The organism is Psychrobacillus sp. NPDC096623 (assembly GCF_044762655.1).
Classification (GTDB): domain Bacteria; phylum Bacillota; class Bacilli; order Bacillales_A; family Planococcaceae; genus Psychrobacillus.
On sequence record NZ_JBIWER010000003.1, the window covers coordinates 461,371 to 505,372 of the forward strand.

Below are 44,002 nucleotides of genomic sequence, written 5' to 3' on the forward strand. Positions count from 1 at the left end.
CCATCGTTGTTGCGGTCGGAGGTAAAGCAGTTCCTCAAACCGGATCAACTGGAGATGGTTATCCATGGGCTGAAAAAGCTGGACATACTGTAACGGATTTGTATCCTACAGAGGTACCTTTATTGTCCAATGAGACATTTATCAAATCGAAGGAGCTTCAAGGCCTTGCACTTCGTGGTGTTGGTGTTTCTGTGTTAAATAAAAAAGGAAAACCAATTATTACGCATGAAATGGATATGCTGTTTACCCATTTCGGCTTAAGCGGCCCTGCCGTCTTAAGATGTAGCCAATTCGTTGTAAAAGAACAAAAGAAAAATGGTGGACAACCTGTTGCTGTTCGAATTGATAGTCTTCCGGAACAAAACGAAGAAGAAACTTTCCAAATGCTCTTATCCTCTCTAAAAGAGGACCCCAAAAAAGCGGTGAAAAATGTTTGGAAAGGAATTGTTCCGGAAAGGTGGTTATTATTTTTACTTCAACGAACTGGCATTCAAGAAAGTGAAGATGGCCAAAATTTAGCACACGAGAAAATACGAGCACTTGCCCATGAGTTAAAACAATTCAACGTATTTGTATATGGTACACAACCTTTAGAAAAAGCTTTTGTAACCGGTGGAGGTGTATCCATCAAGGAAATTGAACCAAAAACAATGGCTTCCAAGAAAAAGGCTGGACTCTTTTTTTGCGGTGAAATATTGGACATCCATGGTTACACAGGTGGATACAATATCACCTCTGCCCTTGTTACAGGAAAAATTGCTGGGATGAGTGCTGCAAAATCGATTGAATTTTAAAATAATTTATAATACAATAATCTATAACAAGCGATAAGGAAGAATAGTAACTTTATGAAATGCTCTAGAGAGCTGACGCTAGGTGCAAGTCAGTGCAGACAGTAAAGTGAATGGGCTTCTTAGCTCCAAAGCTGAACATTTACACTCAGTAGGTTTTGGCGTTCGTCTACGTTATAGGACTCGCAACTGTTTGGTTGCAATAAGTGGATTACAATAGTAATCAATAAAGGTGGCACCACGGCTCTCCGTCCTTTTCGATGGAGGGCCTTTTTGTGTTTAGTTGAGCTGAGATTAGCCTAAGAAAAAGGAGAGCTGAGAAATGACAGTTGAGACGAGAAGCTATCAAATGAAAGAAATTCAAGGGGATATGATGACTCCTATTTCCATTTATCATTCATTAAAAGGAAAGAAAAAAATGTTATTTGAATCCTCTGCAAAGCATGAGGAAAGTGGAAGATATTCATTTATCGCTGTGGATCCCATCGGTGAATTAACCGGTAACCAGCATGGGTACTCATTAGCACTTGAAAATGGAGAAATCGACCAAGAGAAAATATCTGTAATTGAAAAACTTAAGATGTTGCTACCTATACATCAAGAACTTTATCCATTTTCTTTCTTTGGAGGGGCAATTGGCTATTTTGGCTATGAAACAGCGTTCTATAATGAGCAAATCGGTCATTTGTTAAACGATGATTTAGAAATGCCCGATGTTCACGTCATGTTTTACGATACATTTATCATTTTTGATCATTTGAAACAAATAGTGACTATTGCTGCTATAGATTTATTTCAAAATGGGCGTTCAACTGAAGATATGTCTGTTTCAATTGATAATATTCTAGCTGAGCTTCAGCAGGGACCAAAAATGGTAGTTAATATGGACTCACCGCTCGCTTTTAAACCACAGATTCAAGAAAAAGACTTTACACATATGGTAGAAAAAGCAAAGGAACATATTTTAAAAGGCGACATATTCCAGGTTGTACTGTCTCAGCGTTTTACCTCTCCCTTTAATGGAGATCCTTTTTCGCTATATCGACAGCTTCGTACCTCCAATCCATCTCCTTATATGTTCTATATGGATTTTGAAGCCTATACGATATTGGGAACATCTCCAGAAAGCTTAGTTAAGGTAAAAGATGGGTTAGTGACAACAAACCCTATAGCTGGCACAAAACCCCGTGGTATAAATGCGGAGGAAGATACTCGCATAGCAAGCGCTTTATTGAACGATGAAAAAGAAGTTGCAGAGCATCGGATGCTCGTGGATTTGGGACGCAATGATATTGGTCGAATTGCAGAAATTGGAACTGTTCATATAGAGAAATATATGAAAATTGAGTACTACAAATACGTCATGCATATAGTGTCGGAAGTTACTGGGCGACTGAAGGAAAATGCACATGTTCTAGATGTGTTAACTACTTGTCTACCAGCTGGAACTGTATCTGGTGCACCGAAAATTAGAGCCATGCAGATTATCAATAATTTAGAGCCTATGAAACGCGGTGTTTACGCAGGGGCAGTTGGCTATATTTCCGTAACTGGTAATATGGATTTAGCGCTTGCCATTCGAACAATGGTTGTAAAGGATCGTTTTGCCCACGTTCAAGCTGGAGCCGGTATTGTCCATGATTCTATTCCAAAGAGTGAATATGAGGAAACGCTCAATAAAGCTAAGGCTCTTTTGGAGGTGCAACGATGATTTTACTGATCGATAACTATGATTCATTTACGTATAATTTATATCAGCAAATAAGCATGCTTGGCAAAGATGTGAAAGTCGTTCGTAATGATGTTATTTCTATTGAGGAAATTGAAGCGCTGAACCCGGAGGCAATTATAATTTCTCCCGGACCAGGCACTCCTGCTGATGCTGGTATTTCCATCGAAGTTATTCAAAAGCTGTACAAAAAGTATCCAATTTTAGGTATTTGTCTTGGCCATCAATCGATTGGAGCGGCTTTCGGAGCAAAAATTGTGCAGGCAAAAACGATTATGCACGGTAAAATGTCCCCTATTTCCTTTAGAAATCAAGGACTTTTCGAGAGTTTTGAGGAACCGATTTCGGTCATGCGCTATCATTCGCTTGTCATTGAGAAAGAATCGTTAATAGATGAATTGGAAGTGCTTGCGAGAGCGAACGATGATCATGAAATAATGGCAATTAAGCATATAAACTTTCCATTGTATGGTCTTCAGTTTCATCCAGAATCAATTGGGACAGAGTTAGGAGATCGAATCATGCATTCATTTATCGAAACACTTGAAAGAAATTATGTAAAATAAGCTAAAATGGGCTCCTTGACTGAATCTAGGAGCTTTTTTCATTCGCAAAAACCTCGAAAATGAGTTTAGTTGGAATCTTTGGAGGGGTTAGTTGGAACTTTGAGAAGCTTAGTTGGAATTTTGAAGAGTTTAGTTGGAATAACCAAAAAACGTAAAAAAGCTGCTTCTCCGAAAAAGGATGAAGCAGCTTTTCTAACGTTATTTTAACATCTAACATATTTGCGTTTAAAACCAATTCTACCTTTATCTACTTCTTTTTGAATAGTTTCGAAAGCATTTAAGAAAGCACTTTTTTTGTTTTCACGTTTCATTTCTACCACTCCGATTTCATTAGCCGTCTCGACTGCCTTTTCATGAAGTGGCAAATAAGAAATCCCTACAGTATATAAAAAATTATTCATAGCTGATTTTGTGCGTTCTGGCGAATCGTTAATCGTATTCTTCACTAGGTCAAGCATTTCAGCAATCTTACTTTCTGAGAATTCGAAGTCTTTTCGATTTCCTAAAAGCCAGCAGTAACAACTCCAGCCCGCCGACATTCTCAGCTCTTCACCGCTTGCTATCCATTTATCAGCAACTTCTTGTGCAATATCTGACTCGGATAAAGTTACAGCAACCACATAATCAGAAAGCATATAAAAATAAGCACCATCCATCCAGCGGTCATAATCTGCCTCCGTCATGCCTTTTGGATCTGCAATAACTCCCGCAAAGTACATAGCATCGTAGTTGCCTGTCGCATATAGTTCTTCAGCTAACGCTTGATCTATTTTTATCTTCTTTGCAATTGGTTTCATAGCTCCTGTAGCTACGCCAAATAGTGGCTCATGCGCACCATTAGACATATATATTTTTTTAGTTCTTTCCTTACCAAGGGCCTCAAGTTCCTGCATAACTGTTTCAAAATTCATCGTTTTTACACTTCCTTCTTTAACTAATAAATTGATTTTATATCCCTATTATAACAGGGATCTATAAGAAAAAATAAAACCAGTGAGGATTTTTCATCCCCACTGTATCTTAGCTTAATATTAGGTTTGTACTTCAATATTTAAACATGCAGGTTCCTACTTTTTCATCAATGATTGCCTACAGAATTCCCGTCATCATCACCAGTTTGTAGTCCTATTAAATGGTTAACTGGATTCCCTTCGACATATACATTATTAATTACAAATTCTAGATACAATAAACAAAAAGCTGCTTCCCATCTAAAAAGGGAAAGCAGCTTAGCTTTGTATTTATTTATATAACGATATTCACCATTTTGCCTGGAATTGCAATAATCTTCTTCACTTCTTGCCCATCCAACCATTGCTGTACCTGTTCGGAAGCAAGAGCTAACGCTTCTAGCTCTTCTTTTGTTGCATCTTTGGTCACAAGTAATTTTGCACGAACTTTTCCTTTAATTTGAACCGGAATTTCTACTTCATTGTCTACTAATTTAGATTCATCAAAGGTTGGCCAAGACTCATATACGATTGTATCGTTATGTCCAAGAATGCTCCAAAGTTCCTCTGCAATATGTGGAACGATTGGAGAAATAAGCTTCACAAATCCTTCTACATATTCTTTTGAAATCTGCTCAGCTTTGTAGCCTTCATTGATAAATACCATCATTTGCGAAATGGCTGTATTATAATGCATAGCTTCAAAGTCTTCTGTCACTTTTTTAACTGTTTGATGATACGCTTTTTCCATATTAACGGAAGAAGTATCAGTAACTTTAACACTTAATTTACCGTCTTCATCGACAAGCAAACGCCAAATACGATCTAGGAATCTTCTTGAACCATCTAACCCATTTGTTGACCAAGGTTTCGAAGAGTCCAGTGGTCCCATAAACATTTCATAAAGTCGAAGTGAATCGGCACCATGACTTTTCACGATATCATCAGGATTAACTACATTCCCTTTCGATTTAGACATCTTCTCATTACCTTCACCAAGAATCATTCCTTGGTTAAATAACTTTTGGAATGGCTCTTTCGTTGTCACTACTCCGATGTCGTATAGGAATTTATGCCAGAAGCGCGCGTACAATAAATGAAGAACTGCATGCTCTGCTCCACCTACATAAATATCAACTGGAAGCCAACGCTTCGCTAATTCTGGATCTACTAGTGCTTCGTCATTATTTGGATCGATATAACGAAGGTAATACCAACAGCTACCTGCCCACTGCGGCATTGTATTCGTTTCACGGCGACCTTTTTTACCTGTAACTGGGTCTACAACATTTACCCATTCCGTAATATTAGCTAGTGGTGATTCCCCTGTTCCACTCGGTTTAATATCCGTTGTAACTGGAAGCATTAATGGTAACTCAGATTCTTCTACTGGTGTAGATGTACCATCTTCCCAATGAATAATTGGAATTGGCTCACCCCAATAACGTTGACGGCTGAATAACCAGTCACGTAGACGATACGTGATTTTCTTCTCACCTTTACCGTTTGCTTCAAACCATTCGATTGCTTTTGAAATTGCTTCTTGTTTATTTAAGCCATTTAAGAATTCTGAGTTAACAAGCGTACCGTCAGCTGTGTAAGCTTCTTTTGAGATATCCCCGCCAGAAACTACTTCTACGATTGGCAGATCAAATTGTTGCGCGAACTCATAGTCACGCTCATCATGAGCAGGAACTGCCATAATAGCACCCGTTCCGTATGTTGCTAATACATAATCCGCAATCCAAATTGGCATTTTTTCGCCATTTACAGGGTTAATCGCATAAGCACCTGTAAATACACCAGTTTTATGTTTTGCTAGATCTGTACGTTCTAGGTCACTCTTCAATTTAACTTGATCTTTATAAGCTTGCACTGCTTCAGCCTGTTCAGCAGTCGTAATTACATCAACAAGCTTGTGTTCTGGTGCCAATACTGCATAAGTTGCGCCAAAAATAGTATCGGGGCGAGTTGTAAATGCTCGGAATGATTCTTTTGAACCGTCCACCTCAAAAGTAAGCTCTGCACCTTCTGAACGACCAATCCAGTTACGTTGCATTTCTTTCAAGCTATCTGGCCAATCAAGATCATCTAAATCTTCCAAAAGTCTGTCTGCATAAGCAGTAATGCGTAGTACCCATTGACGCATTGGACGACGTTCTACTGGATGCCCTCCACGCTCTGACACTCCATCGATTACTTCTTCATTAGCCAAAACAGTTCCTAAAGCTGGACACCAGTTTACTGGTACTTCATCTACATATGCAAGACCTTTTTTGTACAGCTGGATGAATATCCATTGTGTCCATTTGTAATAAGAAGGGTCTGTTGTATTAACCTCTCTGTCCCAGTCAAATGAAAATCCTAAATCCGTCATCTGACGTTTAAAGGTAGCAATATTTTTAGCAGTGAATTCTGCTGGATCATTCCCAGTATCAATTGCATATTGCTCTGCTGGAAGACCAAAAGCGTCCCAACCCATTGGATGAAGAACGTTATAGCCTTGTTTACGTTTAAATGCACTTAAAATATCTGTTGCAATATATCCAAGTGGATGCCCTACGTGTAGACCTACGCCTGATGGATAAGGGAACATATCCAATGCATAAAATTTGGGTTTGGATGGATCATCTGTCATCTTATACGTCTTATTTTCTTGCCAATACTTTTGCCACTTTTTTTCAATTGCCTCATGATTAAATCTCATAAAATACTCCTCCTCTAAATAAAAAAACTCGCCCCTTAAAAAACTAAGGGACGAGAGATATACTCACGCGGTACCACCCAAATTAGTGAAAAATCACTCAACTTGACTCCTTAACGCGGAAAACGGTATAAGCTACTGTTAGTTCACTTACACAGACTCAAAGGCGAGTTCAATAGTTCGTAACGCTAACTTGCACCATCCGTTAGCTCTCTAAAGAAACGAAATTTATCTACTAATCCTTTTCACAGTCCAATTCTATTAGTTTTATAATAATGGATTTCAAAATAAAACACAAGCTGATATTAGATCGCTACATTTTCTTTAACATCTTTAATAATAAGATCAGCTTCCGTAGCATCAATAATATCTTGAACAGAATAACCCTCGAATACCTCTTTTAGTTCAAGTCCATTTTCTGTTACTTCTATCATTGCCCGTTCTGTTATTATTTTATTCACAACTGCTTTACCCGTTAAAGGTAATTCGCATTGTTTTTTAATCTTAGCAGAACCGTCCTTAGCACAATGATCCATAATGACGATAATTTTTTTTGCACCGTGCACTAGGTCCATTGCTCCTCCCATACCCTTAATCATCTTCCCTGGAATCATCCAGTTCGCAAGGTCCCCTTTTTCAGATACTTCCATCGCACCTAAAATAGCTACGTCTACATGTCCTCCACGAATCATCGCAAATGATTCTGCACTATTAAAAAACGCAGAGCCAGGAATCGTAGTCACTGTTTCCTTTCCAGCGTTAATAAGATCTGGGTCTACTTCTTGTTCGGTAGGATAAGGACCAATCCCAAGCAAACCATTTTCCGATTGTAAAACGACCGTTTTGTTCGGTGAGATGAAATTCGCTACTAAAGTTGGAATTCCAATTCCTAGGTTTACGTAATTTCCATCCTCGATTTCTTGTTCTGCTTTTCTTGCAATTTTTTCACGTGTATTCAATCGAAACTCCTCCTCAAGAACGTGTCGTTAAACGTTCGATTCTTTTTTCTTGTTCCGCTTGGAACAGACCTTGAACATAAATGCTCGGTGTATGTATTTGAGCTGGATTTAAATCTCCTGTCTCCACAATTTCTTCTACTTCCGCTATAGTAATTTTACCTGCAGCAGCCATCATCGGATTGAAGTTTTGTGCTGTCATGTTATAAATAAGATTACCAAATTTGTCCGCTTTTGCTGCTCGTACCAAAGCATAATCAGCTCGAAGTGATTCTTCCAACACATACTCCTTACCATCATAAACACGTATTTCTTTGCCTTCGGCTACTATTGTCCCTACACCAGCAGGAGTAAAAAATGCTGGAATTCCTGCACCGCCTGCACGGATTTTTTCGGCAAGTGTTCCTTGTGGTGTCAGTTCAACCTCAATTTCACCCGATATTACCTGTCTTTCAAACTCTTTATTTTCTCCAACATATGATCCAATCATTTTCTTTATTTGTTTATTTTTGAGTAGTAGTCCTAGACCCCATTCATCCACGCCACAGTTGTTAGAAATAACAGTTAAGTCCTTTACACCTTTTTCGACTAAAGCTAATATGAGTTGCTCTGGAATTCCAACAAGCCCAAAGCCTCCGACCATCAGTGTCATGCCATCTTGCACTCCTGCAACAGCTTCCTTTGCTGAATTATAAATAGGTTTCATGCTGCCAATCCCCTTTCATTCGTAAACTCTATTCCTTATTATTTTCTCAAATATCCGATAACTTAGCAATCTATTACCCTAAATATTATATAAAACGCACCGATTATCTAATCGGGCGTTTTATATAAGTGAATTAATTATTGACTCGTGTATCCACCGTCCAAAACAACGGCTTGCCCCGTCATACCTTTAGCAGCATCGCTTGCTAAAAAGAGGGCTAAATCTGCAATTTCTTTAACATCTAGCAAACGTTTTTGTGGAACTAAAGGATATAGTACCTCTTCTAAAACAGATTCAACTGGAACATTTCGTACCTTTGCCAGATCTTTAAATTGGTTGCGAACGAGTGGTGTGTCCACATAGCCCGGACAAACTGCGTTTACTGTAATCCCGTCAGCAGCTGTTTCTAATGCTGCAACTTTTGTCAGCCCAATTACGCCATGCTTAGCTGAGTTGTAGGCTGCTTTACCTGCAAAACCAACTAAACCATTGATCGAGGCCATATTAATAATTCTACCGAATCCATTTTTCCGCATATGTGGAAGTACATGTTTAGTTGCAACAAAGGGTGCAGTTAACATTATTTTTATCAATAATTCAAAACGTTCCGTTGGAAAATCCTCCAGCATTGCAACATGTTGCATACCAGCATTGTTTATTAATATATCTATCCGCCCATACTCTTTGAAAGTTATATCAATTGCATTAACAATATCTTCTTCGATTGTCACATCACATTTAATACCGAGCACATTATCGCCTAATAATTTTGCTGCATCCTTTACCTTCTCTTCATTTATATCAGTTAAAACAACCTTAGCACCAGCTTTATAAAATTCCTGTGCGACCTCAAAGCCAATCCCCTGTGCTGCTCCAGTTATAAGAAGCACTTTATCTTTTACCATTAGTTTTACCTCCAAATATCAACCCGTAAGTTCCTTTTGCTGAATAGTTAAATACCAAAACCAAGTGAGAATAATATAATTGCAATAGCTGTTCCTAGTAATGGCACTACTACAGTTGTGGCTGCAACTGGCCAATAGGCAGCGCTATGTTTTTCACCACAGATTGATTGAATAGTTGTTACTACGTACCCATTATGTGGCAATGAATCAAGAGCACCAGAAGAAATTGCAACCACCCTATGAAGTGCCTCTGGGTTTACACCCATATCCATGTAATGCGGCGCTAACAATGGTAAAGCAATTGTTTGACCGCCAGATGAAGAACCAGTCATACCTGCAATTACAGATACAGCGATAGCAGCACCGATTAATGGTGACCCTGGAATATTTGTCATTGCTTCTACAGCGGTTGTAAATGCAGGTACGTTTTTAGCAACTCCTCCAAATCCTACTACTGCTGCAGTATTACCAATTGCAATTATCGCCCCTACTGTACCAGCTGAAAAAGCTTCCCAGAAATTGTCAGAATATTTTCTTCCAACAATATAGGTTGCAATAACACCACCTAGTAACGCTATTATTAGAGCTGATTGAGCAAGTTTATCGTGGAAAATAAATGAGATTAATAATACAACTACCAAAGGAATCATCGCTAAGAATGGATTTGGTAAATTTCTTTTCGTATCGAATGATGGATCAGTATCACGATTTACAAATCTTTCCCCTTTATTAACAGCTTTCTGAATAATACGTCTCAGCCACCAGTAACCGAATGTCGCCATGAACACAAATACGATAATGCTTACTTCCCAACCTGCGTAAGCATTCGTACCTAAAAATTCAATTGGAATCCAGTTTTGAATTTCAGGTGAACCCGCAGATGTCATCGTAAACGTTACAGATCCTAATGCTAATGTAGCAGGTATAAATCGCCGTGGTAAATCCGCTTGTTTGAATAATGAAATAGCCATTGGATATACAGAGAACGCTACAACGAAAAGACTCACGCCTCCATATGTAAGAACCGCACAGGCAAGCACAATTGCAAGCACTGCATACTTCATACCCAATTTATCAACAATCCATTTGGATACGGAATCTGCTGCTCCACTATCCTCCATGACTTTACCAAATACAGCTCCCAGTAAGAACATTAAATACCAAGAAGCAATAAACCCAGTAAATCCTGTCATATAACTTGTAACAAAATCAGCTTCACCTTCACCAGCAAGCTGTTTGAATAAAGGCATTCCACTAGTCACAGCTACCAAAAGTGCTGATATTGGACCAGCTATTAGTATGTTTACTCCTTTCATGGTCAAAACTATTAACAAGGCTAAGCCGCCTATAAGACCGATCATACTTAATGCTTCCATTTACAAATCCCCCTATTATTTAAAATCGCGTTAAAATACCAAGTCAATTTATTGCAACAATTTTTATTAAAGTGATCGAATATAAAACAGAATCTAGAAAAAAATAAATAGTTAGGCAGTTATCATCCTCTTTAATAAATTGGGTCACTACTAATCTAAACTCCTGCAGAAGTATAGATCACTAAACTTGGTACTTTTTAATACCTCGGTAAATAAAAGCGCTTTCAAAAGCAATTAAAACATATACAAAATTTTCTATCAATAGCAATTGTGACGATATTGTTAACGAATAATTTCTCAACAGTCCAGATTTCCGGATTATTATGAGGAAAATAAGAAAAATTCCAACTTTTTCACCAATAATAAAATCCGATTTATTGGATTTGTGTCCAAAAAATCGGATTTAGGTCATAAGTTGTATTTTTTTATTTTTTCATATAATGTTGATCTACTAAGACCAAGCTGCTTTGCAATTTGAATTTTATCTGTCTCTTCCTCTAAATAAGATTGCAGTACCTTCTTTTCAACATCCGCCAATATATCTTCTAAAGTACCAGTAGTATGGAAAGAGGGAACATTTCTTAACTTTATCTGGGAAGGTAAAGCAGATGGCAATATCACATCTTTTTCCGCCATGAAAACAGCTGCTTGGAGTATGTTTTGTAATTCTCTTACATTTCCTGGCCAGTGATAGGATTGTAGTATTTCTCTCGTTTTTGTAGCTAAAGTTACATGTCGTCGACCAGCCTGCAGCATAAACTTTTGTAAAAAATAATGGAGTAAGTCGATGAAATCTTCCATTCTTTCTCTTAAAGGAGGAATTCGTATGGTGATTGCCTGCAGACGATAAAACAAATCCTCTCGAAATTTCTTTTCATCTATTAATTGAGCCAGTGAAATATTAGAGGAAACCACAATACGAACATTTACTTTTTCACTGTGCTCCGAATTTACTGGCGTTATTTCTTCCTCCTGCATCGTACGTAATAGCTTAGCTTGAAGTGTAAGAGGAAGTGCACCTATTTCATCTATATATAGTGTCCCTTTATCTGCTTGCTTATACCGTCCATTTTGTAGCTTCCCAGTTAGCGGATCAAAAACCCCAAATAATTCTTTTTCCAGCAACTCTGGTGGAACTGCGGCACAATTTACTTTAACGAAGGGAAAATCAGAGCGTTCTGAAAGCTGATGAATACTGTGAGCAAATAGATCCTTTCCAGTACCGCTCTCCCCTTCGATTAAGACGGGTAGCTCACTAGGAGCTATTATTTCAATCGTTTCTTTAATTTTTCGAATGGCTGGAGAACTGCCCTTTATCTCGGCCAATTTGTACTCGTTGTAACTATTATCATCGACGTTTAGTTGAATTCTTTCCATCGTTGTTCGAACATGGGAACTCAACTTTTTCCAATCGGACATATCTCGAAAAATCACACTTCCAAAAGCACCAACAATCTTTCCATCCACAAACAGGGGGACACGATTTGCAAGCATATATGTCCCTTTAATATAATGTGGTGAAGCATTATCAGCAATTCCTGATGCAATAACTTCATGCATTTTAGTATTTTCTATAATGTCCGCAACAGGTTTGCCGATAGCATCCTCTCGCTCTACTTCAAGAAACTCGCAGTAATCCTTGTTTATATACAGAATTTTTGAATCGGCATCTACTACAACAAACCATTGGAAAGCATTTTCTAAAATTTCTGCAAGAACAGAAGTAGATAAGTTTTGTTGTAAAATTTCCAAATCATATCACATCCTTAGCATTTGTAACTTTCTTCAATGGTCGATCGTATAAAAGTGTAGGAACTATCGCTAATGCTATAAGCACTGTGAAAACATAAAACATCACTTGTATTCCATAAACATCCACTATAATTCCCCCAGCAAATGGACCAATCATACGTCCAATTGTTGCCATGCTGTTCACAATTCCTTGATAAATGCCCTCTCTCCCCTTTGGCGCTAACTGATCAGCTAATGTCGGTACAGCTGGCCAAACGAATATTTCGCCAAGTGTCAGAACAACCATTGCTACGATGAACATTGTATAGTCCTCAGCATAGGAAACGACAACAAATGATCCCATAAATATTACTATACCAATAATCATCTGTGTTTTTATCCTATGCTCCAGCCTATTAATAATTGGTTTAATTAGCGGCTGTGCAGCTAATATTAGCGCACCATTTATCGTCCAAAGTAAGCTATACTGTTTTAAAGTTATACCTAAATCCAACACATGTGTGGAAATAGTAGAAGTCCATTGTACATAAGCAATCCATGTAAGCATGTATCCAAAAGAAACAATCAGCATTGCATAAAATGGCGCTTTTTGTTTAATTTTTTTGGAACCTTTCAATACTGAAGCATTAATATTTGGAGTAGATGACATATTGCGGTAAAAAACTCCTGCGATAAAAAGAAATAATACATATGTTAATAAATTTGCAAGAAAAATATTATTAATATTATGATCAGCAACTAAACCAGCAACAGCAGGTCCTATTGCCACTCCTAAATTCTGAGCCAAGTATATAGCATTAAAAGCCTTTCGACCACCCTCCGGCCAAACACTACCTACTAACGCATACATGCTTGGGAAAATTATACCACCACTAAACCCAAGAATAGCAACAAACCAAATATAAACTGGCCAACCATGCCAAAATGTTAAGAGTAAAAGTGCAACCATTGATAAAAAAATGCCAAACATAATGGATTTATAGCCACCTATCCGGTCAAAAAGATATCCTCCAAGTAAATTACCAACAACTCCAGTTCCTGCATTAATCATAAGCACGAATCCCGCCATCGTTAGTGTCTGTCCAAGATGGTCATGCATGTAGATTGTATGTAAAGGCCATAAAAAAGAATTTCCCATTGTATTGATAAACATTCCTATTATTAAAAACCATACTGCTTTTGGCAATTTTAACACCTCAATTCTTTTTCACTCAGAACATTGTATTCCTTTTCAAATGGCACTTCAAGAAGATTACATCAAACTTAACAAAATCATGTTAATATAATTCTGTTAAGGAGTGGAGAAAATGGTTGAAAATAATTTCCCGTTTCCATCTGATGGAAAACGATATTATACATGGAATCGTTATTTACGAGATAAATTTGGAATGAAAATTTTTAAAGTGGCATTAGATGCGGGGTTTGATTGCCCCAATAGAGATGGTACAGTCGCATTTGGTGGTTGTACTTTTTGTAGCGTTGCCGGAAGCGGAGACTTTGCAGGTGATAAAGTAGATCCCATTCCTGTTCAATTCGAAAAAATCAAGACGAACATGCACGAAAAATGGAAAAACGGTAAGTACATAGCCTATTTCCAAGCTTATACGAATACGCACGCTCCCCTCCCTGTTTTAAAGGAGAAATTTGAGGCTGCACTAGCATTGGAGGGTGTTATAGGGCTATCTATTGCGACAAGACCTGATTGTTTACCCGATGATGTAGTGGAATATTTGGCAGAGCTCCATAAACGAACGTTTTTATGGGTGGAACTCGGTCTTCAAACTGTCCATGAGCGAACTGCAAATTTGGTAAACCGTGCACATGATTTCCCCACATATATAGAAGGAGTTAGCAAGTTAAGGAAGCATGGAATTCCTATCTGTACACATATAATAAATGGGCTGCCTCTAGAAAACAGAGAGATGATGATGGAAACTGCACGAGAAGTGGCCAAGCTAGACGTCCAAGGAATTAAAATTCATTTACTTCATTTGTTAAAAGGTACTCCAATGGTTAAACAATACGAAAAAGGGATGCTAGACTTCATGGATCGAGATTCCTATATCCAGCTAGTAGCAGATCAGCTAGAAATTTTACCATCTGAGATGATCGTACAGCGAATCACTGGTGACGGCCCGATTGACTTGATGATTGGACCAATGTGGAGTGTGAATAAATGGGATGTATTAAATGGAATTGATGCAGAGCTTGCTTCGAGGGAGAGTTACCAAGGGAAATTTTATAAAAAAAGCGGTGTAGCAAGATGAAACTAAAACGAGTTTTACCTTATGCAAAACAATTACTAACGGAAACAGTCGAAAGTGGAGATATAGTCGTCGATGCAACTGCAGGAAATGGGCATGACACGCTGTTTTTAACAGAACTTGTCGGTGCGCATGGACATGTATATGCGTTTGACGTTCAAGCAGAAGCCATTCTAGCAACAACTAAAAGGTTAAAGGAAGCAAACAAATTAGAAATAGCAACATTAATAAACGATGGACATGAAAATCTGAATCTTTATATCAAGCAGGAAGTTTCTGCGGCAATATTTAATCTAGGGTACCTGCCGGGAAGCAATCATGAAATTGTGACACGAGGAGAATCTACGCAGCGGGCAATTGAATCGTTACTCCAATTACTGAAAGTAGGTGGAATTATTGTTTTAGTAGTTTACCATGGGCATGCTGGAGGTAAAGAAGAAAAGGATTCAATTCTACGTTTTGTACAAGGTTTATCTCAATCCTTTGTCCACGTATTAAGTTATCAATTCCTTAACCAACAAAATGATCCTCCATTTATCATCGCAATTGAAAAAATGAAGCAGCTACAATAATAGTATATATATCGTGAATAAGGGAAATATAAGGAATAAAAAGGAGTGGCTCCATGCCAAAAATTACTTCGATTAGTACATATAATCCTCCCTATACTTTAGAGCAATCTAATATCGAAAATCTCACGAAAGAATTATTTGAAGACAAAATACCTCAATTGAATAGACTATTAAAAGTGTTCGAAAATGGCGACATACAAACTCGCCATTTTTGCGTTCCTTTAGAATGGCACCAAAGTGAACATAGCTTTGAAGAACGTAATAATTTGTATATAGAGCTAGCTACACAATATAGTATCGAAGTTATCAATAATTGTTTAAATAGTGATTTTCTAGAGTCTCCCCTACATCCTAGTGAAATTGATGCAATCATATTTGTTAGTAGTACTGGTATATCTACTCCAAGTATCGATGCGCGGGTGATGAACCATCTGCCTTTTTCTGATCGTACAAAACGTATTCCATTATGGGGGTTAGGCTGTGCTGGTGGAGCATCTGGGATTAGTAGAGCTTTCGATTATTGCAAGGCGTATCCTTCTTCTAAAGTATTAGTGGTTTGTGTAGAGCTCTGTAGCTTGACGTTTCAACCTAATGACTTTTCAAAGAGTAATTTAATAGGAGCATCCCTATTTGCTGATGGAGCAGCCTGTGCATTAGTTTGCGGAGATGAAGCAGAATTGGCTACGACAAAAACGGTTCCCCACATCACGGCAACGGCTTCTAAATGGATGCCAGACTCAGAAGATGTAATGGGGTGGGATATTAAAAATAATGGACTCCATGTTGTATTTTCCAAAAGCATTCCTTCTATTATTACTGCTTGGTTAGGACCTTTTATAGATGATTTTCTAGGTGAACAACAAGTAACGAAAGCTGAGCTAACTAACTTTGTTGCACATCCAGGAGGCAAGAAAGTATTAAAGGCATATGAAGAAACATTGGAGCTTACAGAAGATCATACGCATATCTCACGAGAAGTATTAAAAAGTAATGGGAATATGTCCTCCCCAACAGTTCTTTACGTATTGGAGCAGTTTATGAAGAAAAAACATAATAACGATGAATTAGGGTTACTCGTCGCATTAGGTCCAGGTTTTTGCGGAGAAGCTGTATTACTGAAGTGGAGGGATTAGCTTGTTATTCTTCATCCTTATCTCCTTTGTGATTATTCAGAGACTTGCTGAAGTGGCTATCGCTAAACGCAATGAAAAAAGGATGCTTGCACAGGGAGCTTATGAAGTTGGCGCAACTCATTATCCTTATATGGTAACGATGCATGTGTGTTTTTTTATAAGTCTTATTGTTGAGGTAATATTTTTCAACCGATCGATATCTCCCTTATTCCCGATTTTTTTGGTATTCTTCTTATTTGTTCAATTATTGCGTGTATGGTGTTTAGCAGCTTTAGGATCCTTTTGGAATACTAAAATCATCATTTTACCAGATGCAAATGTTGTTAAAAGTGGTCCTTATACGTTTATTCGCCATCCGAACTATGTAGTTGTTTGTTTAGAGATCATCTTATTACCGTTAATGTTTCAAGCATATTTCACAGCTGTAGCATTTACCTTATTAAATCTAGCTATGCTTTCAGTACGCATTCCTACAGAGGAAAAAGCATTGAGGGAAGCGACTAATTATGAAGACAAATTTAAAAAGAAGATTTCGGCATCATGACCGAAACCTTCTTTTTTTAATTACTAAGAAATTATACTATTTCACATTGTACAAATACAGTGTTTCTAGTTTTTGAGGAATTAAAATTAAATCTTCACAATAATACTGTTGATTTCCGTTACAGGTGGGGTACAAAGGCTAAAAGCGCTACATCGTGTGGCAACGCCTTTGTGACCAACATCCTGTTGGCCTTCGCGGGGTGAGCGATGAGTTATCACCGTCGCTAGCGCGTCGCTGTAATATCTCATCTGTCTCACTCATCCTGCCGAATTCGCCACCTTTCACTCCAATCAATATAATGTGTAGTATACCACTATAAGATATAGCATAGCCTACGCTTAAATGTTAATAGTAGGTAAAGTTAATTTAGTAAAAACTTTCTTTTGAATTAAGGATTTTATTCTGTAATGAAGGATGAAAAAAAAGATTTTCTTTTAAACTAGTGGAAGTACAGTGAAATAGTAGGTGTTCACTAAATATAGAAGCAAAATAGCGAACGAAATTGCATCTTCGAGAGCTTCCTTTATAAATAGGAAAGCATTTATTCTCTAGTTACCAAAAAATGCACTAACCTGTTTCAAATTGTTTTTGAAGGGCGACGGAAAGATAAGCGTAATAAAATTACCGAAAAAGGAGAGGCTGGTTGTGACGGAAGTCACAACCAGCCTCTTTAAAAATCAATCGATAATTAATATACGGGCAAATTTGTCCTAAGCCCTTCGGAAACGATAGAACCAAGTTTTGTTTATTTACTCATTTCCTTATTGGCAGCTTCTTCAACTGCTCTTGCAACTAAATGATGCAATGTTGGATCCAATGGATTTGGTATAAGTTCACCAGGTTTCGTGTGATTAACAATTGCTAAAGACGCAGCGATTAACATTGGATAGGTAATCTCTTTAGCACCTGCATCTAAAGCCCCCTTGAAGATACCTGGGAATCCGATAACATTGTTTACTGAGCGTCCGTCCGCTGCAAATGCTGCTCCTGCCGCAATTGCTTCAGAAGGCAAAATCTCTGGGTTTGGGTTAGATAATGCCAATATAATTTGCCCGTTACGAACCATCTCTGGTTTAATAAGACCAGAAACTCCGGTTGTAGCAATGATAATATCACATTTTTCCATTACCGCTTCTAACGATTCTAAAGTTTGACCACCATGACTAGTAAGACGTTCTTGAGCAGCCTCTTGACGGTCTAACCCATAAACTTCCTCTACACCATACGCCATCAACATACGACAAATAGCTAATCCTGCAGCACCTAAACCAATTTGACCAATTTTCGCTTTTTTAATATCCACATTAGTAGCTTTACATGCTGATAGAATAGCTGCTAATGCTACTACTGCAGTACCGTGTTGGTCATCATGCATTACTGGAATTGGTAATTCAGCTTTTAGTCTTTCTTCGATTTCGAAGCAATGTGGAGATCCAATATCTTCTAGTAAGATCGCTCCAAATCCTTTATGAATATGCTTGACTGTCTCTACAATCTCATCTGGGTCGCTTGTATTTAATAAGATTGGAATTCCACTTAATCCTACAAATTGGTCTAGCAATACTGCTTTCCCTTCCATAACAGGCATCCCTGCAACTGGTCCTATATTACCTAGTCCTAAAATCGCAGTACCATCAGTCACGATGGCTACAGATGAACCAATGGAAGTAAAATAGTTAGCTTTTTCTGGATTATGTAAAATATCCATACAAACGGAAGCAACACCCGGTGTATAAATCCGTTGAAGATCGCGTAATGAACGAACATCTAGTCTGCTCTTCATAGCAATTTTACCGCCTTCATGCGCTTTTAATACATCATCTGTAACGGCTTGAACTTTAACGCCATTACCAATTGCCTTAATATTAGAAATCACTTGTTCCAATTGATCTTTCGATTTACAAGTGATTGTAATGTCACGAACGGTTGTTAACGCTCCACTCTTAAGTGTGGTAATATCCCCAATATCTCCCTCTGCCATACCGATTGCAGTAGCAACCTTAGCAAAATTACCAGGTTTTGAAGGTGTTTCCACGATGATGTTACGAATTATATGTTGGCTTTGCATTTAAAATCTCCTAACTCTATTCTCTTTTTTAACCAACAAATTATAACACAAAAAGTCTACCTATGCTTTAACATCTCTTTTAATAAACGTCATAAAGCTTAAAACCAAAAAGACTATGGCATAAATAAGGAGCACTGTTAAAGACATAAATAAAGTTGTTTCTTCTACAAAAAATTCTTTTCTGAGATGCTGTGTTAAGTCAGAATGCGTTAACCATATATACTCTACAGGTATATACTTTTGTAAGAGCATTATAATCATTGGTCCCATCATTAAAAATAGCATGGATAAAGCTATAGCAATGGAAGGTGAACTAAATACCGTTCCGATAAAGAATGCAAATAGTATGGACATGGTGAAATCTCCTAAGGAGTACACATACGTTAAGAATATATCATTCATCGTGTTTGTTTGCTGCACAACACCATCAACAATAGTTAGATCGACACCAGTAGCAGTTCCAAATAAAATAAATCCAATTACTGTTGTGAGAATAATCGTTACTATTATTAAAGTAATACCAAACAAGAATATCGTTATTAGTTTAGAAGCTAACACTTTAAATCGGGAAACCGGTCGTGTTAAAAGCATTTTAATCGTACCATCTGTATATTCCTGCGATACAATGGATGCTCCAGGAATAACCGTTAACAATGTAATAAGCACCATAATGGATGCACCAAATGCCATATTACCTTCCATACTCTGGTTCACTTGAGGTGCTGCATTATTGTCTAAGCGATACTGCGCCATCAGCTTTTGATCCTCAAACATCTGGATGGACCATTCATCAAGGTCAGGAGTTTGAAGCTGAGTATTGGCATCATTGATCATAGCTTGCTGTTCCTGTTTCCAATCAGAGTTTTTTACATCTTCCATAAATACTTTATCGAGAACACCGACACCAACAATAACTAATAATAAAATAACTAAAATTGCCCATGTGCTTTTTTTATGCCATAATTTCATCCATTCATTCCGTATCAACTTAAACAATTTGACCGCCTCCTGTCATTTGAAGGAACTGCTCTTCAAGCGTTTCATGCACGGCTGATATAGCAAAAATTTGAACCTGTTGTGCGACTAGTTCCTTGATAAGACTTGGTACCTTCTCCTCTATTAATTCAAGTAAAAATACTCCCTCGTGCGATGTAAATATATAGCCATTTGAACTTAGATAGTTTTCTACTACCTCTGCTGGCTCTGCTTTAAGCTGCATACGTGTCTTGTCATCACCTTGAATCATGCGTTCATCAATCAGCTTCCCGTTTTGAATAACAACTACACGGTCACACATTAACTCTATTTCTGATAACAGATGACTAGATACGAAAATAGAAACGTTATTTTCCTGAGCAATTTTACGAAGATACGTACGGAATTCACGAATTCCCGCAGGATCTAAACCATTCGTTGGTTCATCCAATATTAAAAACTTCGGATCATGTAGTAATGCTTGTGCTAATCCCAATCGCTGACGCATTCCTAATGAATAAGTCGAAACCTTCTCGTTAATTCGCTTAGTTAGACCTACTTGATTAACTACTTCATCAATGCGTGCCTTTGTTACACCAATATGCATTCTGGAAAAATGAAGTAAGTTTTTATAACCAGACATATACTTATACATTTCTGGATTTTCAACGATTACTCCAACATTTGCAATCGCTATTTCGTACTCATCTGCAATAGAGGCACCCTCTATTTCAATAGACCCGCTAGTTAGATGCATAAGACCCGTCATTAAACGAATGGTAGTGGTCTTTCCAGCACCATTCGGTCCTAAGAATCCAGTAATCTGCCCTGGAAAAAGATCTAATGACACATCATCAATTATTGTTTTTCTTTTAATAATTTTGGTAACATTTTTTAATTGTACAATTGGAGTAGACATTTACTTCACCTTCTCTTTCGTTACATTTTTCATCCAGCTCACTGCATCCTGATTGGTTTCAAAGCGGATCGATTCTAACTCATCCTGAGCAATTACTCTACCTTCCTTTAAAACTATTAGTTGGTCTAGTATTGGTTCTACTTCATGCAATTCATGGGTAGATAAAATAATTGATTGCTCCTCTACATTAGTAAATCGGATGAGTCCCTTTATAAGGGACTCACGCACGATTGGATCTAACCCTGAAAATGGCTCATCCATCACATAGTACGATGTGTTTCTACCAAGAGTAGCCGCCATTTTTGCTCTACCACGATTCCCTTTAGAAAGCTTTTTCAATTTTACATGAACATCTACTTCTAAAAAACTGGCTACCTCTAATGCCTTCTGCAAAGAAAAATCCTGAAATTGAGATGCATAAAATGCGAAAAGCTCCTTCGTTGTATAAAAACTATAAAACAAATCCGTATCAGGTAAATACGCAATGTCAGTTGAATGTATCCTAGATAAGGACTCCTTATGAATGGAAATAGTTCCCTTTCGAGGTCTTTGTATACCAGCAATTATTTTTAATAACGTCGATTTACCACTTCCATTTTCGCCTGCTATACCTATTGTCTGCCCTACTGGAAATGAAAGTGATATATCCGTAAGTACTTCCTGTCTTTGGTAATTAAACGAGACGTGTTGAAGTTGAATCATTTTGTCTCTTCCTTTCTCTGCAATATTTGAACTATCTCCTCTTTCGAAAAACCAAATGCTGCAATAGATTGAAGAAACTGATCAACCAATTTTACTTTCATATTCTCTCGTAAATGCAAAATACGCTCTTCATCTATTGTGATGAATGTGCCTTGACCACGTTTCGTCTCGGTTAGTTCCATCGATTCAAGCTCCTTATATACACGATGAACGGTGTTGACATTAACACCAACCTCCAATGAATATTCTCGAACAGATTGCATTCTATCTCCCGGCTGTAGGTTTCCTTTCAGGATATCCCCGCAAATTATATCAACTAGCTGGCTATAAATAGGCTTATCACGAGTGAAATCCTGCGTCATCTCGTAATCACCCTCTCCAACCATTTACAAATCGCCCAAAATAACAATACAAAAATTATCCAGTAAAACAATTCCTCTACAATATATATAGAATCTAACTCCACGATAAAATTACTTATTGTAATAATAGGTAAATAACCTTCTAAGAATTCTAAAGATATTTCACCTTGATTCAGTAGCTTATCAATTGAAAGAAAACCAAATAGTTTCGGTAAAAAACTAATTATTAAAATGAATACTACTACCGTAGCAATAAGTGAAAATTTACCGACCCAATATTTACCTTCTAAATAAATTGTCCAGAAGAATAACCAAATAATACTTACAAAGATGCCGACAAATAACATTATTACTAATAATAAGAGCTGTAAAATAAGAAGATTCGTAAAGCTACCTAAAAGCACATCTGACATGAAATATATACCTGTTGAAGTGATGACAATATTTCCAACAAAATATATAGCTAAGCTAAACATAAATTTTGCACCAATCAATATGTGCATAGAATGAGGATTATGCAGCCACATATCTTTTTTCCCATGGTCGGTATTTAACGAATTATTAAACTGAACTAAGTGATTAACAATACTAAAGCCTAACATTAAAAACATTAAAACCAGTCTAATTTCCTGAATGGGTACCTCGGTTATTAAATATCTTCCCAATATTATCGGAAGAATTAATACACCCCCAATACCCATTATTGTTGAACCTAAAAGCCATGACTTATAAATCATCCATTCTTTCAACAATAATCCTTTCAATTTTCCATCTCCTTTTTTGTCATCAACTTCGTCATAGTGTATTCGTGTACTAGTTATATATTACACTAATACTATATAATAAATTATTTTAATTTTCAACCATTTCATCTGATTGAAATGTACTTTTGAATTGCGTATTAAACAAAATGAAACTAACCCCGTCAATAACGCTGACGGGGTTGAAATTTTTATTATTTATTATTCTTCATTTTCAACTAAGAACTTTAACTTAGAAAGTTTGTTATTCCAGAACTGTTCATAATAGTCGAGCCACTGTTTAACTTCCGTCAGTGGCTCTGGCTTTAAATAATACACTTTTTCTCTCCCTAACTTTTGACCAGTGACTAGACCTGCTTCAGTTAACACATTTAAATGCTTAACAATTGCAGTTCTACTCATATCATAATGGGAAGAAATTTCCGCAATGGACCTCTGTTTGCTTGCTAGCAGTTGTAGGACATCTCTCCTTGTGGGATCTGCAATTGCTTGAAAAACATCCACCTTTTTAGTTGCTTCGTTCATTAAGCTTCGACAACTTGCTTAAATTTGTTTTGTACAATTCCAATCCATCCTTGTTCCATCTTGCTATGCACGGCCGAGTTAGGTAATTTTGCTTTCGAAACGATAGAGTCTCCATCCTTCCAGCCACCATGTATTAAGGTGAATTCAGTTTGAGCACCATTTTCCTTCAAAAGAAATGTTACAAACCATCCATCTGTGTCCCATTGGAATGACAGTTTGTGTGGCTCGTCAATTTCAAGCACCTTACAAGGCGATGGTCCAAATGGGGACTGGATAGTAAATTCGTATCCCTCCTGCGCTTGAAAATCATTAGGCATAAACCATGCTGAGATTCCTTCTGCAGTTGAAACATAATCCCATACCTTTTGAATTGGCGCTTCTACTAAAACTGTTTGCGTAATATCAGGTAAATTTTCTTTCATCATATATAGCTCCTTTTCAAATCAAATATGTAACCCTTAGGTGTTATATTATATATAACCAAAAGGTGTTATGTCAATATGTCTTATTTCCCCTCACAAAAAATCCCATCTACTGAATCGAGATGGGATTATAAATTCAAACAATATAGCCGATGTCGGTTAGTACATTATTGATGAATGATTGTGAATACGTAAAAATTTCTTCTCGCTCTGGTTCTTGATAGAGGTCATGAAAACAATTTTTCCATTCTTTATATTGATACTCAGAAAGCTCCTGTTTCTTCAGCCAACTTGCTGCAGCATTTGTATCGGTAACTTTATCCCGCTCCCCTGTCATAACAAGAATTGGCTTGTTTGGTATAGAGATGGTCGATTGATTTACCGATTTTAAAAGCGCTTGGAGTTCCTTGTACCATTCAGTTGAAATGAACGATTTATAAGTTGGATCTGAGACGAATTGTTGGAACACTTCATAGTTTCTCGTTAAATCATTTAAATGGATATCATGGTTTATTTTCTGGGGTACTGATAGTTTTGCCAATGCATTCGTCCATTTCGAAGGTAGCTTTTGAAGCTGGAACCAAGGAGAAGTTAGTATTACACCTGCATATTCAATATCAAGCTTACGTAGGACTTTTACTAGTAAGGTCGCTCCTAAGCCATGACCGATCAAAAAAATCGGAAGATCGTACGTAACAGCAACTTGCAACGCTTGTTTAATGTAGTTCTTGTACAAATCGAAGGATTCATCGTGCATCGTTTTTGATTTTTTTAGTTCTCCATGTCCTGGCAAATCACCCATCACGATATGATAGTTGGAGCTTCTTAATTTTTCTATTAACCAAGCATACCTTCTATGATGCTCGTAGGCACTATGAACAATAACGATCACTGCTTTAGGCTTTCCTTCTGTTTCCCATTTCCACATTTAAACAAACCTCTTTTCTTTCCTTGCAATTTCATGGTATTTCGTTTCTTTCGTGGTGTTTGTCTGATACGATTAATTATATTCTAACTTCAAAAGGAGCGGTTGCAAAATGATTTACCCCTACAAAGATAAAACTCCCATTATTGACGCCTCAGCTTTTATAGCTGATTATGTCACAATAACAGGTGATGTGACAATCGGTCCAGAGACTACAATTTGGTTTAATACGGTAATTAGAGGTGATGTTGCTCCTACTATTATTGGAAGTAAGGTTAGTATACAGGATTTAAGCTGTTTACATCAAAGCCCAAACAAAGCTCTAATAATAGAAGATGAAGTGACTATAGGACATCAAGTGACGTTACATAGCTGTATAATACGTAAAGGTGCATTGATAGGAATGGGGTCAATTATTTTAGATGGTGCCGAAATTGGGGAAGGTGCATTTATTGGAGCCGGAAGTCTTGTACCACCTGGTAAAAAAATACCTCCAAATTCATTAGCACTAGGGAGCCCTGCAAAAGTCGTACGAGACCTAAATGACGAGGATAAAGCGGATGTTCAAAGAATTATCCGAGAATATGTAGAAAAAGGACAATATTATAAATCGCTTCAGAAGTAAATAATCGTACCGTTTGTTTGTGTGGATTGATTGATTTTCGTCTTGGTCGATCGATTTTGCACCTGATTGAGTGATTATTAGCTCTTATCGATCGATTCAATGTCATCATTGATCGTTCGCTTAATATTCACCATTGAAAAAAGGCTTTCCGTCATAGGAAAGCCTTTTTTGTTCATACTACTTATAATCCAGCCATTTGTTTTAATTCTGCAGCTTTGTCTGTTTGTTCCCATGGTACATCAATGTCTGTACGACCAAAATGACCATAAGCAGCTGTTTGTTTGTATATTGGACGGCGAAGGTCTAGCATTTTAATAATTCCTGCTGGACGTAGGTCGAATAGTTCGCGAATATACGAAACTAATTCAACTTCTTCTACCTTACCAGTACCAAATGTTTCAACAGCGATAGAAACTGGCTTAGCAACACCAATTGCATAAGCAAGTTGTACTTCACAACGATCTGCAAGACCAGCAGCAACAATGTTTTTAGCAACATAGCGTGCAGCATAGGCAGCAGAACGGTCTACTTTTGTTGGATCTTTGCCCGAGAAAGCTCCCCCACCATGACGTGCATATCCACCGTACGTATCTACGATGATTTTACGTCCTGTTAAACCAGCATCTCCCTGTGGTCCACCAATAACAAAGCGTCCTGTTGGGTTGATAAAGTATTTTGTATTTTCATCTATTAAATTTGCAGGAACAATCGGATTGATCACCACTTCTTTAATATCTTTTTGAATTTGTTCTAACGTAATTTCTGGATGGTGCTGAGTTGAAATAACAATTGTATCAATATGAACCGGGTTATTATTCTCATCATATTCTACAGTTACTTGTGTTTTACCATCTGGACGAAGATAGTCTAACGTCTCATCTTTACGAACTTGAGCTAATCGATGAGACAATTTATGCGCTAAACTGATTGGTAGCGGCATAAGTTCAGGTGTTTCATTACAAGCGTAGCCGAACATTAAACCTTGGTCTCCTGCTCCGATTGCTTCAATGTCAGAATCGCTCATGGAGCCTTCTCTAGCTTCTAAAGCTTGGTCCACACCTTGTGCAATATCAGCTGATTGTTCATCGATTGAAGTAAGCACAGCAGAAGTTTCTGAATCGAAACCATACTTAGCACGTGTATAGCCAATATCTTTTATAGTAGAACGAACTACTTTAGGAATATCTACATAAGTAGATGTTGTAATTTCTCCAGCAACTAATACTAGTCCTGTCGTAACACTCGTTTCACAAGCTACACGAGCATTTGGGTCTTCTGCTAAAATTGCATCTAGAATTGCATCGGAGATTTGATCACAGATTTTATCTGGATGACCCTCTGTTACTGATTCTGATGTAAATAATCGACGTTGTGTCATAGATTATTCCTCCTATATCCTGCGAGATTTCTCTCAAGAATTGATACGGTACTCATTCCCATGTCAAGCCATTCAAAATTCCATGCACTTTTAAAAGATATGATTTTTTGTGCATTGAAGTTAACTTGAAGCCGTTTCGGACTTGGCACACAAGGATAAAGGGCGATGTTCAATAAAAAAGCCCCTCACTCACGTAAATATACATGAGGAAAGGCATTAATATCATAAGCACCTTTCACTCTTATCAATCAAGGAATTTCACCTTGTCTCAGGTTTGGCACCTTTGTAATAATAAAAAATTACAGGTTGCCGGGTTTCATAGGGCCTGACCCCTCCACCAGCTCGGGATAAGAGTATCCGTTCAATTTATCATCATACGTAAGTCTGTAAAAGATGTCAACTATTTTTGTTTGTATTTTATACACAAAAGAAAAATTTTAAAGTAATTAGTATAGACTATTCACTCCAATGTGTTATACTAATTCACATATCTAGTAAAACTTCTTCTTTTTTAGAGGAAATATAAAAAAAGGATGGTATATTCAACATGAATTCAATCGATACTGTGAGTGAACTGAAAGAATTGTTAGCAGGTAATAACGTTAGCAGCCAATTGTCAGTGCCACAACTAGTGGAAAAAGCTACAACAAGAGGAGAAGCTGTTCTAACTTCTACTGGTGCAGTTAAAGCCGAAACAGGTAAATATACTGGCCGCTCTCCACAAGATAAGTATATAGTAGATGAAGCTATTTCAAAAGACAAAATCGATTGGGGCTCAGTAAACCAACCAATTTCTTCTGACGTTTTTGATGCATTATATAAAAAAATGACTGATTTCTTAAATAAGCAAGACGAAATCTTCGAATTTAAAGGATATGCAGGAGCAGATAAAGAATCTCGTCTAGGTATTCAAGTTATTAATGAATACGCTTGGCATAATCTTTTTGCTCATCAACTATTTATCCGTCCGACACAGGAAGAACTTGCAACACATACAACTGACTTCACTATACTTTCTGCACCTAACTTTAAAGCAGATCCAGCAGTAGATGGAACTAGTTCAGAAACGTTTATCATCGTATCTATGGAAAAACGCACGGTATTAATCGGTGGTACTGAGTATGCTGGTGAGATGAAAAAATCCATTTTCTCTATTATGAACTACTTATTGCCAGAACAAGACATTTTACCAATGCACTGCTCAGCAAATGTTGGGGATGATGGGGACGTTGCTTTGTTCTTCGGTTTGTCTGGAACAGGAAAAACGACTCTTTCTGCGGATGCAGGACGCAAATTAATCGGGGATGACGAGCACGGCTGGTCAGATAACGGTGTATTTAATATCGAAGGTGGTTGTTACGCGAAATGTATCGACCTAACGCGAGAAAATGAGCCCCAAATCTGGGATGCTATCACTTTCGGAACTGTATTAGAAAACGTTGTAGTAGATGCGGAAACACGCGTTGCTAACTATGCGGATAACTCATTAACAGAAAATACACGTGCTGCTTATCCAATTCAATATATCGATAATATTGTAGACCCATCTGTAGCAGGTCATCCAAATACAATAATATTCTTAACTGCTGATGCATTTGGCGTATTGCCTCCGATCAGTAAACTAACGAAAGAACAAGCAATGTACCATTTCTTAAGTGGATTTACATCGAAACTTGCTGGAACTGAGCGTGGAGTAACTTCTCCTCAACCAGTATTCTCTACTTGCTTTGGCTCACCTTTCTTACCATTGCATGCAACGGTATATGCAGAAATGCTTGGGAAGAAAATTGACGAACACGGCGCACAAGTATTCTTAGTAAACACTGGTTGGACTGGTGGAGAATACGGTGTAGGTAACCGCATGAAGCTTTCATACACACGTACAATGGTTCGTGCAGCAATTGATGGCAAACTAAACAATGTTGAAACAGCAACAGATGCAGTATTTGGTTTAGCGATTCCGACAGAAGTAGAAGGCGTTCCTTCAGAGGTACTAATTCCGCGTAATGCTTGGGAAGATAAAGAGGCATATGATCAAAAGGCAGCTGAGCTAGCTCAATCATTCCGTGAAAACTTTAAAAAGTTCGGAACAGTTTCAGAAGACATTTCGGTTCAAGGTGGACCATTATCTTAATAAAGTAAACATCAAAAGAGCCAAATTCTATTGAATTTGGCTCTTTTTAATAATTGTTTATTAAAATATATGATTATAGTATTACACCAGCAAAGCTTCCCCTCAATGCTTGCTTAGCCTACAGGAAATTCAACCCTCAACATGTGCTGTACTTATTAGCAGCATCCAATTAGCATTAATCACCATTAGTCGCATGGTATGAACTATTAACTAATTTCGGAAATATTTCTACAAACTTTTCCGCTTCCTCTTCATCAACCTTATATAGAATAATTTCTGAACCATAGTGTCCTATTTCCATCTGTTCCTCTCCATCTTCTTGGAAGAACATCGTAAACCACTTTAAGCCCCCCTTTGGATCAACAGAATAATTTCTAAAATAGAGCCTATTTTCATCCGTTAGATTAATAGTAACCACTTTCATCAATCCCTCTGTTTGAACAGAAACTGCTCGAGAGTTTAACTCTTCTAACACGTCTAGTTCCTCACTCCAACAATGGATGACTACCTCTTGGAATTCATTTGTATATTGATCCCACAAATCCTCCCAAAAACTAGTATCTATAGGAAACGAAGATTTTCCTTCAACACTCATTGCTTCTGTTGTTACTACTACATTACCCATTATTAAACCCCTCTCTGACTTTTCATCCAGTGACATGCATCTTTCACTACACGTCTATTTATTTTGCTCGGAAAAAAATGAGTGAAATCTGAATAGTACCAGGTTTCAACTGGTATACTATTCCCTATTAATGCCTGCTCTAAAACCTTTGCATGCTCAAAAGAGACATTTTTATCTTGATCACCATGTATTATAAGCATCGATACCTTCATTTCCTCTAGTCGAGGTAATACATCTCGCTGTTCGTATCCTAAAGGGTATTTAGTTGGGGTACCACCAATTACTCGTTTCATCATCTTACGCATGTCTAATCTTTCCTCATACGTTAAGTAAATATCGGAAACGCCAGCCCATGTAACTAATGAAGTAATATCATTGCGTAGTATTGCAACCCATAATGCCATAATTCCACCGCGTGAAAATGCAAATAAGTGAATCCGCTCTGGTATGCAATATTGCTTTAATATGTCTACCCCGTATATAGCATCCCAGCGGTCCTCTCCCGCAAATTCATCTCTTCCCTCACCACCACGGTTGCCTCGGTAATATGGTGCAAATACGATAAAGCCTTCAGAGGCAATTTGTGCAATTCGTGCGGGTCGAACCATACCAATGCTTTGCATACCACCTCGGCAATATAAAATCCCTTCGTAGCTTCCGGCCACTTTTGGTGAAGCTAACATTCCTTTAACTCGAAGACCACAAGACCAATATGTAATTTCTTTCAATACAATATGAGGATTTGGTGAAGGGTAATTCCGAACCCTTTCAATCGTTCCATTTTCCATCAATTTCATTCACCTTCTTTAAAATTGCTTTCATCCCATCGTCTTTCATATGGAAGCTTAAATTATCACTATGAGAAAGTTCTTCTTTGGATAACCAGATCGCTCCTTCTGTCTCAAAGCTTGTCTGTTCTTTATTAATATACCCAACTTCAGCTATATAAACAGTTTTACAAAAAGGGTTATTATCCAGGACCAGATACTCTGCAAACCACTCTAACTCCACTATATCTACATTCGTTTCTTCTTTTGTTTCCCGAATGGCTGCTTCAATTAATGTTTCCCCGTCCTCTACCTTACCACCTGGAAACTCCAATCCTCTAGTAGGATTCTTTGTCAGTAGCCATTTGCCTTTATGTTTTGCTAATATAAGTACATGCTCAGATGCAATTGAAAAGCTTCCATGTTGAAAGGATAGCTGTACTTGATAACCATTTAAATCCTGGAAAGAAATCATATCTGAATCTCCTTCGTTTTTTCTTAATTTTAGCATATGTATTCAAAAAGACTTAGCTCAAAAAGGAGCTAAGTCTTTGAGTATCTATTCTTTGTTAGGACCCAGTTTGTAATCTTCATTACCTTCTTCTCTATTCTGTGCAATATTCTGCTTTGACTTGTTTTGCGGAGATTGATTTAGAAGAGAACTAACATTTCGATACGTTACAGGATTTTCATTACCTTTTCTATTTAAATTCTTACTCATAATTGAACCTCCATTCTTCTTTGAAAATAAGGTAGCTGTTCGATAAAACGTTTAGACTCTTCCGAAGTGAATTCATGAATCCATGCATACACTTTTTTCAATCTTCTATCGTATTGATCATTTTCTCCATCCACATGATATGGCTTCACGGACATTGGTTCATGTGCTCGTAAAAAATTCCTACTTTGCACCGATTTCAGTTGATAGAAGAGTCTTTCAAATACTTTGATTTCATTTCTGGTAGCTGTTACTTCAAATTCCCATTGAGATTCATCGGGATAAGCGTATACTTGCTGACTCTTTACGGAGATATACACTTTGTATAAGGTCATTTTCACACATCCTTTTATAAAAGTTTGTGCTAAAAACTAAAAAACATGCGCCAGTGGCACATGTTTTTAAGCTTGAATATCTACAACTGATCCTTTATAAGGATGTGGAGCAGCTGCTTGAGGCATACCTTCTAACATTTCTACTGCTGCAATAGTTTCCATGTTCATCGCATTTTGTAAAACGCTCATTTGCACAGTTTGCTGTAACTGAAGTAAATTAGAAGACATAATGGAGTTAATATCCATAGAAATTCCTCCTTCATACCAAGCTTTATATCAGTAAACTTAAGCTATTATAAAGCGAAAATTATTTTTTTGCAGTATTAGAATTGGTATCTCCTAAAAATGCATTCAACATCCACTGATGTTTTTCCGTTTTTTGATAAATAGCATTTAAAATATCCTCTGTCATATCATCTTCATCTTTCGCAGCTTCGTCCATCCCTTTTTTAAGAGATTTCATGATTTTATCAAAATCATCCACTACAGCTTGTACCATTTGATCGGCTGACTCTTTACTCGAAGCTTCTTTTACTTCGGAAAGCTCTAAATGTTCTTTTAAAGTCGCAGTAGGTTGGCCACCTAAAGTTAATAAACGCTCTGCAATTTCATCCATATTAAGTGTAGCTTCGTTATATAACTCTTCGAATTTGGCGTGTAAAGTAAAAAATGACGGTCCCTTTACATACCAGTGGAAATTATGTAATTTAGTATACATAACTGACCATGTTGCTACTTGTTTATTTAGCTCTTTATTTAACGCTGCTGACATAAAATTGTCACTCTCCCTTTAAATATAGTTGCTTTCTCTTTTAATATACCTCTAATTTTCATACAATAAACATAACGATAAGTTAAACTGGAGTGAACAATAATGGTATTTTGGATCTTAGGAGCAGCAGCATTACTAAGTATTTTTGGCATTACCTTTTTATACAAGCTTTCAATGAATGATAAATACCCGAAAATTGATCCTAAACCTAAGGACGCTGAATAATTCATGAAACATATTATTATCTCTATTTTTCGTTTTTATCAAAAGTATATCTCTCCACTATCTCCACCTAGTTGTCGCTTTTACCCAACCTGCTCCCATTACGGAGTTGAAGCAGTTCAAAAACACGGTGCGATGAAAGGGAGTCTTTTGACTGTAAAAAGAATATCCAAATGCCATCCTTTTCATGAGGGTGGTATTGATCCCGTTCCTGATGAATGGCCTTTGAAAAAAAAATAATTCAAAGGCTATTTTTTCTTGCATTTTATTTGAAAGTCCTGTAATCTAATGAAGTTATCTTTTTTAAAGCGTAATCGTTACTATTTAGGAGAGTGAATTGATTGAAACGAATTATTATTGCAAGCATGCTATTTCTATTAATTTTCCTTGCAGCCTGTGGGAATAAGGAAGCAAATGAAGTGAACACAGAAAATGAAGAACAGCAAGTAAAGATATTTACAACCGTATATCCGCTACAATATTTTGCTGAGCGCATAGGTGGAGATTCTGTGAGAGTTTCTTCTATTTATCCTGCAGGAGCGAATGAACATACATTTGAGCCAACACAAAAGGATATGATGGCACTTGCTGATGCAGATTTGTTTTTTTACATAGGACTCGGCTTAGAAGGTTTTGTCGACAATGCTAAGAAGACATTGGAAGAAGAACATGTGAAGATGGTCGCTACAGTGGATGCCGTATCTGAAGATCAATTAGAAGAACCAGCTGACGTGCATACAGATGAATCTCAAGATCATAAGAATGAATCATTTGAAAATCATGAGGGACATGATCATGGTGATGTAGATCCGCATATATGGATGTCACCTAAAATTAGTCAAAGTCTTGCCCTCTCTATTAAAGACTCTTTAGTGGAGATTTCACCTGAGCAACAAGCGACTTTTGAAAAAAACTATGACGAGCTTATTAAAGAGCTTCAGACATTAGATGCAGGTTTTGAAGAAATGGCACATTCAGCAACAAGTAAAACATTTTTTGTTTCTCACGCTGCATTTGGTTACATAGCTAACACTTATGGATTGGAACAATTAGCTATCGCTGGACTAAATTCACAAGACGAACCATCTCAAAAGGAACTGACTAAATTAATTGATTTGGCGAAAGAAAAAAATATAAACTATATTTTATTTGAGCAAAATGTTTCATCTAAACTAACGGAAGTAATTCAACAGGAAATTGGAGCGGAAAGCTTAGTCCTACACAACCTTGGTGTATTATCTAAGGAAGATATGAATAATAAAGAAACCTATTTTACACTCATGAATAAAAACCTTGAGACATTGAGAACTGTTTTGAATTAATAATTAATCCTGTATATATCGTTTTCGAATACCGAGTGAATTTTTAAAGATGCTTGTTGGTTGGTGACGTCCGTCACCACCAACAAGCATCTTTTTTTCGGTAATCTTATGGCGTTTATCTTTCCGTCGCCCTGCTTCAACTGATACTCTCCTATTGATAGAGCAAGCTCACGAAGATACAATTTAGTTCGCTATTTGACTTCTTTATTTATTCAATATTTACTATTGCTCTTTATACCACTAGTAAGATACAAAATATATACTTACTTCATCTTTCACTGGATAATAGTATTTCTAATTCAAAATTTCTTATCTTTTTAAGCTATTATATTAACTTTAATAATTCTCTTCTTACCAATTTATTTGCACCGTTACGAGGTAGTTCATTTATAAAATGATATTCTTTTGGCAACTTGTAAGATGCAATCTGGGTCTTCATAAAAGCTCTTAGCTCATCTATAGTCACTTGCTCTTTTACTACGATAAATGCTATTGGGACCTGTCCCCATTTATCATCCTGGCGTCCTGTAACTCCCGCTTCAATAACGGCTGGATGTTTTACTAGTGCTTGCTCCAATTCTGCTGGATAAATATTTTCACCACCGGATATGATTAAGTCTGAGCGTCGATCAACAACGAACAAATATCCGTCCTCATCCAAATAACCAATATCTCCTGTGTGAAGCCAACCATCCGTGAGTGGTTTTTTAGTCTCAGCTGCTCCAATATATCCTTTTGTCACATGCGGTCCTTTAATACATATTTCTCCCATTTCCTCTTCTCCATCAATACGAACGTCTGCAAAGAAAAGTGGCTTACCGGCTGATCCTAATTTACGAATGGCATCCTCACTCGATAAAGTCGTAGTTTGTGAGGAAGTTTCCGTCATTCCATAAGTTTGTAGTACTGGTATATTTCTTTCAATCGCTCGTTCTAAATAAGCTAAAGGAACAGGACCTCCACCTACTAAAATCGACTGAAAGGAATCAGGAAAATACTCATTTCTATTTTCTAGAACCGATACGATCCGTTGAAGCATAACAGCTACTAAAGACATTCTAGTAGCTGATCCATCAAGTATTTCATCGACTACTTTTTCTGGATCAAATTTAGTATGGAGGCTTACCGTCATTCCATATAACACAGATCGCATAAGAATAGAAAACCCACTTATATGAAACAATGGTACTATACATAGCCAGCAATCATCCGGATGAATGCCTAAATGGAGTGCTGAACCAGTTGCATTCATCACATGATTTTCTAACGATTGCCGAACTCCTTTTGGTCTTCCTGTAGTACCTGATGTGTACATGATGGAAATGGTACGTTCTTTGTACCAATCGCTCTCTAAAGGATAAATTTTTCTCTCATGACTATGAACATCATAAAAAGAAATTCTTTGGCTATAGCTTATTTTTCTTTCATCATTATCTACAAGTAAAACATCCGGATTACTATCATGGAGCTGATAATTTAACTCTACTTCACTTAAACGTTCATTTAACATGACTAATTCACAGCCGAGTTGAAGGCAACCATGTATGGCAATTACTAGTTCTGCATTAGAACTTGATAAAATAGCTATTCTCCTACCTGGTTGAATTCCTTTCGCATGAAGTCTCTCTGCAAATTCATTAGCTTCTTTATAAAGTTGCTGAAATGTCCATACTTCTCCCTTAAAGCGTAAAGCAATGCGCTCTGGTGTTAGATGGGCACGTTTTAATAGTAAATTAGGAAACATGTTGTACTCCTTTTATGTTAAGCTCTTTCGTCTTATTATATATTTTACTTATGTCTATATTCTATGTAAAAAAGCTATCCCATAAGGATAGCTTTTTTACTCTCGTCATTCAGTAATCACGGAAAACGCGGGAATTGACCAAAATCTGGTTTACGTTTTTCTTTGAATGCATCTCGACCTTCTTTTGCCTCATCGGTTGTGTAATAAAGCAATGTTGCATCACCTGCTAATTGTTGAAGCCCTGCTAAACCATCCGTATCTGCATTCATCGCAGCTTTTAAGAAGCGAAGTGCAGTTGGACTCATTTCTAGCATTTCCTCACACCATTGAACAGTTTCATCCTCTAATTGTGCGTATGGAACTACCGTATTGACTAAGCCCATATCAAGTGCTTGCTGAGCATCGTATTGACGGCATAAATACCAAATTTCACGTGCTTTTTTATGTCCGATAATACGTGCCAAATAACCAGAACCATAACCAGCATCAAACGAGCCAACTTTAGGACCAGTTTGTCCAAATCTCGCGTTTTCAGCAGCAATTGTTAAATCGCAAACAACATGTAGAACATGTCCGCCACCAATTGCATAACCAGCTACCATTGCAACAACTGGTTTTGGAATCACACGGATCAGACGTTGTAAGTCTAGTACGTTTAAGCGAGGGATTTCATCTTCTCCTACATATCCACCATGTCCACGCACTTTTTGGTCTCCGCCTGAACAAAATGCGTGTTCACCTTCTCCTGTTAAAATAATGACACCAACATTTTTATCGTCACGAGCACGAGAAAATGCATCAATCATTTCCATTACTGTTTTAGGGCGAAATGCGTTACGCACTTCGGGACGGTTAATCGTTACTTTAGCAATTCCGTTATAAAACTCATACTTAATATCTTCATATGTATGTAGTGTTGTCCATTCGCGAGTCATCTTACATCCTCCTTTAAAATAATATCCTCTACTATTGTAGCAAACAATTCAGGATTTTCCACATGAATTGCATGACCTACAGCGTTAATTTCTTTATGAGCAACATTCTGGAGATACTTTTTCATCGTTTTCGCAAGCATGCTAAATTTTTCATCTAGCTCACCAGTTATTAAAAAAGTCGGTATGTCGATTTTTTCGAGCTTGTCCCAATAGGAAGGTTGTACACCGGTACTAAATCCACGCAGGCTATTAGCTAATCCTATTTCAGACCCTGCTAGCCGCTCCTGTCGTATCAGCTCCTTTTTCTCCAGTGACAATTTCTGCTGACTTTGGAATAATGGAATTCTCTCCCAAAAATCCACAAATGATGTGAGCCCATCCTCCAATATTCGATCAGCAAGCTGCTCATCTGATTGTTTTCTATTTAAACGTTCTACTTTATCAGTAAGACCTGGGGAACTACTTTCAAGGATGAGTCTTTTTACAGGATATTGGCTTGCATAAGCAAGAGCTAATCGGCCACCCATCGAATAACCAACTAGCGAAAAGTTTCTCCACTGAAGCTTCTGAAACAATGCATGTAAATCTGCTATCTGCTCCTCTACAGCATAACGGGCAAGGTTGATAGGCTTTGAAGTTTCTCCATGACCGATCAGATCGATGCTTAAGGTATCAAACGTATTGGGTAGATTCGAAATCACTTCATCCCAAGTATGTGTTGATCCCGTAAATCCATGTAAAAACACAATTTTATCCACTGCTCCATTATTATATCTATTGAAATGGATATCAATACCTCGGATATTAACTGTTATACTTTCCAAACCGAGTCCAGCTCCTTCGATATATCAGCCCATAACTTTCGATGCGTCTCTGTATTAACTTGTCTGTTTGTAAATACCTCGATAAGACGGATATCCTTCGACTTCTCCCCGGCAAGGGCTTCTTTAAAATCTTCCTTCGTGTGAACTGCGTTGTACTGAGCATTATACATAGCTGCTATATGGGAAAACTCAAGCCCTGTCGGAGTACCAAATAAATGCTCAAAGTAATTGGTTTCTGTCGATTGAGGTAAATAAGAGAAAATACCTCCCCCATCATTATTCATAACAATAATTGTCATATCACATCTATGGAATCTACTAACAATTAAACCGTTCAAATCATGTAAAAAAGCTAAATCTCCAATTAATAAATAACCGGGACGGTTTAATGCCGCTTGAGTTCCAAGTGCTGTAGAAACTACCCCGTCTATTCCATTAGTACCTCTATTTGCATAGAGCTGAATGTTCTTATTGGTTTTATTGAAAAAAGTATCTAAATCTCTTATTGGCATACTGCTACTAGCAAATAAAAATGACTTATCTGGTAAAGTGTCAAACAACACACCTGCTAATGCACCTTCATCTGTTTCCTTTTGAATATAGCTGTTTACATGATTGGTCGCAATTCTATTTGCTTTAGACCAAGAATCCAAATAAGTAGAAGCTGACTTTTCAACTGTTTTTATCCATAATGATTGAGCCTCCACTTGCACATGATGAGTGGCGATATGAAGAGAATCACGGTAAATAGGACTTTCATCTACAACTATATAGATTTCGGGCTTAAGAGCCTTTAAATAAAGCATTAACGGCTTAGAAACTGGTTGCGCACCAAAACGAATTACAATGTTTGGAGCTGCCACTTTCTGAAAAGCATCATTTTTGAGTATCGCATCGTATTGATCTATACATAAATCCAAACAATCAACAGGAATAGATGTCCGTAAATTTGATAGAGGATCTACTAGTACTGGCCACTGTACCATTTTTGCAAATTCCCAAAATCCTTCGGTAGCTTGAAGGGAATCTCCTACGATAATTATTCCTTTTGTTTCATTTTGAAGAATGTCATTATACCATGCTAAAAATTCCTCACTTGGTACTAGTTTACCTATTTCCGGTGCATGCATATTTACTGTTGGCGAGGATTTCTCCATATCAAGTAATAATGGCTCACGGAATGGTACGTTGATATGAACAGGTCCCATCGGAAAAGCTTTCGATGTAGATACCGCACGTAGAATATGGCGCTCTACAAAAGCTAAATTTGCATCGTCTTTTTCAGGTATAGGAAAGTCAACTGTCCATTTCACATGCTTGCCGAAAAGATGCAATTGATCAATCGCTTGAGGCGCTCCAACCTCGCGTAGCTCATGAGGACGATCAGCTGTAACGACCAATAAAGGTACACGAGCGTAAAATGCTTCAACTATAGCTGGAAAGAAATTTGCTGCAGCAGTTCCAGAAGTACATAAAAGTACAACAGGAGCTTTTTTTGCTTTTGCAATACCAAGAGCAAAATAACCAGCAGAGCGTTCATCTATTTGACGATAAAATTGAAAACACCCACTTTTAGCAAAAGCATAGGCTAACGGAGTAGACCTCGAACCTGGGCACATAACTACATCCTGAATACCTGCCTGTTTAATTGTTTCTACAAAGTGATTTACATAAGATGTTAAATACTCGATGTTAGTCATTCATATTTCCTCCAAGTGTTCGAAGCATTGGACGGAATTTCACTCGTGTCTCCTCAAATTCCTCTAAAGAGGATGATTCAGCAACAATTCCCCCACCTGCATATAAATAAGCATGTTCATTTTCCACTAAAGCAGAACGTATCCCAACAGCAAACTCGCCGTCCCCTTCAGCATTTATCCAGCCAATAGGTGCAGCATAATATCCACGATTCATCTGTTCAGATTCACGAATAATCTCAATAGCATCCTGACGAGGCTCCCCCCCTAATGCTGGAGTTGGATGTAAAGCCTGTACTAGCTCAAATAACGAAGAATCCTTTTTTAGATTCCCTTCTATCGGAGAATACAAATGCTGTATATCTCTGATTTTCATCAGCTTCGGTCTAGTTGGTACTTTAATATCCTCACAATATTGCTTAAATACTTTCTTTATCATTTCTACTACATATTTATGCTCACCTAAATTTTTGGAATCTGTTAATAATGAGTCTCCTAGCTCTTTATCCTCGAGTGAATTCTTCCCTCGTCTTATAGAACCCGCAAGCCCAGCAGATTGTGCTTTATTATTTTCCACTTTTACTAGGCGCTCTGGTGTTGCACCAACAAAGATTTTCTCACCCTTCTCTAAACCAAACAAATAACTTTCCGGTTGTTCCATTGAAGCATTGTATATTGCTGTGGCTGGAGAAAAATGATCGTTAAAAGTTAGTTTTAGTGACCTAGCAATTACTACCTTTTGTACTTCATCTTTTCTTATTCTCTTCGTTACATCCTCTACTGCTTGTAAATACTCTTCCTTCAATCGATCTTCTCGTTTAATCAGGGTAGGTTTAGCATGTTGCTTTAACTCTTTTACTTGAGCAGTGTGTATTAACGCATCTCTTTCTATACGGAGCTGTTCAAACGTTTCTGAGCTCTTAGCATCATCCGTTATATAGTGAATATTAACAAATGCTTGATCGTGTTGAATAACTAACTGAAACGTAGAGACAACAAAGAATGCAGAAGGAAATGTATCCCATTCCGACGAAACCTTATTTTTCGGATCAAACGCAAATCCACCAAAAAGAATTGGAGATACATCTGCTTTCTCCTTTAATGATGACTCGCAAAGTTCCCTCCATTTTCTTTCAATATCCTTGTATCTATTATCTTCTAAATTATTTGTAATAGTATGAGCATGTCCCAATCCTACTAAGGTTAACGTTTTCTCTTTGTTTTGCCAAAAATAACGTTTCCCTTTATATAACTCGTCCCCTGCTTCAAAGAATGCCTGAGCAGACAATCTTGAGACCTCTATAGTTTCCGTATAAAAACGGTATTTTGTATTAATGACACCGGTAGTTTTCGGCATAAATATGACCTCCGTTTAATAACTACTCTTTTTTATAGCTTCATTTATTTACTCTACACTTAATCATACATCTTTCTACACATTTCAGCACACATTTAGCCATAATTATATGCTAAAATTGATACTGGATTCTTTTAAAGGAGAGAAAAATTATGTCACACGAATTTCAAGCAGACAAAGGGTGGCGCGTTTGGTGGAAATTAACAAGACCACATACCCTAACTGCTTCATTTGCACCTGTGTTTTTAGGTACAATGATTGCCCTATACGAGGCTAAAATTGACTGGCTACTATTTATCGCTATGTTATTAGCTTGCCTACTTATACAGGCCGCTACAAATATGTTTAATGAGTATTATGATTTTGTACGAGGTCTCGATAGCGAGGAATCGGTTGGTATCGGTGGAGCTATTGTGCGTAATGGTGTTAAGCCTAACACTGTTATGAAACTAGCCCTATTATTATATATAATAGCTGCCATATTAGGAATATATATTTGTTATGAAACATCCTGGTTATTATTAGTAATAGGCGCTATTTCTATGGCAGTTGGATATTTCTACACAGGTGGTCCTTATCCTATTTCAAGTACTCCTTTTGGAGAACTATTTAGTGGATTATTTATGGGAATGCTAATTGTATTAATCGCAGTTTATATTCAAGTAGGTTCAGTGCCTATAGATGCTGTTTTGTTATCAGTACCAAGTGCGCTACTTGTTGCAGCTATAATGCTTTCTAATAATATTCGCGATTTAGTAGAAGACACTGTAGGCGGTCGAAAAACTATGGCTATCTTAGTTGGTCGCGACAAAGCTATCACTATTCTTGCATCTTATTTTGCAATCTCTTATTTATGGATTATCGGTTTAGTACTTTTACAAATAATCACTCCATGGAGTTTATTAGTCTTATTAAGTTTGAAGAAACCAATACATGCTATTAAATTATTTAAAAAAACAGAAAATCCAGTTCAGGTTGCACCAGCCATGAAAGACACCGCACTCACAAATACGATTTTTGTATTTCTATTAGGTATAGGTTTACTGATTGGCTTTTATCTTTAACATTAAAATAAAAACAGATGAGAGGTTATTTCCCTGCTCATCTGTTTTTGTTTATATAATGTATGCGAACCTAGTTTCCTTTCTATGCTCTAACCGATAGAACTTATACGCATTTCAACATAGGAAAAACCGGGCAATAAGACACCTAGTCCTTTATAGATCAAAACCTGGTTCTAGCGTTTTCGAAGAGCTTTGGACGGATGCTTTGCTTAGAATGATTTTTTAAGCGAGGCTGGTGTAACAGACGTCACAATCAGCCTCCTTTTTTTTCTGTAATTTTCCTACGTTAGTTTATCCGTCGCCCTCCTACAACTCTTAGAACCAGATTAGTGCGTTTCTGTATAACTAAAGAAAAGGTGCTTCCCATACATAGATGGAGCTCCCGAAGATGCAATTTCGTTCGCTATCTCGCTTCTTTATTTAACAAACACTTACTCTTTCTTTTTAGTTCGACTAGGTAAAAGAAATCAACTTTTTCATCCTTTTTTAAGCATAGCTTTAATGATTCAACAGATGGTTTTCGCTATATCTACTATAACTATGCTTAATTTTATTCTTGAGTACTACCCACTTTATTGATCTTCATTAAAGGTGCCGCCTTCGCCGGAGGTCAACAGGACGTTGTCACGTAGGCTTTGAGGCCACAGGTTGTGGGTTATGCAATCGTTGCGGCAGGACGCTACGAAATTTGATTGTCTTCCCTTTGAGAGGTGGCGCTCTTGGTCTTTGTTCCTTCAACTAAAACGGAAATCAGTAGCATTATTCATTCCTTCAAGTCCCATGAACCCATTATACACAAGAAACTTTTATTCTTTCTATTAAATAAAAAAAGATAACCAATGAATGGTTACCTTTTTTTGAGTATGACCCCTACGGGATTCGAACCCGTGTTACCGCCGTGAAAGGGCGGTGTCTTAACCGCTTGACCAAGGGGCCTATATATGGCGGAGAAGGAGGGATTTGAACCCTCGCGCCGGTTGCCCGACCTACACCCTTAGCAGGGGCGCCTCTTCAGCCACTTGAGTACTTCCCCATATATATGGCTCCGAAGGTAGGACTCGAACCTACGACCAATCGATTAACAGTCGATTGCTCTACCACTGAGCTACTTCGGAATAATGGTGGGCCTAAATGGACTCGAACCATCGACCTCACGCTTATCAGGCGTGCGCTCTAACCAGCTGAGCTATAGGCCCATTATTTGGAGCGGGTGAAGAGAATCGAACTCTCATCATCAGCTTGGAAGGCTGAGGTTTTACCACTAAACTACACCCGCAATACTATGGTGGCTCAGGACGGAATCGAACCGCCGACACAAGGATTTTCAGTCCTTTGCTCTACCGACTGAGCTACTGAGCCTCTTCAATTTAAATCAAGCTTATTATTAGGCTAAATCTTTAATTGATATGTATTAAGCTTTATATCTAAATAAATACTACATTCAGATATATACTATATAATAAATGGCGGTCCCGACCGGGATCGAACCGGCGATCTCCTGCGTGACAGGCAGGCATGTTAACCGCTACACCACGGGACCATTTGGTTGCGGGGACAGGATTTGAACCTGCGACCTTCGGGTTATGAGCCCGACGAGCTACCACTGCTCCACCCCGCGACGATAATAACTTTACAACTATAAACAATAAAATAAATGGAGGAGGAAGAGGGATTCGAACCCCCGCGCGGTATGACCCGCCTGTCGGTTTTCAAGACCGATCCCTTCAGCCGAACTTGGGTATTCCTCCGAGATATTGTTGGTGGACCTTGCAGGACTCGAACCTGCGACCGGACGGTTATGAGCCGTCTGCTCTAACCAACTGAGCTAAAGGTCCTTAAGATGGCGGCAGAGGGAGTCGAACCCACGACCTTTCGGGTATGAACCGAGTGCTCTAGCCAACTGAGCTACACCGCCAAGATTTTTAAACTAACTTTGTAAATGGTGGAGCCTAGCGGGATCGAACCGCTGACCTCCTGCGTGCAAGGCAGGCGCTCTCCCAGCTGAGCTAAGGCCCCAAAGTTAATAACTGGTCGGGAAGACAGGATTCGAACCTGCGACCCCTTGGTCCCAAACCAAGTGCTCTACCAAGCTGAGCTACTTCCCGTTATATGGTGCGCTCGGCAGGACTCGAACCTGCAACCTCTTGATTCGTAGTCAAGTGCTCTATCCAATTGAGCTACGAGCGCAATGTTTCATAAAAGTGGTGCCGAGGACCGGAATCGAACCGGTACGGTAGTCACCTACCGCAGGATTTTAAGTCCTGTGCGTCTGCCAGTTCCGCCACCCCGGCACTTTGATGAATCTTTGGAGCGGAAGACGAGGTTCGAACTCGCGACCCCCACCTTGGCAAGGTGGTGTTCTACCACTGAACTACTTCCGCTCGGTTATTAAATTCAATGGTGCGGGTGAAGGGAGTCGAACCCCCACGCCTTGCGGCGCTAGATCCTAAGTCTAGTGCGTCTGCCAGTTCCGCCACACCCGCAATGTATAACTCACTCTAAAAAGTGATGAGCCATGTAGGATTCGAACCTACGACCCTCTGATTAAAAGTCAGATGCTCTACCAACTGAGCTAATGGCTCTAAAAAATGGTGCCGGAGAAAGGACTTGAACCCTCAACCTACTGATTACAAGTCAGTTGCTCTACCAGTTGAGCTACTCCGGCAGGAGTAAAGTATTATGGTGGAGGATGACGGGCTCGAACCGCCGACCCTCTGCTTGTAAGGCAGATGCTCTCCCAGCTGAGCTAATCCTCCTGGGTAACTTATGTATTTATTGCAAGCCCAGCGACGTCCTACTCTCACAGGGGGAGACCCCCAACTACCATCGGCGCTGAAGAGCTTAACTTCCGTGTTCGGTATGGGAACGGGTGTGAC

43 protein-coding genes, 20 tRNA genes, 1 rRNA gene, 1 riboswitch and 2 other annotated features (1 of these 67 cut by a window edge) are annotated in these 44,002 nt (G+C 38.0%); of the genes, 13 read left to right on the top strand and 51 right to left on the bottom strand.

The genetic code is table 11. From position 1 onward, the window contains the following. The 3 genes from ACIQX2_RS11740 to ACIQX2_RS11750 all read left to right on the top strand — a co-directional run. A protein-coding gene (locus tag ACIQX2_RS11740; protein ID WP_402850363.1) for a BaiN/RdsA family NAD(P)/FAD-dependent oxidoreductase crosses the window boundary here: on the top strand, positions 1-794 show its 3' portion. Its footprint begins 469 nt before the window's first position; the window shows 794 of its 1,263 coding nt (coding positions 470-1,263); its start codon lies beyond the left edge, outside the window; the stop codon is at positions 792-794. A gap of 24 nt (positions 795-818) precedes the next feature. After that, positions 819-1,050, top strand: a binding site (T-box leader). A 63-nt stretch (positions 1,051-1,113) separates the two neighbouring features. Continuing rightward, a complete protein-coding gene (gene trpE / locus ACIQX2_RS11745; RefSeq protein ID WP_402850366.1) occupies positions 1,114-2,502 on the top strand; it encodes an anthranilate synthase component I in 1,389 nt (462 codons plus the stop codon). Continuing rightward, positions 2,499-3,086, top strand: coding sequence for an anthranilate synthase component II (locus tag ACIQX2_RS11750; protein ID WP_402850368.1), 588 nt, complete (start codon positions 2,499-2,501; stop codon positions 3,084-3,086). The genes trpE and ACIQX2_RS11750 overlap by 4 nt, the downstream gene beginning before the upstream one ends. Before the next feature lie 203 nt (positions 3,087-3,289). On the opposite strand, the gene ACIQX2_RS11755 is transcribed toward ACIQX2_RS11750, so the two are convergent. The 8 genes from ACIQX2_RS11755 to ACIQX2_RS11790 form a co-directional block, all read right to left on the bottom strand. Further along, a complete protein-coding gene (locus tag ACIQX2_RS11755; protein ID WP_402850371.1) occupies positions 3,290-3,997 on the bottom strand; it encodes a DNA alkylation repair protein in 708 nt (235 codons plus the stop codon). A 334-nt stretch (positions 3,998-4,331) separates the two neighbouring features. Then, positions 4,332-6,743, bottom strand: a complete 2,412-nt coding sequence (gene leuS / locus ACIQX2_RS11760) for a leucine--tRNA ligase (RefSeq protein WP_402850373.1) — start codon at positions 6,741-6,743, stop codon at positions 4,332-4,334. A gap of 43 nt (positions 6,744-6,786) precedes the next feature. Beyond that, positions 6,787-6,998: a binding site (T-box leader), on the bottom strand. 47 nt (positions 6,999-7,045) lie between these two features. Beyond that, complete coding sequence (locus ACIQX2_RS11765; protein WP_402850375.1) at positions 7,046-7,699, bottom strand: 3-oxoacid CoA-transferase subunit B; 654 nt, start codon at positions 7,697-7,699, stop codon at positions 7,046-7,048. Positions 7,700-7,712: 13 nt separating this feature from the next. Beyond that, entirely contained in the window at positions 7,713-8,402 is a 690-nt protein-coding gene (locus ACIQX2_RS11770; protein ID WP_402850378.1) for a CoA transferase subunit A, read from the bottom strand. 137 nt (positions 8,403-8,539) lie between these two features. Beyond that, positions 8,540-9,307: a 3-hydroxybutyrate dehydrogenase gene (locus tag ACIQX2_RS11775; RefSeq protein WP_402850381.1), complete on the bottom strand. Its 768-nt coding sequence runs from the start codon at positions 9,305-9,307 to the stop codon at positions 8,540-8,542. Positions 9,308-9,354: 47 nt separating this feature from the next. Further along, positions 9,355-10,683, bottom strand: a complete 1,329-nt coding sequence (locus ACIQX2_RS11780; RefSeq protein ID WP_402850384.1) for a GntP family permease — start codon at positions 10,681-10,683, stop codon at positions 9,355-9,357. Between the two features lie 408 nt (positions 10,684-11,091). After that, the gene (locus ACIQX2_RS11785; protein ID WP_402850387.1) at positions 11,092-12,435 is read right to left on the bottom strand and encodes a sigma-54 interaction domain-containing protein; all 1,344 of its coding nucleotides are present in this window, start codon (positions 12,433-12,435) and stop codon (positions 11,092-11,094) included. A 1-nt stretch (position 12,436) separates the two neighbouring features. After that, positions 12,437-13,621: an MDR family MFS transporter gene (locus ACIQX2_RS11790; RefSeq protein ID WP_402850390.1), complete on the bottom strand. Its 1,185-nt coding sequence runs from the start codon at positions 13,619-13,621 to the stop codon at positions 12,437-12,439. Between the two features lie 121 nt (positions 13,622-13,742). Here ACIQX2_RS11790 and mnmL point away from each other — a divergent pair, with 121 nt between their 5' ends. Genes mnmL through ACIQX2_RS11810 form a run of 4 tightly spaced genes read left to right on the top strand, consistent with a single transcriptional unit; the run spans position 13,743 to position 16,948 of the window. Next, on the top strand, positions 13,743-14,702 hold the full coding sequence (gene mnmL / locus ACIQX2_RS11795; RefSeq protein ID WP_402850393.1) for a tRNA modification radical SAM protein MnmL/YtqA: 960 nt from the start codon (positions 13,743-13,745) through the stop codon (positions 14,700-14,702). Continuing rightward, positions 14,699-15,271 carry a tRNA 5-(aminomethyl)-2-thiouridylate-methyltransferase MnmM gene (mnmM, locus tag ACIQX2_RS11800; protein ID WP_402850395.1) on the top strand — a complete coding sequence of 191 codons (573 nt, stop codon included), beginning with the start codon at positions 14,699-14,701 and terminating at the stop codon, positions 15,269-15,271. Before mnmL ends, mnmM begins: the two co-directional genes overlap by 4 nt. 53 nt (positions 15,272-15,324) lie before the next feature. Continuing rightward, on the top strand, positions 15,325-16,404 hold the full coding sequence (locus ACIQX2_RS11805) for a type III polyketide synthase (RefSeq protein WP_402850397.1): 1,080 nt from the start codon (positions 15,325-15,327) through the stop codon (positions 16,402-16,404). Between the two features lies 1 nt (position 16,405). Continuing rightward, entirely contained in the window at positions 16,406-16,948 is a 543-nt protein-coding gene (locus ACIQX2_RS11810; RefSeq protein ID WP_402850400.1) for an isoprenylcysteine carboxyl methyltransferase family protein, read from the top strand. Positions 16,949-17,693: 745 nt separating this feature from the next. Here ACIQX2_RS11810 and ACIQX2_RS11815 read toward each other — a convergent pair. The 9 genes from ACIQX2_RS11815 to ACIQX2_RS11855 all read right to left on the bottom strand — a co-directional run bounded on the left by ACIQX2_RS11815 (position 17,694) and on the right by ACIQX2_RS11855 (position 24,610). Beyond that, complete coding sequence (locus tag ACIQX2_RS11815) at positions 17,694-19,016, bottom strand: NAD-dependent malic enzyme (RefSeq protein ID WP_402850403.1); 1,323 nt, start codon at positions 19,014-19,016, stop codon at positions 17,694-17,696. Between the two features lie 60 nt (positions 19,017-19,076). Then, positions 19,077-20,012 (bottom strand): ABC transporter permease subunit, encoded by a 936-nt coding sequence (locus ACIQX2_RS11820; protein ID WP_402850406.1) that lies wholly within the window; start codon positions 20,010-20,012, stop codon positions 19,077-19,079. Next, complete coding sequence (locus ACIQX2_RS11825; protein ID WP_402850409.1) at positions 20,005-20,910, bottom strand: ABC transporter ATP-binding protein; 906 nt, start codon at positions 20,908-20,910, stop codon at positions 20,005-20,007. The genes ACIQX2_RS11820 and ACIQX2_RS11825 overlap by 8 nt, the downstream gene beginning before the upstream one ends. Next, positions 20,911-21,612, bottom strand: coding sequence for an ATP-binding cassette domain-containing protein (locus ACIQX2_RS11830; RefSeq protein ID WP_402850412.1), 702 nt, complete (start codon positions 21,610-21,612; stop codon positions 20,911-20,913). Next, a complete protein-coding gene (locus ACIQX2_RS11835) occupies positions 21,609-21,974 on the bottom strand; it encodes a GntR family transcriptional regulator (protein ID WP_402850415.1) in 366 nt (121 codons plus the stop codon). The genes ACIQX2_RS11830 and ACIQX2_RS11835 overlap by 4 nt, the downstream gene beginning before the upstream one ends. Further along, positions 21,971-22,738 carry a hypothetical protein gene (locus tag ACIQX2_RS11840; RefSeq protein WP_402850418.1) on the bottom strand — a complete coding sequence of 256 codons (768 nt, stop codon included), beginning with the start codon at positions 22,736-22,738 and terminating at the stop codon, positions 21,971-21,973. Before ACIQX2_RS11840 ends, ACIQX2_RS11835 begins: the two co-directional genes overlap by 4 nt. A gap of 198 nt (positions 22,739-22,936) precedes the next feature. Further along, positions 22,937-23,260 (bottom strand): ArsR/SmtB family transcription factor, encoded by a 324-nt coding sequence (locus tag ACIQX2_RS11845; RefSeq protein ID WP_402850420.1) that lies wholly within the window; start codon positions 23,258-23,260, stop codon positions 22,937-22,939. Further along, the gene (locus ACIQX2_RS11850) at positions 23,260-23,682 is read right to left on the bottom strand and encodes an SRPBCC family protein (RefSeq protein ID WP_402850423.1); all 423 of its coding nucleotides are present in this window, start codon (positions 23,680-23,682) and stop codon (positions 23,260-23,262) included. The genes ACIQX2_RS11845 and ACIQX2_RS11850 overlap by 1 nt, the downstream gene beginning before the upstream one ends. A gap of 136 nt (positions 23,683-23,818) precedes the next feature. Continuing rightward, positions 23,819-24,610: an alpha/beta hydrolase gene (locus tag ACIQX2_RS11855; protein WP_093060307.1), complete on the bottom strand. Its 792-nt coding sequence runs from the start codon at positions 24,608-24,610 to the stop codon at positions 23,819-23,821. A 109-nt stretch (positions 24,611-24,719) separates the two neighbouring features. Here ACIQX2_RS11855 and ACIQX2_RS11860 point away from each other — a divergent pair, with 109 nt between their 5' ends. Further along, entirely contained in the window at positions 24,720-25,232 is a 513-nt protein-coding gene (locus ACIQX2_RS11860; RefSeq protein ID WP_402850426.1) for a gamma carbonic anhydrase, read from the top strand. 181 nt (positions 25,233-25,413) lie between these two features. Here the strand turns inward: ACIQX2_RS11860 and metK are convergent, their stop codons facing one another. Further along, positions 25,414-26,610, bottom strand: a complete 1,197-nt coding sequence (gene metK, locus ACIQX2_RS11865; RefSeq protein WP_402850429.1) for a methionine adenosyltransferase — start codon at positions 26,608-26,610, stop codon at positions 25,414-25,416. A gap of 238 nt (positions 26,611-26,848) precedes the next feature. Then, positions 26,849-26,964: riboswitch (SAM riboswitch) on the bottom strand. Between the two features lie 193 nt (positions 26,965-27,157). Between metK and pckA the strand changes: the two genes are divergently transcribed. Next, on the top strand, positions 27,158-28,744 hold the full coding sequence (pckA, locus tag ACIQX2_RS11870; RefSeq protein WP_402850431.1) for a phosphoenolpyruvate carboxykinase (ATP): 1,587 nt from the start codon (positions 27,158-27,160) through the stop codon (positions 28,742-28,744). A 175-nt stretch (positions 28,745-28,919) separates the two neighbouring features. Here the strand turns inward: pckA and ACIQX2_RS11875 are convergent, their stop codons facing one another. The 7 genes from ACIQX2_RS11875 to ACIQX2_RS11905 all read right to left on the bottom strand — a co-directional run bounded on the left by ACIQX2_RS11875 (position 28,920) and on the right by ACIQX2_RS11905 (position 31,961). Continuing rightward, on the bottom strand, positions 28,920-29,369 hold the full coding sequence (locus tag ACIQX2_RS11875; protein ID WP_402850434.1) for a hypothetical protein: 450 nt from the start codon (positions 29,367-29,369) through the stop codon (positions 28,920-28,922). Positions 29,370-29,371: 2 nt separating this feature from the next. Next, the gene (locus ACIQX2_RS11880; RefSeq protein WP_402850437.1) at positions 29,372-30,157 is read right to left on the bottom strand and encodes an alpha/beta hydrolase family protein; all 786 of its coding nucleotides are present in this window, start codon (positions 30,155-30,157) and stop codon (positions 29,372-29,374) included. Further along, the gene (locus ACIQX2_RS11885) at positions 30,138-30,611 is read right to left on the bottom strand and encodes an NUDIX domain-containing protein (RefSeq protein WP_402850440.1); all 474 of its coding nucleotides are present in this window, start codon (positions 30,609-30,611) and stop codon (positions 30,138-30,140) included. Before ACIQX2_RS11885 ends, ACIQX2_RS11880 begins: the two co-directional genes overlap by 20 nt. 84 nt (positions 30,612-30,695) lie before the next feature. After that, on the bottom strand, positions 30,696-30,857 hold the full coding sequence (locus tag ACIQX2_RS11890; RefSeq protein WP_402850443.1) for a hypothetical protein: 162 nt from the start codon (positions 30,855-30,857) through the stop codon (positions 30,696-30,698). Continuing rightward, complete coding sequence (locus ACIQX2_RS11895; protein WP_402850446.1) at positions 30,854-31,189, bottom strand: transposase; 336 nt, start codon at positions 31,187-31,189, stop codon at positions 30,854-30,856. Before ACIQX2_RS11895 ends, ACIQX2_RS11890 begins: the two co-directional genes overlap by 4 nt. Before the next feature lie 66 nt (positions 31,190-31,255). Next, the gene (locus tag ACIQX2_RS11900) at positions 31,256-31,435 is read right to left on the bottom strand and encodes a YjfB family protein (protein ID WP_402850449.1); all 180 of its coding nucleotides are present in this window, start codon (positions 31,433-31,435) and stop codon (positions 31,256-31,258) included. Between the two features lie 61 nt (positions 31,436-31,496). Then, positions 31,497-31,961, bottom strand: a complete 465-nt coding sequence (locus ACIQX2_RS11905; RefSeq protein ID WP_402850452.1) for a Dps family protein — start codon at positions 31,959-31,961, stop codon at positions 31,497-31,499. Positions 31,962-32,063: 102 nt separating this feature from the next. On the opposite strand from ACIQX2_RS11905, the gene ACIQX2_RS11910 reads away from it, so the two are divergent. The 3 genes from ACIQX2_RS11910 to ACIQX2_RS11920 all read left to right on the top strand — a co-directional run bounded on the left by ACIQX2_RS11910 (position 32,064) and on the right by ACIQX2_RS11920 (position 33,505). Then, positions 32,064-32,186 (top strand): hypothetical protein, encoded by a 123-nt coding sequence (locus ACIQX2_RS11910; protein ID WP_402850455.1) that lies wholly within the window; start codon positions 32,064-32,066, stop codon positions 32,184-32,186. Positions 32,187-32,189: 3 nt separating this feature from the next. Next, positions 32,190-32,423: a membrane protein insertion efficiency factor YidD gene (gene yidD / locus ACIQX2_RS11915; protein ID WP_402850458.1), complete on the top strand. Its 234-nt coding sequence runs from the start codon at positions 32,190-32,192 to the stop codon at positions 32,421-32,423. Between the two features lie 101 nt (positions 32,424-32,524). Continuing rightward, positions 32,525-33,505 (top strand): metal ABC transporter solute-binding protein, Zn/Mn family, encoded by a 981-nt coding sequence (locus ACIQX2_RS11920; RefSeq protein WP_402850461.1) that lies wholly within the window; start codon positions 32,525-32,527, stop codon positions 33,503-33,505. A 325-nt stretch (positions 33,506-33,830) separates the two neighbouring features. On the opposite strand, the gene ACIQX2_RS11925 is transcribed toward ACIQX2_RS11920, so the two are convergent. The 5 genes from ACIQX2_RS11925 to ACIQX2_RS11945 form a co-directional block, all read right to left on the bottom strand. Continuing rightward, entirely contained in the window at positions 33,831-35,249 is a 1,419-nt protein-coding gene (locus tag ACIQX2_RS11925) for an o-succinylbenzoate--CoA ligase (protein WP_402850464.1), read from the bottom strand. A gap of 116 nt (positions 35,250-35,365) precedes the next feature. Beyond that, on the bottom strand, positions 35,366-36,184 hold the full coding sequence (gene menB, locus ACIQX2_RS11930) for a 1,4-dihydroxy-2-naphthoyl-CoA synthase (RefSeq protein ID WP_093060293.1): 819 nt from the start codon (positions 36,182-36,184) through the stop codon (positions 35,366-35,368). After that, positions 36,181-37,008: a 2-succinyl-6-hydroxy-2,4-cyclohexadiene-1-carboxylate synthase gene (gene menH, locus ACIQX2_RS11935; protein WP_402850467.1), complete on the bottom strand. Its 828-nt coding sequence runs from the start codon at positions 37,006-37,008 to the stop codon at positions 36,181-36,183. The genes menB and menH overlap by 4 nt, the downstream gene beginning before the upstream one ends. Further along, positions 36,996-38,708, bottom strand: coding sequence for a 2-succinyl-5-enolpyruvyl-6-hydroxy-3-cyclohexene-1-carboxylic-acid synthase (gene menD, locus ACIQX2_RS11940; protein WP_402850470.1), 1,713 nt, complete (start codon positions 38,706-38,708; stop codon positions 36,996-36,998). The genes menH and menD overlap by 13 nt, the downstream gene beginning before the upstream one ends. Beyond that, positions 38,701-40,062: an isochorismate synthase gene (locus ACIQX2_RS11945; protein WP_402850473.1), complete on the bottom strand. Its 1,362-nt coding sequence runs from the start codon at positions 40,060-40,062 to the stop codon at positions 38,701-38,703. Before ACIQX2_RS11945 ends, menD begins: the two co-directional genes overlap by 8 nt. Positions 40,063-40,214: 152 nt before the next feature. Between ACIQX2_RS11945 and ACIQX2_RS11950 the strand changes: the two genes are divergently transcribed. After that, on the top strand, positions 40,215-41,126 hold the full coding sequence (locus ACIQX2_RS11950; protein ID WP_402850475.1) for a 1,4-dihydroxy-2-naphthoate polyprenyltransferase: 912 nt from the start codon (positions 40,215-40,217) through the stop codon (positions 41,124-41,126). A gap of 864 nt (positions 41,127-41,990) precedes the next feature. Here the strand turns inward: ACIQX2_RS11950 and ACIQX2_RS11955 are convergent. From ACIQX2_RS11955 to rrf, 21 genes are all read right to left on the bottom strand, one after another. After that, a tRNA-Glu gene (locus ACIQX2_RS11955) sits at positions 41,991-42,062 on the bottom strand. 6 nt (positions 42,063-42,068) lie between these two features. Continuing rightward, a tRNA-Ser gene (locus tag ACIQX2_RS11960) sits at positions 42,069-42,159 on the bottom strand. A 7-nt stretch (positions 42,160-42,166) separates the two neighbouring features. Then, a tRNA-Asn gene (locus ACIQX2_RS11965) sits at positions 42,167-42,241 on the bottom strand. A gap of 4 nt (positions 42,242-42,245) precedes the next feature. Continuing rightward, positions 42,246-42,322 (bottom strand) — tRNA-Ile (locus tag ACIQX2_RS11970). Between the two features lie 6 nt (positions 42,323-42,328). Beyond that, positions 42,329-42,402: transfer RNA gene (locus ACIQX2_RS11975), tRNA-Gly, on the bottom strand. A gap of 7 nt (positions 42,403-42,409) precedes the next feature. Next, positions 42,410-42,485 (bottom strand) — tRNA-Phe (locus ACIQX2_RS11980). A gap of 105 nt (positions 42,486-42,590) precedes the next feature. Further along, a tRNA-Asp gene (locus tag ACIQX2_RS11985) sits at positions 42,591-42,666 on the bottom strand. A 3-nt stretch (positions 42,667-42,669) separates the two neighbouring features. Then, positions 42,670-42,744 (bottom strand) — tRNA-Met (locus ACIQX2_RS11990). 37 nt (positions 42,745-42,781) lie between these two features. After that, positions 42,782-42,874: transfer RNA gene (locus ACIQX2_RS11995), tRNA-Ser, on the bottom strand. 10 nt (positions 42,875-42,884) lie between these two features. Continuing rightward, a tRNA-Ile gene (locus ACIQX2_RS12000) sits at positions 42,885-42,961 on the bottom strand. Positions 42,962-42,967: 6 nt separating this feature from the next. Then, positions 42,968-43,041: transfer RNA gene (locus ACIQX2_RS12005), tRNA-Met, on the bottom strand. Positions 43,042-43,066: 25 nt separating this feature from the next. Continuing rightward, positions 43,067-43,142: transfer RNA gene (locus ACIQX2_RS12010), tRNA-Ala, on the bottom strand. Between the two features lie 12 nt (positions 43,143-43,154). Further along, positions 43,155-43,231 (bottom strand) — tRNA-Pro (locus tag ACIQX2_RS12015). Positions 43,232-43,236: 5 nt separating this feature from the next. Further along, positions 43,237-43,313 (bottom strand) — tRNA-Arg (locus tag ACIQX2_RS12020). Between the two features lie 15 nt (positions 43,314-43,328). Continuing rightward, positions 43,329-43,417, bottom strand: a tRNA-Leu gene (locus ACIQX2_RS12025). 15 nt (positions 43,418-43,432) lie between these two features. Then, positions 43,433-43,507, bottom strand: a tRNA-Gly gene (locus ACIQX2_RS12030). A gap of 17 nt (positions 43,508-43,524) precedes the next feature. After that, a tRNA-Leu gene (locus tag ACIQX2_RS12035) sits at positions 43,525-43,609 on the bottom strand. Between the two features lie 26 nt (positions 43,610-43,635). Continuing rightward, positions 43,636-43,708 (bottom strand) — tRNA-Lys (locus ACIQX2_RS12040). A 7-nt stretch (positions 43,709-43,715) separates the two neighbouring features. Next, positions 43,716-43,791, bottom strand: a tRNA-Thr gene (locus ACIQX2_RS12045). Between the two features lie 15 nt (positions 43,792-43,806). Then, positions 43,807-43,882, bottom strand: a tRNA-Val gene (locus tag ACIQX2_RS12050). 25 nt (positions 43,883-43,907) lie between these two features. Next, positions 43,908-44,002, bottom strand: a 5S ribosomal RNA gene (gene rrf, locus ACIQX2_RS12055); the annotation flags it as partial.

Coding starts and splice junctions, on each gene's coding strand:
- trpE (WP_402850366.1), top strand. CDS start 1,114: ATGACAGTTGAGACGAGAAGCTATCAAATGAAAGAAATTCAAGGGGAT.
- ACIQX2_RS11750 (WP_402850368.1), top strand. CDS start 2,499: ATGATTTTACTGATCGATAACTATGATTCATTTACGTATAATTTATAT.
- ACIQX2_RS11755 (WP_402850371.1), bottom strand. CDS start 3,997: ATGAATTTTGAAACAGTTATGCAGGAACTTGAGGCCCTTGGTAAGGAA.
- leuS (WP_402850373.1), bottom strand. CDS start 6,743: ATGAGATTTAATCATGAGGCAATTGAAAAAAAGTGGCAAAAGTATTGG.
- ACIQX2_RS11770 (WP_402850378.1), bottom strand. CDS start 8,402: ATGAAACCTATTTATAATTCAGCAAAGGAAGCTGTTGCAGGAGTGCAA.
- ACIQX2_RS11775 (WP_402850381.1), bottom strand. CDS start 9,307: ATGGTAAAAGATAAAGTGCTTCTTATAACTGGAGCAGCACAGGGGATT.
- ACIQX2_RS11780 (WP_402850384.1), bottom strand. CDS start 10,683: ATGGAAGCATTAAGTATGATCGGTCTTATAGGCGGCTTAGCCTTGTTA.
- mnmL (WP_402850393.1), top strand. CDS start 13,743: ATGGTTGAAAATAATTTCCCGTTTCCATCTGATGGAAAACGATATTAT.
- mnmM (WP_402850395.1), top strand. CDS start 14,699: ATGAAACTAAAACGAGTTTTACCTTATGCAAAACAATTACTAACGGAA.
- ACIQX2_RS11805 (WP_402850397.1), top strand. CDS start 15,325: ATGCCAAAAATTACTTCGATTAGTACATATAATCCTCCCTATACTTTA.
- ACIQX2_RS11815 (WP_402850403.1), bottom strand. CDS start 19,016: ATGCAAAGCCAACATATAATTCGTAACATCATCGTGGAAACACCTTCA.
- ACIQX2_RS11825 (WP_402850409.1), bottom strand. CDS start 20,910: ATGTCTACTCCAATTGTACAATTAAAAAATGTTACCAAAATTATTAAA.
- ACIQX2_RS11830 (WP_402850412.1), bottom strand. CDS start 21,612: ATGATTCAACTTCAACACGTCTCGTTTAATTACCAAAGACAGGAAGTA.
- ACIQX2_RS11835 (WP_402850415.1), bottom strand. CDS start 21,974: ATGACGCAGGATTTCACTCGTGATAAGCCTATTTATAGCCAGCTAGTT.
- ACIQX2_RS11845 (WP_402850420.1), bottom strand. CDS start 23,260: ATGAACGAAGCAACTAAAAAGGTGGATGTTTTTCAAGCAATTGCAGAT.
- ACIQX2_RS11850 (WP_402850423.1), bottom strand. CDS start 23,682: ATGAAAGAAAATTTACCTGATATTACGCAAACAGTTTTAGTAGAAGCG.
- ACIQX2_RS11855 (WP_093060307.1), bottom strand. CDS start 24,610: ATGTGGAAATGGGAAACAGAAGGAAAGCCTAAAGCAGTGATCGTTATT.
- ACIQX2_RS11860 (WP_402850426.1), top strand. CDS start 24,720: ATGATTTACCCCTACAAAGATAAAACTCCCATTATTGACGCCTCAGCT.
- metK (WP_402850429.1), bottom strand. CDS start 26,610: ATGACACAACGTCGATTATTTACATCAGAATCAGTAACAGAGGGTCAT.
- pckA (WP_402850431.1), top strand. CDS start 27,158: ATGAATTCAATCGATACTGTGAGTGAACTGAAAGAATTGTTAGCAGGT.
- ACIQX2_RS11875 (WP_402850434.1), bottom strand. CDS start 29,369: ATGGGTAATGTAGTAGTAACAACAGAAGCAATGAGTGTTGAAGGAAAA.
- ACIQX2_RS11880 (WP_402850437.1), bottom strand. CDS start 30,157: ATGGAAAATGGAACGATTGAAAGGGTTCGGAATTACCCTTCACCAAAT.
- ACIQX2_RS11885 (WP_402850440.1), bottom strand. CDS start 30,611: ATGATTTCTTTCCAGGATTTAAATGGTTATCAAGTACAGCTATCCTTT.
- ACIQX2_RS11890 (WP_402850443.1), bottom strand. CDS start 30,857: ATGAGTAAGAATTTAAATAGAAAAGGTAATGAAAATCCTGTAACGTAT.
- ACIQX2_RS11895 (WP_402850446.1), bottom strand. CDS start 31,189: ATGACCTTATACAAAGTGTATATCTCCGTAAAGAGTCAGCAAGTATAC.
- ACIQX2_RS11900 (WP_402850449.1), bottom strand. CDS start 31,435: ATGGATATTAACTCCATTATGTCTTCTAATTTACTTCAGTTACAGCAA.
- ACIQX2_RS11905 (WP_402850452.1), bottom strand. CDS start 31,961: ATGTCAGCAGCGTTAAATAAAGAGCTAAATAAACAAGTAGCAACATGG.
- ACIQX2_RS11910 (WP_402850455.1), top strand. CDS start 32,064: ATGGTATTTTGGATCTTAGGAGCAGCAGCATTACTAAGTATTTTTGGC.
- yidD (WP_402850458.1), top strand. CDS start 32,190: ATGAAACATATTATTATCTCTATTTTTCGTTTTTATCAAAAGTATATC.
- ACIQX2_RS11925 (WP_402850464.1), bottom strand. CDS start 35,249: ATGTTTCCTAATTTACTATTAAAACGTGCCCATCTAACACCAGAGCGC.
- menB (WP_093060293.1), bottom strand. CDS start 36,184: ATGACTCGCGAATGGACAACACTACATACATATGAAGATATTAAGTAT.
- menD (WP_402850470.1), bottom strand. CDS start 38,708: ATGACTAACATCGAGTATTTAACATCTTATGTAAATCACTTTGTAGAA.
- ACIQX2_RS11945 (WP_402850473.1), bottom strand. CDS start 40,062: ATGCCGAAAACTACCGGTGTCATTAATACAAAATACCGTTTTTATACG.
- ACIQX2_RS11950 (WP_402850475.1), top strand. CDS start 40,215: ATGTCACACGAATTTCAAGCAGACAAAGGGTGGCGCGTTTGGTGGAAA.